At 68.3% G+C, this 57,532-nt stretch carries 53 protein-coding genes and 1 pseudogene (1 of these 54 cut by a window edge); 15 read left to right on the top strand and 39 right to left on the bottom strand.

What is annotated here, in order from left to right; all coding sequences use genetic code 11:
- Together QM806_RS13970 and QM806_RS13965 are read left to right on the top strand one after the other, a co-directional pair.
- Positions 1-68 carry the final stretch of a LysR family transcriptional regulator gene (locus tag QM806_RS13970; RefSeq protein WP_144288048.1) on the top strand. 811 nt of this gene lie to the left of the window's left edge, so the window shows 68 of its 879 coding nt (coding positions 812-879); its start codon lies off the left edge, out of view; the stop codon is at positions 66-68.
- A gap of 12 nt (positions 69-80) precedes the next feature.
- Positions 81-965 (top strand): LysR family transcriptional regulator, encoded by an 885-nt coding sequence (locus QM806_RS13965; RefSeq protein ID WP_182624560.1) that lies wholly within the window; start codon positions 81-83, stop codon positions 963-965.
- Here the strand turns inward: QM806_RS13965 and QM806_RS13960 are convergent.
- Positions 947-1,909, bottom strand: a complete 963-nt coding sequence (locus QM806_RS13960; RefSeq protein WP_283291799.1) for an NAD(P)H-dependent flavin oxidoreductase — start codon at positions 1,907-1,909, stop codon at positions 947-949. The genes QM806_RS13965 and QM806_RS13960 overlap by 19 nt on opposite strands.
- A 270-nt stretch (positions 1,910-2,179) precedes the next feature.
- Between QM806_RS13960 and QM806_RS13955 the strand changes: the two genes are divergently transcribed.
- Entirely contained in the window at positions 2,180-3,004 is an 825-nt protein-coding gene (locus tag QM806_RS13955; RefSeq protein ID WP_005569548.1) for an enoyl-CoA hydratase/isomerase family protein, read from the top strand.
- Here the strand turns inward: QM806_RS13955 and QM806_RS41680 are convergent.
- The 5 genes and pseudogenes from QM806_RS41680 to QM806_RS13935 all read right to left on the bottom strand — a co-directional run bounded on the left by QM806_RS41680 (position 2,973) and on the right by QM806_RS13935 (position 8,751).
- Positions 2,973-3,552: pseudogene (locus QM806_RS41680) on the bottom strand (antibiotic biosynthesis monooxygenase family protein). The gene QM806_RS13955 and the pseudogene QM806_RS41680 sit on opposite strands and share 32 nt — an antisense overlap.
- Positions 3,553-3,738: 186 nt before the next feature.
- Complete coding sequence (locus tag QM806_RS13950) at positions 3,739-5,388, bottom strand: class I adenylate-forming enzyme family protein (protein WP_283291797.1); 1,650 nt, start codon at positions 5,386-5,388, stop codon at positions 3,739-3,741.
- Between the two features lie 17 nt (positions 5,389-5,405).
- The gene (locus tag QM806_RS13945) at positions 5,406-6,170 is read right to left on the bottom strand and encodes an SDR family NAD(P)-dependent oxidoreductase (protein WP_005261389.1); all 765 of its coding nucleotides are present in this window, start codon (positions 6,168-6,170) and stop codon (positions 5,406-5,408) included.
- A gap of 34 nt (positions 6,171-6,204) precedes the next feature.
- A complete protein-coding gene (locus QM806_RS13940) occupies positions 6,205-7,338 on the bottom strand; it encodes a thiolase family protein (protein ID WP_182624555.1) in 1,134 nt (377 codons plus the stop codon).
- 84 nt (positions 7,339-7,422) lie between these two features.
- Positions 7,423-8,751 (bottom strand): MFS transporter, encoded by a 1,329-nt coding sequence (locus QM806_RS13935; protein ID WP_005251536.1) that lies wholly within the window; start codon positions 8,749-8,751, stop codon positions 7,423-7,425.
- A 331-nt stretch (positions 8,752-9,082) separates the two neighbouring features.
- Between QM806_RS13935 and QM806_RS13930 the strand changes: the two genes are divergently transcribed.
- Positions 9,083-10,240, top strand: coding sequence for an acyl-CoA dehydrogenase family protein (locus QM806_RS13930; protein ID WP_005261386.1), 1,158 nt, complete (start codon positions 9,083-9,085; stop codon positions 10,238-10,240).
- 49 nt (positions 10,241-10,289) lie between these two features.
- Positions 10,290-11,054: a trans-aconitate 2-methyltransferase gene (locus QM806_RS13925; RefSeq protein WP_210460655.1), complete on the top strand. Its 765-nt coding sequence runs from the start codon at positions 10,290-10,292 to the stop codon at positions 11,052-11,054.
- A gap of 26 nt (positions 11,055-11,080) precedes the next feature.
- On the opposite strand, the gene QM806_RS13920 is transcribed toward QM806_RS13925, so the two are convergent.
- The 6 genes from QM806_RS13920 to QM806_RS13895 all read right to left on the bottom strand — a co-directional run bounded on the left by QM806_RS13920 (position 11,081) and on the right by QM806_RS13895 (position 17,940).
- Positions 11,081-12,022 carry a TAXI family TRAP transporter solute-binding subunit gene (locus QM806_RS13920; protein ID WP_283291789.1) on the bottom strand — a complete coding sequence of 314 codons (942 nt, stop codon included), beginning with the start codon at positions 12,020-12,022 and terminating at the stop codon, positions 11,081-11,083.
- Positions 12,019-13,434, bottom strand: a complete 1,416-nt coding sequence (locus QM806_RS13915) for a sensor histidine kinase (RefSeq protein WP_283291786.1) — start codon at positions 13,432-13,434, stop codon at positions 12,019-12,021. The genes QM806_RS13920 and QM806_RS13915 overlap by 4 nt, the downstream gene beginning before the upstream one ends.
- 1 nt (position 13,435) lies before the next feature.
- Positions 13,436-14,095, bottom strand: coding sequence for a response regulator transcription factor (locus QM806_RS13910; protein WP_005261382.1), 660 nt, complete (start codon positions 14,093-14,095; stop codon positions 13,436-13,438).
- A 15-nt stretch (positions 14,096-14,110) separates the two neighbouring features.
- Complete coding sequence (locus tag QM806_RS13905) at positions 14,111-15,478, bottom strand: MFS transporter (RefSeq protein WP_005261381.1); 1,368 nt, start codon at positions 15,476-15,478, stop codon at positions 14,111-14,113.
- Positions 15,479-15,616: 138 nt separating this feature from the next.
- Positions 15,617-16,771, bottom strand: a complete 1,155-nt coding sequence (locus QM806_RS13900; RefSeq protein WP_242322684.1) for a CaiB/BaiF CoA transferase family protein — start codon at positions 16,769-16,771, stop codon at positions 15,617-15,619.
- Positions 16,768-17,940 carry an acyl-CoA dehydrogenase family protein gene (locus QM806_RS13895; RefSeq protein WP_005261379.1) on the bottom strand — a complete coding sequence of 391 codons (1,173 nt, stop codon included), beginning with the start codon at positions 17,938-17,940 and terminating at the stop codon, positions 16,768-16,770. Before QM806_RS13895 ends, QM806_RS13900 begins: the two co-directional genes overlap by 4 nt.
- Positions 17,941-18,087: 147 nt before the next feature.
- On the opposite strand from QM806_RS13895, the gene QM806_RS13890 reads away from it, so the two are divergent.
- Entirely contained in the window at positions 18,088-19,122 is a 1,035-nt protein-coding gene (locus QM806_RS13890; RefSeq protein WP_054245498.1) for a LacI family DNA-binding transcriptional regulator, read from the top strand.
- On the opposite strand, the gene QM806_RS13885 is transcribed toward QM806_RS13890, so the two are convergent.
- The 12 genes from QM806_RS13885 to QM806_RS13830 all read right to left on the bottom strand — a co-directional run bounded on the left by QM806_RS13885 (position 19,123) and on the right by QM806_RS13830 (position 29,887).
- Positions 19,123-20,646, bottom strand: a complete 1,524-nt coding sequence (locus QM806_RS13885; protein WP_054245499.1) for an acyl-CoA synthetase — start codon at positions 20,644-20,646, stop codon at positions 19,123-19,125.
- A gap of 45 nt (positions 20,647-20,691) precedes the next feature.
- Positions 20,692-21,300 carry a hypothetical protein gene (locus QM806_RS13880; protein WP_043791242.1) on the bottom strand — a complete coding sequence of 203 codons (609 nt, stop codon included), beginning with the start codon at positions 21,298-21,300 and terminating at the stop codon, positions 20,692-20,694.
- A 160-nt stretch (positions 21,301-21,460) separates the two neighbouring features.
- Positions 21,461-22,243, bottom strand: a complete 783-nt coding sequence (locus QM806_RS13875; RefSeq protein WP_054245500.1) for an enoyl-CoA hydratase — start codon at positions 22,241-22,243, stop codon at positions 21,461-21,463.
- Between the two features lie 43 nt (positions 22,244-22,286).
- The gene (gene fahA, locus QM806_RS13870) at positions 22,287-23,468 is read right to left on the bottom strand and encodes a fumarylacetoacetase (RefSeq protein ID WP_283291778.1); all 1,182 of its coding nucleotides are present in this window, start codon (positions 23,466-23,468) and stop codon (positions 22,287-22,289) included.
- Complete coding sequence (locus QM806_RS13865) at positions 23,465-24,322, bottom strand: hypothetical protein (RefSeq protein WP_005569533.1); 858 nt, start codon at positions 24,320-24,322, stop codon at positions 23,465-23,467. The genes fahA and QM806_RS13865 overlap by 4 nt, the downstream gene beginning before the upstream one ends.
- Positions 24,319-25,518: a homogentisate 1,2-dioxygenase gene (locus tag QM806_RS13860; protein ID WP_005569532.1), complete on the bottom strand. Its 1,200-nt coding sequence runs from the start codon at positions 25,516-25,518 to the stop codon at positions 24,319-24,321. The genes QM806_RS13865 and QM806_RS13860 overlap by 4 nt, the downstream gene beginning before the upstream one ends.
- Before the next feature lie 99 nt (positions 25,519-25,617).
- Entirely contained in the window at positions 25,618-26,172 is a 555-nt protein-coding gene (locus QM806_RS13855; RefSeq protein WP_005261372.1) for a MarR family winged helix-turn-helix transcriptional regulator, read from the bottom strand.
- 133 nt (positions 26,173-26,305) lie between these two features.
- Positions 26,306-27,877, bottom strand: coding sequence for a polyamine aminopropyltransferase (locus tag QM806_RS13850; protein WP_005569531.1), 1,572 nt, complete (start codon positions 27,875-27,877; stop codon positions 26,306-26,308).
- Positions 27,878-27,881: 4 nt separating this feature from the next.
- A complete protein-coding gene (locus QM806_RS13845) occupies positions 27,882-28,352 on the bottom strand; it encodes a DUF350 domain-containing protein (RefSeq protein ID WP_005251488.1) in 471 nt (156 codons plus the stop codon).
- A 28-nt stretch (positions 28,353-28,380) separates the two neighbouring features.
- Positions 28,381-28,803, bottom strand: a complete 423-nt coding sequence (locus QM806_RS13840) for a DUF4247 domain-containing protein (RefSeq protein ID WP_054245502.1) — start codon at positions 28,801-28,803, stop codon at positions 28,381-28,383.
- Positions 28,791-29,294: a DUF2617 family protein gene (locus QM806_RS13835; protein WP_054245503.1), complete on the bottom strand. Its 504-nt coding sequence runs from the start codon at positions 29,292-29,294 to the stop codon at positions 28,791-28,793. Before QM806_RS13835 ends, QM806_RS13840 begins: the two co-directional genes overlap by 13 nt.
- Complete coding sequence (locus QM806_RS13830; protein ID WP_054245504.1) at positions 29,291-29,887, bottom strand: DUF4178 domain-containing protein; 597 nt, start codon at positions 29,885-29,887, stop codon at positions 29,291-29,293. The genes QM806_RS13835 and QM806_RS13830 overlap by 4 nt, the downstream gene beginning before the upstream one ends.
- 223 nt (positions 29,888-30,110) lie before the next feature.
- On the opposite strand from QM806_RS13830, the gene QM806_RS13825 reads away from it, so the two are divergent.
- The 3 genes from QM806_RS13825 (at position 30,111) to QM806_RS13815 (ending at position 39,071) form a co-directional block, all read left to right on the top strand.
- Positions 30,111-30,758 carry an isochorismatase family protein gene (locus QM806_RS13825; protein WP_054245505.1) on the top strand — a complete coding sequence of 216 codons (648 nt, stop codon included), beginning with the start codon at positions 30,111-30,113 and terminating at the stop codon, positions 30,756-30,758.
- 172 nt (positions 30,759-30,930) lie between these two features.
- The gene (locus tag QM806_RS13820; protein ID WP_283291776.1) at positions 30,931-38,010 is read left to right on the top strand and encodes a non-ribosomal peptide synthetase; all 7,080 of its coding nucleotides are present in this window, start codon (positions 30,931-30,933) and stop codon (positions 38,008-38,010) included.
- Complete coding sequence (locus QM806_RS13815) at positions 38,007-39,071, top strand: iron-siderophore ABC transporter substrate-binding protein (protein WP_265146363.1); 1,065 nt, start codon at positions 38,007-38,009, stop codon at positions 39,069-39,071. The genes QM806_RS13820 and QM806_RS13815 overlap by 4 nt, the downstream gene beginning before the upstream one ends.
- Before the next feature lie 16 nt (positions 39,072-39,087).
- Here QM806_RS13815 and entS read toward each other — a convergent pair whose 3' ends face one another.
- Entirely contained in the window at positions 39,088-40,353 is a 1,266-nt protein-coding gene (gene entS / locus QM806_RS13810) for an enterobactin transporter EntS (protein ID WP_009474989.1), read from the bottom strand.
- Positions 40,354-40,499: 146 nt separating this feature from the next.
- On the opposite strand from entS, the gene QM806_RS13805 reads away from it, so the two are divergent.
- Both QM806_RS13805 and QM806_RS13800 read left to right on the top strand, forming a co-directional pair.
- Entirely contained in the window at positions 40,500-40,748 is a 249-nt protein-coding gene (locus QM806_RS13805) for a phosphopantetheine-binding protein (protein ID WP_005569523.1), read from the top strand.
- Positions 40,749-40,823: 75 nt separating this feature from the next.
- Entirely contained in the window at positions 40,824-42,167 is a 1,344-nt protein-coding gene (locus tag QM806_RS13800; RefSeq protein WP_054245509.1) for a YhgE/Pip domain-containing protein, read from the top strand.
- Between the two features lies 1 nt (position 42,168).
- Here QM806_RS13800 and QM806_RS13795 read toward each other — a convergent pair whose 3' ends face one another.
- Positions 42,169-42,378 (bottom strand): hypothetical protein, encoded by a 210-nt coding sequence (locus tag QM806_RS13795; RefSeq protein ID WP_054245510.1) that lies wholly within the window; start codon positions 42,376-42,378, stop codon positions 42,169-42,171.
- A 122-nt stretch (positions 42,379-42,500) separates the two neighbouring features.
- Here QM806_RS13795 and QM806_RS13790 point away from each other — a divergent pair, with 122 nt between their 5' ends.
- Both QM806_RS13790 and QM806_RS13785 read left to right on the top strand, forming a co-directional pair.
- A complete protein-coding gene (locus tag QM806_RS13790) occupies positions 42,501-44,036 on the top strand; it encodes a bifunctional 3'-5' exonuclease/DNA polymerase (protein WP_120660471.1) in 1,536 nt (511 codons plus the stop codon).
- A gap of 83 nt (positions 44,037-44,119) precedes the next feature.
- The gene (locus tag QM806_RS13785; RefSeq protein ID WP_283291775.1) at positions 44,120-46,351 is read left to right on the top strand and encodes an MMPL family transporter; all 2,232 of its coding nucleotides are present in this window, start codon (positions 44,120-44,122) and stop codon (positions 46,349-46,351) included.
- On the opposite strand, the gene QM806_RS13780 is transcribed toward QM806_RS13785, so the two are convergent.
- The 6 genes from QM806_RS13780 to QM806_RS13755 are packed head-to-tail and all read right to left on the bottom strand — an operon-like array spanning position 46,348 to position 50,158.
- On the bottom strand, positions 46,348-47,199 hold the full coding sequence (locus QM806_RS13780; protein ID WP_065492160.1) for a DNA-3-methyladenine glycosylase family protein: 852 nt from the start codon (positions 47,197-47,199) through the stop codon (positions 46,348-46,350). The two genes, QM806_RS13785 and QM806_RS13780, sit on opposite strands and share 4 nt — an antisense overlap.
- A complete protein-coding gene (locus QM806_RS13775) occupies positions 47,196-47,852 on the bottom strand; it encodes an alpha-ketoglutarate-dependent dioxygenase AlkB family protein (RefSeq protein WP_054245522.1) in 657 nt (218 codons plus the stop codon). The genes QM806_RS13780 and QM806_RS13775 overlap by 4 nt, the downstream gene beginning before the upstream one ends.
- 5 nt (positions 47,853-47,857) lie before the next feature.
- The gene (locus tag QM806_RS13770) at positions 47,858-48,568 is read right to left on the bottom strand and encodes a 2OG-Fe(II) oxygenase (RefSeq protein ID WP_283291773.1); all 711 of its coding nucleotides are present in this window, start codon (positions 48,566-48,568) and stop codon (positions 47,858-47,860) included.
- The gene (locus QM806_RS13765; protein WP_005569513.1) at positions 48,565-49,167 is read right to left on the bottom strand and encodes a methylated-DNA--[protein]-cysteine S-methyltransferase; all 603 of its coding nucleotides are present in this window, start codon (positions 49,165-49,167) and stop codon (positions 48,565-48,567) included. Before QM806_RS13765 ends, QM806_RS13770 begins: the two co-directional genes overlap by 4 nt.
- On the bottom strand, positions 49,164-49,655 hold the full coding sequence (locus QM806_RS13760; protein ID WP_005569511.1) for an RNA polymerase sigma factor: 492 nt from the start codon (positions 49,653-49,655) through the stop codon (positions 49,164-49,166). Before QM806_RS13760 ends, QM806_RS13765 begins: the two co-directional genes overlap by 4 nt.
- Positions 49,655-50,158: a methylated-DNA--[protein]-cysteine S-methyltransferase gene (locus QM806_RS13755; RefSeq protein WP_005569510.1), complete on the bottom strand. Its 504-nt coding sequence runs from the start codon at positions 50,156-50,158 to the stop codon at positions 49,655-49,657. The genes QM806_RS13760 and QM806_RS13755 overlap by 1 nt, the downstream gene beginning before the upstream one ends.
- Positions 50,159-50,252: 94 nt before the next feature.
- On the opposite strand from QM806_RS13755, the gene QM806_RS13750 reads away from it, so the two are divergent.
- Positions 50,253-50,813, top strand: a complete 561-nt coding sequence (locus tag QM806_RS13750) for a hypothetical protein (protein WP_005569507.1) — start codon at positions 50,253-50,255, stop codon at positions 50,811-50,813.
- Here QM806_RS13750 and QM806_RS13745 read toward each other — a convergent pair.
- The 4 genes from QM806_RS13745 to QM806_RS13730 form a co-directional block, all read right to left on the bottom strand.
- Positions 50,801-51,538, bottom strand: coding sequence for an SDR family NAD(P)-dependent oxidoreductase (locus tag QM806_RS13745; protein ID WP_005261346.1), 738 nt, complete (start codon positions 51,536-51,538; stop codon positions 50,801-50,803). The two genes, QM806_RS13750 and QM806_RS13745, sit on opposite strands and share 13 nt — an antisense overlap.
- Positions 51,535-52,560: a phosphotransferase family protein gene (locus QM806_RS13740; protein ID WP_054245516.1), complete on the bottom strand. Its 1,026-nt coding sequence runs from the start codon at positions 52,558-52,560 to the stop codon at positions 51,535-51,537. Before QM806_RS13740 ends, QM806_RS13745 begins: the two co-directional genes overlap by 4 nt.
- Positions 52,557-53,768: an acyl-CoA dehydrogenase family protein gene (locus QM806_RS13735; protein ID WP_005569503.1), complete on the bottom strand. Its 1,212-nt coding sequence runs from the start codon at positions 53,766-53,768 to the stop codon at positions 52,557-52,559. Before QM806_RS13735 ends, QM806_RS13740 begins: the two co-directional genes overlap by 4 nt.
- A gap of 99 nt (positions 53,769-53,867) precedes the next feature.
- Entirely contained in the window at positions 53,868-54,488 is a 621-nt protein-coding gene (locus tag QM806_RS13730; protein ID WP_005261343.1) for a TetR/AcrR family transcriptional regulator, read from the bottom strand.
- A gap of 119 nt (positions 54,489-54,607) precedes the next feature.
- Here QM806_RS13730 and QM806_RS13725 point away from each other — a divergent pair, with 119 nt between their 5' ends.
- Positions 54,608-55,066: an SRPBCC family protein gene (locus QM806_RS13725; RefSeq protein WP_005569501.1), complete on the top strand. Its 459-nt coding sequence runs from the start codon at positions 54,608-54,610 to the stop codon at positions 55,064-55,066.
- Here the strand turns inward: QM806_RS13725 and QM806_RS13720 are convergent.
- The 3 genes from QM806_RS13720 to QM806_RS13710 all read right to left on the bottom strand — a co-directional run.
- On the bottom strand, positions 55,063-56,052 hold the full coding sequence (locus tag QM806_RS13720) for an NADPH:quinone oxidoreductase family protein (protein WP_065492167.1): 990 nt from the start codon (positions 56,050-56,052) through the stop codon (positions 55,063-55,065). The two genes, QM806_RS13725 and QM806_RS13720, sit on opposite strands and share 4 nt — an antisense overlap.
- A gap of 3 nt (positions 56,053-56,055) precedes the next feature.
- Positions 56,056-56,814: a 3-oxoacyl-ACP reductase FabG gene (gene fabG, locus QM806_RS13715; protein WP_133985096.1), complete on the bottom strand. Its 759-nt coding sequence runs from the start codon at positions 56,812-56,814 to the stop codon at positions 56,056-56,058.
- On the bottom strand, positions 56,811-57,532 hold a 722-nt coding region (locus tag QM806_RS13710), incomplete at its 5' end, for an acyl-CoA dehydrogenase family protein (RefSeq protein WP_283291765.1). The genes fabG and QM806_RS13710, both read right to left, overlap by 4 nt.

The raw sequence follows: 57,532 nt of genomic DNA, 5'->3' as shown, positions 1-57,532 counted from the left end.
CGGGATCACCCGCGGCCTCGGCGTTCGTCGCGATCGCGCAGTCCACCCGAACACCGGCACCCGAGTGAGGAACTGAGCACATGGAGTTGCGCCAGGTCGAGTACTTTCTCGCCGTCGTGGAACACGAAGGCATCAACGGGGCCGCCGCGTCGCTCGGCGTCGCACAGCCCACCATCTCGCAGGCGCTGCGCGGGCTCGAGCGGGAACTAGGTGTGCAACTGTTCCACCGCATCGGCCGGGGCATGGTGCTCAGCGCCGCAGGGCGCAGCATGGTCGGGCCGAGCAGGCAGATCCTGCGCGACGTCACCGCCGTCGAGGACCTCCTCGCCACCTCCGACGGGGCACTCGCCGGCCGACTGGACATCATGGCGTTTCCGGCGTTGGCGATCGGGCCCCTCGTCGACCTCGTCACCGAATTCCGGCGGACCCACCCGAAGGTGATGGTCCGGTTGGGTGAATTGAAAGACGAGGCGCAGGCCGGGTCGCTGATCGAGGACGGCCACTGCGAATTCGTGGTGGCGCACCTCCCGCTCGACGACGCCCGCCTGGACGTCGTCGAACTCGGCGAACAGGAGTACTGGCTCGTGTACCCGCCGGGCACCGACGTGCCGGACGGTCCCGTTCCGCTCGCCGCACTCCCCGACATCCCGATGGTCTTCGTCCCCCGCGGCCACTCCGTCGCCAACGAGATCGAGGAATCGATCCGTCACGCCGGGGCACGCCCGACCCTCGCGGCGCTGTCCGATCACCGCGAGGCGCGACTTCCCCTGGTGCTCGCGGGAATCGGCGGAACCCTGCTGGAACGGTCGATCGCGGAGGCGGCCCAGGACCGTGCGGTGGTCCGCCGCGCGGAGCCGACGATCGCCCGCACCTTCGGGCTCGCATTCGATCCCGACATGCTCTCCCCGGTCGGGCACGCGTTCGTCGAACTCGTGCGGGCGGAAGGTTACAGCGCGAGCAGGTAGCTTTTTGCCGCGGCGTACTCGGAGACGAGCCGGTCGACGAGTTGCGCCGTCGGTTGCACGGAGCGCACGGTGCCGATCCCCTGTCCGGACCCCCAGATGTCGCGCCATGCCTTCGTTTTGGCGGTTCCGCCGCGGAAGCTCATGGCGGACGGGTCGGAGTGGGCGAGGTCGTTCGGGTCGAGTCCGGCGGCCTCGATGCTGCCGCGCAGGTAGTTGCCGTGCACGCCGGTGAACAGGTTGGAGTAGACGATGTCGGACGCGGTGGAGTCGACGATCATCTGCTTGTAGCCCTGGTCCGCGTTGGCCTCTGCGGTGGCGATGAACGCGGAGCCGATGTAGGCGAGGTCGGCGCCTGCGGCCTGCGCGGCGAGGACCGAGCGGCCGTGGGCGATGGAGCCCGACAACAGGACCGGCCCGTCGAACCATTCGCGGATCTCCTGGATCAACGCGAAGAGTGACAGGGTGCCCGCGTGTCCGCCGGCACCGGCCGCGACGGCGATGAGGCCGTCGGCGCCCTTCTCCACGGCCTTCTTCGCGAACGTGTTGTTGATGACGTCGTGGAGGACGATGCCGCCGTAGCTGTGGATGGCCTCGTTGACGTCGGCGCGGGCGCCGAGGGACGTGATGACGATCGGGACCTGGAACTCGACGATGGTGGCGAGGTCCTCGTCGAGACGGTCGTTGCTCTGGTGGACGTTCAGGTTGACCGCGTACGGCGCGGACGGGGTCTCGGGGTTGTTGGCGTCGTGCTTGGCGAGGGCTTCGGTGATGCGGGTGAGCCATTCCCGCAACACCGGCTGCGGGCGGGCGTTCAGGGAGGGGAACGATCCGACGATGCCCGACGTCGACTGGGCGATCACCAGGTCGGGACCCGAGACGATGAACATCGGGGAGGCCACAGCCGGCAGGCGCAGGCGATCGGACAGCACGGAGGGTAGAGACATCGGTTCTCCTGATGAGGGGGAGTCTTCTGATGCAAGCACTTTCAGGTACCGACCAGTTCAGCACGCAGTCCGGGCGTGGACAAAGATACATCGCCGATGGTCCGGTTAATCGGAACCTATGACGCTCGGCGGTAACCATAGGTTTGACCTCATCCGGTGTATCCCAGAACGACATTGCGGCGGAGCGTCCCCGGTGATCGACTGGCTGGGCGGCACGGCGTCGACCACTCCGGCGTGCGCCGAGAACCGCGCCGACGTCTGGAGCCGCGTATGAGCATCGAAACCGTCACCTCGAACACGGGCACCGAATCCGCCGAACGCGACGTTCTGATCAGCCGGGACGGCGCGGTCGCGACGATCACCCTGAACCGGCCCACACGGCGCAACGCCATGACCCTCGACTCGTGGATCGCGTTGCGCGAGGCGCTCGGCGAACTCGCCCTCGACGACGCCACCCGCGTCGTGGTCCTCACCGGCGCAGGCAGCGACTTCTGCACCGGCGCAGACCTCGACAAGCGCACACCCATGCACCCGCTGAACCGCATGCGTCAGATCAATGCGACGGCACTGGCAGTCGCCGAGTTCCCCAAGCCACTGATCGCGAAGGTTCGCGGCTACGCCGTGGGAGCCGGCTGGAACCTGGCGCTGCTGTGCGACCTGCTCATCACCTCGCGCGACGCGCAGTTCAGCCAGATCTTCGCCAAGCGCGGCCTGTCGGTGGATTTCGGCGGCTCGTGGCTCCTGCCGCGCATGGTGGGACTACACCGCGCGAAACGTCTGGTCATGCTCGCCGAGATGATCGACGCCGAGCAGGCGGATGCGCTGGGACTGGTCAGCGAGCTCGTCGAGCCGGACGAATTGGACGCCACGGTCGCCCGGTTCGCGACCCGTCTCGCGGCGGCACCGACGGTAGCCGTCATGCAGTCGACGCGACTGATCGAGGACGGCACGACGTCGTCGCTGCGGGACGCACTCGAGAACGAGGCGCGTTCGCAAGCGGTCAACTTTGCGACCGACGCTCCGGCCGCACTACGCGCATTCATCGAGAAGCGTCCCCCTGCGTTCAGCGGGGAGTGGCAGGTGCAGCAACCGTGATCGTCGGGCCGTCGATCGCACAGAAGCTGTGGCACAGCCGAGTGACGATCCGCGGCCCGCGTTCGGGACCGAACCACCGATCTATGTGCGCAGTGATAAGGGTGGGTCATATACGGCCCGAGCAGCCCGTCCAGGTTCGCGTACTCCTGCTCCCAGACGTGGGTCGGCATCGTCCGCGTCTCGGATTCGAACCGCTCCACCACCGCCGGGTCGACCGAATCGTCCACTGAGACGAACAGCGTCCGGTAGACGGTCGGTTCGAAACGACCTGGGCCGGGAGTGGGCGCGCCCGTGTAGCCGACGCTGTCGATGTGCCGGATCTCGGGCGCGCACAGCGGTGCCGTGATGTCTGGTTCGACAGCGCGCCAGTGGGATTCGTCGTCGAAGTGGAGGTGCGCGATCACGTCTCCCCCGTTGATTCCGCCGGGCTGGGTCGGTGTCACGAGAACGTGCCGAGCGCTGGGGGCAGCGACCTCGTGCAGCCGACCGGCCAACGCCGCACCGGCTGTGACATCCGCGTCGGCGACGAGGTGAACGAGCTTGGTCACCTTGAACATCGGTCATCGCCGCCACGTCCGCGGGCGAGCAGGAGACGGTGCGACGCCGGGTGGTGAGGAACTCGTCGGCGTCGGCCCACCAGTTGAGCACCTGTGCATCGTGGCGTGCGAGGAGACTCTGCTGCCACCACGCGCGAGCGCCCCACAGAGTTGCTTCCACCCAGCGGGAGGAGAACGCTAGGTCGTCGCGGCGGCGAGTTGCTCGCGCAGCTTCGTCTTGAGGATCTTCCCGGCCGCCGACGTCGGCAGCTGCTCGACCACCACGACGTCGCGTACCTTCTTGTACGGCAGCACCCGCTCGGCGACGAACGCGGACACCGCATCCGGATCGATCGTCACGTCCGGCATCGGCACCACGAACGCCACCGGCTCCTGGCCGACGCTGCCGGCCTCCCTGCCGACGACGGCAGCCGAGGACACGTCCGGGTGCGAGACCAGAATCTCCTCGAGCTCACGCGGATACACGTTGTAGCCCTTGTAGATCAGCATGTCCTTGGTGCGGTCGCAGATGAACAGGTACCCGTCCTCGTCCAGGTAGGCGATGTCGCCGGTGTCGAGCCAGCCGTCGACGTACTGCTGCGCCGTGATCTCCGGATGGTTCAGGTAGCCGTCCGTGACCTGCGGGCCGCGGACCCACAGCTTGCCGCGGGTGCCGGCCTCCAGTACGGCACCGGAGTCGTCCTGGGCACGGATCTGCACCTCCGTGTCGAATACCGGCAGCCCCACGCTGCCGAGCTTGTACGCGACGGAACCGGTCAACGGCGCGGAGGCGACCAGGCAGGTGCCCTCGGTCAGCCCGTACCCCTCGACCACGCTCGCCGACGGGAACGCCCGACCCAGCGCCTCGAGGGTCACATGATCGATCGGCGCCGCACCCGACGACACGACCCGCACCGAGTCGGTGTCGCGAACGGCGGCGTCGGGGTGGGTGGCGACGGCATGCCACATCGCCGGACTGCCGGTGATGTACGTGGAGCGGTGCGTCTCGATCAACTCCAGCATGCGGCCCGGCTCGAACCGTCCGGCGAACACCTGCGTCGCCCCGCACAGCAGCAGGAACGACATGTTGATCAGCGCGTGGGCGTGGAACAGCGGCGACACGACGACGGTCGCTCCGGCGCCGGGCATCACACCGCGGTCCCCGAGACTCTCGACGGGTCGCAGTTCGATCCCGCCGTCGGCGGTGGCGCGAACCTCGTGGCCCGCCCGCCAGGCGATCATCTGGGTCACGTTGGCGAGGACGTTGCGGTGCAGCACCCGGACACCTTTGGACAACCCGGTGGTGCCGCCCGTGTAGGCGAGGTGGGCGACGTCGTCCCCGAACACCTTCGGGGTGAACGGTGCGGTGGCGTACCCGCGGACGAACTCCTCGAACCCGAACTGACCGCGACCGACACCCGCGGGGAGTCCGGCCACCACGATGGTGCGGACGGTGGTGCCGCTCGCCGCCTCGGTGAGGGTGTCCAGTTGTGCGGGCTGGGTGACGGCGGCGACCGCCGCCGTGTCGACGATCTGCGAGCGCAGGCCGGGGCCGGGCTGCAGCGGGTTGACCAGGGTGACGGTCGCGCCGGCCCGCAGTGCGCCGTAGTAGGCCACGACGAATTCGATGCAGTTGCCGAGATGCAGGAGCACCACGTCACGCTCGGTCACCCCCGCGTCCCGCAGGGCGGCGGCGAACGCGCCCGACCGCTGGTCGAGTTCGCGGTAGGTGCACACCGTGTCGCCGTCGACCACCGCGGCCTTGTCTCCGTACAGGTCCGCCATGCCGGACGGGAACGCCGCCAACGTCAGGTCGGGGTAATGCAGTACCGGTGCAGCAGAATTCACGTTCGGTCCCTTACTCGTCAGCGAGGTGCCATGCGGATGGCACCGTCCAGGCGGATGGTCTCGCCGTTGAGGTAGCCGTTCTCGAGGATCTGGCAGGCGAGCTGCCCGAACTCACTGGGTTTGCCCAGACGCGACGGGCCCGGCACCGACTTCTCCAGCGACGCGCGCACATCGTCGCGCAGCCGGGCGAGGAGCGGGGTGTCCATGATTCCCGGGGCGATGGTGCACACCCGGATGTTGCGGCTGGCGAGGTCGCGGGCCGCGGTGACCGTCATGCCCACGATGCCTGCCTTCGATGCGGTGTAGTTGATCTGGCCGATCTGGCCTTCGAATGCGGCGACGGACGCCGTCAGCACGACCGCGCCGCGCTCGCCGTCGATCTCCTCCTGCCGCGCGATCCGTTCCGCTCCGAGGCGCAGGGCATTGAACGAGCCGACGAGGTTGAGCCGGATCACGAACTCGAAGTCCTCGACGGAACCTGCCTTGCCGTCGGAGTCGAGGATGCGCATTCGGCGGCCGGCCCCGGCGCAGTGCACGATGCCGCGCAGGCCACCGCGGTCGTCGGCGACGTCGAGGGCGGCCGCGAACTGCTCGGAATCGGTGACGTCGGCGGGAGCGAACTGGGCGGCGCTGCCCAATTCCTTCGCCGCCGCCTCACCGTCGGAGTTCGGGAGGTCGATGAGCGTGACCTGAGCCCCTGCGTCGACGAGGCGGCGTGCCGTCGCGAGTCCGAGACCGGACGCGCCGCCGGTGACCGCGGTCGAGATTCCCTTGAGTTCCATCGTGCGGGTGTTCCCTTCGAAAAGTATTGTCGGATCAGAGAAGTTCGAGAATGGTAGCGTTGGCGAGGCCGCCCGCCTCGCACATGGTCTGCAGTCCGTACCGAATGCCGTTGTCCCGCATGTGGTGGACGAGTCGGGTCATGAGGATCGCGCCGGACCCGCCGAGCGGGTGACCGACTGCGATGGCGCCGCCGAGCGGGTTCAGCCGGTCCGTCGCGGCGCCGGTCTCCGCCTGCCACGCCAGCGGGACGGGGGCGAAGGCCTCGTTCACCTCGAATGCACCGATGTCGTCGATCTTCAGTCCGGACCGGGACAGTGCCTTCTCCGTCGCGGCGATGGGTCCGGTCAGCATGATCACCGGGTCGTCGCCGGCGACGGCGCAGGTGTGGATGCGGGCCATCGGGGTCAGACCGAGTTGCGCAGCCTTCTCGCTCGTCGTGACGAGCAGTGCACCGGCGCCGTCGGAGATCTGCGAGGAGTTGCCGGCGTGGATCACGCCGTCCTCCTTGAACACGGTCTTCAGCTTGCCGAGAGATTCGAGTGTGCCGCCGCGGCGGATCCCTTCGTCCCCGGCGAGGACGTCGGAGAGCGGTGCGAGTTGCCCGTCGAATGCGCCCCGGTCCGCGGCGTGCGCAGCGAGCTCGTGGGATCGCAGCGAGTACTCGTCCAGCACCTGACGGGAGAGCCCCCACTTCGCGGCCATCATCTCGGCGCCGGTGCCCTGGCTGAACCCGTCGACGCCGTACCGGTCGAGGACGGCCGCCGGGAAGTGTTCACCGTTCTTGCTCGCGCTGCCCATGGGAACCCGGCTCATGGACTCCACACCACCGGCGACGACGACGTCCTCGTGGCCGGCGATGACGGCGGCGGCGGCGAAGCTCACGGCCTGCTGGCTCGATCCGCAGGCCCGGGTGAGCGTGGTGCCCGGAACCGTCTCCGGCCAGCCGGCGGCGAGGACGGCGGTGCGGGCGACGTTGCCTGCCTGCTCCCCCACCTGGCTGACACAGCCCCAGACGACGTCGCCGATCTCCTCCGGGGAGAGACCGGTGCGCGCCACGAGGGCCTCGAGGACGTGCGCCGACAGATTGGCGGGGTGTATTCCGGACAGGGAACCGCCACGCCGCCCGATGGGCGTGCGGACGGCGTCGACGATCACTGCATCGCGCATGGTGTGTTCCTTCGATCTGAGGGGGTCACTCGAATCAATCACGGGCGATGTCGTCAGCACAACGACTTTCGGCCGATCACAGGGTTAGTTCGTGCCTATGTCCGCAGCGTCGCCCCGGACGAGTTTCTTGTCGCGCTCGGGGTTCGCGAAGACCAGGGCGCCGACGGCGCAGACGGCGGCGACGAGGCCGAGCGACTGGAACGCGGTGGCGTAACCCTCGGCGGGCGAGGCAGCCGCGTCGACGATCAGACCCGTCGCGTAGGGGGCGACGAGGCCGCCGATCGCCATGACGGCGAGGAAGACGCCCAGGGTGCCCGCGGTCTGACGGGGCGGGCAGATCTCCGAGATCGCCGCGTTGAGCAACGGGAACACCGACGCGGCGAAGCCGTAGCCGACGGAGACGACGAGGACGGCGACAGCGGGTGCGGTGATGGACGGGAGTGCCAGCAGGATCGCTCCGCAGATCAGCACCCCGACGGCGGGGACGATGACGCGGACGACGCGGGACGTCGAGCCGCGTGCGAGCAGACGGTCGCCGATCACGGACGAGAGCAACATCAGGATCAGCCCGGCGATGCTCGGGAATGCGAACATCGAGCCGGCCTGGAGTCGGCTGTATCCGAGGCCCACCTCGAAGTACGAGGGCAGCCACGTCAGAACCACGGCGACCAGCGCGTACACGCTCATGACGAGAAGCGCGCCGCTGATGAACGTGCGGGTCCGGAAGATGCGACCCCACGGCACCGCCGGTTCACCCGCGTCACCGGAGGCCGCGGAATCGGCGCCCTTGCCGCTGCGAATGTACGGGCCCTCGCTCCAGACGGTCAGCCATACGACGCACCACAGGACCCCGATGACCGCCAGCGCGACCAGCGCGTAGCGCCACCCGAACGTGACGGTCACGAACGCGAGAGCAGGCGCGACGGCGATCTTGGCGATGGACGCGGCACCGGCGAGCAGGGCGCTCGGCAGTCCGCGCTTGGCGGGTGCGTGCCACGAGTACGCCGCCGTGTGGAGCAGAGCCGAACTCGGACCTTCGGCGAGCCCGAGCAGCAGGCGGCTGACCAGCAGCACCGCGAAAGACGCGACGACCACGAGCGGGAGTATCGCGACGGACCAGGCGATCGCGAGCAGCAGCAGCGCCCACCGCAGCGACATCCAGCGGTTCAGCGCGCCGGCGAAGAACCCGCCGACGGTGAAGGTCAGGAAGAAGAGGCTTCCCACCAGCCCGATCTGCGAGGCGCTCAGTCCCAGCTCGTGGGCGAGGGGTTGGGCGATGATGCCGAGGACGGCCTTGTCTGCGTAGTTGACGACGTAGAGCAGCACGAGGAGCCCGGTCAGGCCCCAAGCGCGGCTGCGGGACTCGGAACCGATGGCGACGGTCCGGTCGAGGATGGCAGTGGAGCGGGTCACGTGGTGATCCCTTCGGAAGGCGTGGTGGCGTGGGTCACAGTGTCACGGTTCATTGAACGTACCGGGGTGCCCGCGATCAATACGCACTCGGCGAAGGCACCGGCTACGTCTGCCTATGAGTCGGCGGATTCGAGGAGCCTGGTGTGCATTGGAGTGCGCTATCCGACCGATAGCCGAACGCCCCTAGCCGGGCCCCGCCGAATCGGGCATTCTCATCCCATGAGCCGCCTCGCCCGGACGTTCGATCCGACGAACAGTCCGAGGTTCGGAAGATGATCATCGGCAAGGGCGTACCAGGCAGTTACGCACTGTAATTCGAAGGAGAAAACCCGTGCAGCGTACGGTGTTCAACGAAGATCACGACGCGTTCCGGAAGACGATCCGCGACTTCATCGCCAAGGAAGTCGCACCCGTCCACCACGAGTGGGAGGGCGAAGGGCATCCCCCGCGCGACTTCTACCGTCGTCTCGGGGAGCTCGGGGTGCTCGGCATCCAGGTGCCGGAGGAGTTCGGCGGCGGCGGTGAGAAGAGTTTCAAATTCGCCGCGGTGGTCGGCGAGGAGACGGCGGCCGCCGGAGTCACGTTCGGCAGCTACTCCGTCCACACCAACCTGATCCTGCCGTACCTGCTCGAGTACGCGAACGACGAGCAGAAGCAGCGATGGCTCCCCGGATTCGCGTCCGGCGACATCATGTTCGCCATCGCGATGACCGAGCCGGGCACCGGTTCGGACCTCGCGAACATCGCGACGTCGGCCAAGCTGTCCGAGGACGGGTCGCACTACGTCCTGAACGGCGCGAAGACGTTCATCACCGGTGGCGCGCTCGCCGACCGGATCCTCGTGGTGTGCCGCACCGCGCCCAGCACGCCCGAAGACCGCCGGGCGGGTCTGACGATCCTCGTCGTCGACACGACGTCCGAGGGTTTCGCGGTGGGTCGCAAGATCGAGAAGATCGGGCTGAAGGCCTCGGACACCGCCGAACTGTCGTTCACCGACGTGAAGGTGCCCGTGGCGGACCGCCTCGGCGACGAGGGGGCCGGTTTCAGCTACCTCACCCACAACCTCGCCCAGGAACGCCTCTCCATCGCGCTCGGCGGGTCGGCCACCGCGGCCGCCGCGCTGCAGCACGCGATCGCGTACGTCAAGGAGCGCAAGGTGTTCGGCAAGCCCGTCGCGGCGTTCCAGAACACCAAGTTCGTGCTCGCCGAGTGCGCCACCGAGGTCGAGGCGATCCAGCTGATGGCCGACCGCGCGCTCGAACTGCACGATGCCGGCGAACTCACGGTCGCGGATGCCGCGAAAGCGAAGCTGTTCTGCACCGAGGCCGCAGGCCGGGTCATCGACAAGTGCCTGCAACTGCACGGCGGGTACGGCTACATCCTCGAGTACCCCATCGCGCGCCTGTACGCGGACACCCGCGTCTCCCGCATCTACGGCGGCACGAGCGAGGTCATGAAGACGATCATCGCCAAGGATCTCGGCCTCTGACCCCACACACCAACAGTATGGGCGTACTGTTTCGGGCGAGGAGGACTACATGTGGGATCCGAACAAGTACCTCGCCTTCGCGGACCATCGCGGGCGCCCGTTCTACGAGTTGCTGTCGCGAGTCGACGCGCGGTCACCGCGCCGCGTCGTCGACCTCGGCTGCGGTCCGGGAAACCTGACCGTCAGCCTCGCCGAACGATGGCCGGACGCCGTCCTCGAGGCCTCCGACAGCTCACCCGAGATGGTCGAGGCCGCGCGTGAACGCGGCCTCGACGCCAGCAGGCAGGACGTGCGCGACTGGACGCCGGAGCCCGACACCGACGTCGTCGTCTCCAACGCCGCCCTGCAGTGGGTGCCCGAACACCGGGAGCTGTTGCGTCGCTGGCCGACTCAACTGCCGTCGGGGGCGTGGATCGTGGTGCAGGTTCCCGGCAACTTCGACGCGCCGTCGCACACGATCGTCCGGGCCCTCGCCTCGAGCGACCGGTGGTCCCGGTTGCTGCCGGACGTGCCGTTCCGCGAGAGCAAGGTCGTCGACGATCCCACCGACTACGCCGGTCTACTCGCCGACGCCGGGTGTGCCGTCGACGCGTGGGAGACCACGTACGTGCAACAGCTGACCGGGGAAAACCCGGTTCTGGAGTGGATCACCGGCACCGCGCTCCGCCCGGTCAAGGACGCCCTCGCGGCGCCGGAGTGGGACCGCTTCCGCGACGAGCTCGTCCCACTCCTCGACGCGGCATACCCCCGGCGACCGGACGGCAGCACGTTCTTCCCGTTCCGGCGCATCTTCGTCGTCGCCCAGGTGCAGTGATCGACCAGGTGCAGTGATCGACCGGCTCAGCCGTGATGTCTCCGGTACGCCGCGGCCGCGCCGGGATGCAGCGGAACCCCCGCGGTGACGATCAGCGACTGCCGGTCCAGGAACTGGCTGCCGGTCGCCTGATCCGGCACCAGTTCCGCCGCGTGGTCGATGAGCACCTCGACGATGGCCCCGGCGGCACTGTCGGACACGGCCGGGTCGGCGAGCAGCAGGTTCGCGAGACCGATCGTCGCGACCGACGTCTGCTGTCCGTACGTGCCGGGCGGAATCAGCACCGGCTCGTAGCGCGGGCCGAACCGCTCCCGCAGCAATTCCAGTTCGGCGGACAGATCGAGTAGGCGCAGTGGGATCCCGAGATTCGCGAACGACGGCGTGGGCACTCCACCGGCCCACAGAACCGCGTCGACGGTGCCGTCACGCAGCGCCTGCCCCGCGTCGGTCATCGACAGGTGCAGACGGGTCACGTCGCCCGCACCCGCCAGACCCAGCACCTCGAGGATCCGCTCGCCCGTCAGTTCCGCGCCGGAGCCTGTGGCACCCAAGCTGATTCGGACTCCTCTCAGCTGCGAGGTGTCCGCGATCCCGGAATCGGCGCGCACCGCGAGTTGCATGTAGTTCTCGTACACCTTGCCGATGGCGGTGAATCCGGCGCCGGCCTCGAGAGCCGATACGGCTGCGTCGGCGAGGCTCAGAGCCAGTTCCGCGTCTCCTGATGCCAGCGCCGCCAGATTATCCATCGACCCCGCGGTGCGGACGGGGACGATGCTCACCGGCAGTGCGGCACGCTCCGCGGCCTGGGCCGTCAATTGGGCGAACTCCCAGAAGAATCCGCCCTCCTCACCGGCGGCGAGCCGCAGCGGATCGCGGCCGCTGTCCGAGCACGCGGCGAGCACCGAACCCGTGGCCGCGGTGGCTCCCACGGCGACGACGCCGCACAGAAGTGCGCGTCGCGCGATCACGGCGCCACCGCCGGAAGGGTCAGCGTCACCCGGAGCCCGTGTGGCTGCTCCGCAGCGATGGTCAGCGCCCCACCGCCGCCTTCGACGAGCGCGGTCGCGATGGACAGCCCGAGCCCGGTGCCCTGCTGCCCCGCCCCGGACCCGCGGAAGAAGCGTGACGACAATTTGCCGATCTCGTCCTCGCCGACCCCGACCCCGTCGTCACTCACCCGGATCTCGATTCCCGCGGCGGACCGTCCCGTGTCGATCCGGACCGTCGAACCTCGACCGGCGTACTGGTGTGCGTTGCTGAGCAGGACGTCCAGGACCTGCGCCAGGTGGCTGGATCGGAAATCGGCGACCAGCGGTTCGGCCGGTTCCCGGAGCACGAGGTCCATCGCCGATTCCCCGAGAGCCTCCGTCCAGGCGTCGGCACGGTCCGCGAGGACGGCACCGACGTCGCATCCGCCGTGCGCGGTCTCGTCGTCGGCGGATTCCGCGGGCGATTCGGCGACGGCGAGTGCCAGCAGTCCGTCGAGGATCCCGCCGAGCCGATCGACCTCCATCCCGGTCCGGCGGTAGGTCTCGGCCCCGGACTGGGAGACATGCGGGCCGAGGGAATCCAACCGGATGTGCAGGGCCGCGAGGGGGTTTCGAAGCTGATGGGCGGTGTCGGCGATCAGCTGCCGCTGCGCCTGACCGGACGCCTGGACGGCACCCGACATGGTGTCGAACGCCTTCGCGAGTTCCTGGACCTCGGGCGGGCCGCTGTACCGGCCGGTCGGCCGACCGGTGCTGCGGCGCACCCGCGGACGCGGCGACGGGACCGCGTCGGTGAGGGCCCCGACCCTGGCGGTGAGCGCCCCGAGCGGACGAACGGTCCACCGGGACAGCGCGATCGCGACCGCGGTGACCGCCGCCAGCGCGACGAGCGCCCCCGCGACGATCACCAGCCACGACGTCCGGATGGATTCACGTGCGGCGCGGGTGGACACGTCCAGGACCACGGCACCGTCCACCTGCGCTCCGGTGCCGACGGGTACGGCCGACAGGACACGGTCCGCCGACCACGGGGTCAGCGAACCGCTGATCCCCTGCTTCTGGTTGCGCAGTCCCGCCGTGACCGCCGCGGCGACGTCGGAGTCGTCCGGCGACAGTCCGGCTCCCGCGCGGAGGTTGCCTCTCGCGTCGACGATGAGGACGCCCTCGCCGTACAACTCGTGGTAGCGGGCCACCTCCTCCCGCAGCAGCGTGGTACTCCCGGGCGCCTGGGTCTGTCCGGCGAGGCTGGCGAAATGCGTCGCGTCCGCCTCCCGGCTCAGCCGCAGAGCCTGGGTTCTCCCGGCGCTGGTGGCCAGCGCCAGCGGGACGGCGAAGGCCACCACCGCGACGGCCGCGAACACCAGCAGAACGGCGAGTACACGGCGGCGCACGTCAGGTGCCCCAGCGGTAGCCGTACCCGCGGATGGTCGAGATGAGCCCGGGCCGGCCCAGTTTCGCGCGCAGCCCGGTCATGTGCACGTCGAGGGTGCGTGAGATGGCCACGTACGCGTCGCCCCACACCGCATCCATCAGTTGCTGGCGGCTCACGGCCGCACCGGGACGGGTGACGAGCACCTCGAGAAGCTCGAACTCCTTGGCCGTCAACGCCACCGGAGCGCCGCCGACCTCCACCTCACGTGCCGCCAGATCGACCACCACGTCACCCTCGGTGACCGTCTGCTCGGCCGAGGCCGCGGTCGCGCGGCGACGCTGGGTCACGACGTCGAGCCGGGCCAGCAATTCCGCGAGCCGCGCCGGCTTGACGAGGTAATCGTCCGCACCGCCCCGAAGTCCCCGCACCACCGACCGTTCGTCGTCGCGGGCGGTGAGGATCACCACCGGAACGTCGCTGACGGCCCGCAGCTGCCGGAGCACCTGCAGGCCGTCCGCATCGGGGAGACCGAGGTCGAGGATCACCGCGTCCATACCGCGATGGCCGAGAAGGAGATCGGAGCCGCGCCGCATGCGCACCGCCTCGTGGCCGTGGGTGGCCAGTGCTTCCACGAGTGCGTCGCCGACTCCGTCGTCGTCCTCGACCACCGCGATCTGCACTTCTCTTCCCTTCGATCAGCTCCGCGAGTCGACCAGCTCGACGTCGTCGTCCGGGGTGTCCTCCCGGCTGGTCGCCCGGTCGAGCGGCGAACCGTCCGAAGTCTCACGCATGAAGAAGTAGACGACGAGCGAGATCGCGATACACCCGGTCACGTAGTAGAAGAATAGCGATTCGTGGCCGGCCCGCTTCAGGGCGAGGGCGACGGTCTCGACCGTTCCGCCGAAGATCGCCAGCGTGAGCGCGTACGGCAGCCCGACCCCGAGCGCGCGGACCTTGGTCGGAAACAGCTCGGTCTTCACGATCGCGTTCACCGACGTGTATCCGGTGACGACGATCAGTCCCAGCATCATCAGGCCGAACGCGACCAGGGGGTTCGTCGTCTTCCCGAGCACGGTCATCAGCGGCACGGTCAGGACGGTTCCGCCGATCCCGAAGAAGATGAGCAGCTTCCGGCGACCGATGCGGTCGGACAATGCGCCGCCGATCGGCTGCAACACGATGAACACCAGCAGGGCCGCGAAGTTGATCCACGCCACCGTGTCCTTGGAGATGCCGGACGTGTTGATCATGTATTTCTGCATGTACGTGGTGTACGTGTAGAACGCCACGCAACCACCGAGCGTCAGGGCGCACACCAGCAGGCACTCGCGGGGGTACTGCAGCAGCATCCGGAGCGAACCTTCCTTCGGCCCAGCGTCCGAGGTGTCTGCGTCACGCTTCGCCTCCACCTCGTCGGTGAACGCCTCCGACTCGTCCATCGTGCGACGGAGCCACATCACCGCGACGGCACCGGCGGCGCCGATCAGGAACGGAATCCGCCAGCCCCACGACTGCATGGCCTCCGCAGGCAGCGTCAGCTGCAGGATGATCTGCACACCCAGTGCGATCAGCTGCCCGGCCACGAGCGTGACGTACTGGAAGCTCGAGTAGAACCCGCGCCGGCCGGGCGACGCGACCTCGGCCAGGTACGTGGCGCTGGTGGCGTACTCGCCGCCGACCGACAGTCCCTGCAGCATCCGGGCGATCACCAGCATCACCGGTGCCACGAGCCCGATGCTCGCGTAGGACGGCGTGACGGCGATGACGAGCGAACCCGCCGCCATCACCGTCACCGACAGGGTGAGCGCCGATCGGCGTCCGTGCCGGTCGGCGTACCGTCCCATGATCCAGCCGCCGATCGGCCGCATCAGGAACCCGACCGCGAAAACGGCTGCCGTGGAAAGCAGCTGCGCGGTGGTGTCGCCCTCCGGGAAGAACTCCTTCGCGAAGTACACACTGAACGCCGCGTAGACGTACCAGTCGTACCATTCGATCAGGTTGCCGACCGAACCTTTCAAAACATTGCCGATGACTCGGCGCTCACCCGTCGATGTGGTGCTCACGCGGGACTCCTCTCGATGCCCTGGATCTCTGCGTTCACACCACAGTGGGTCACGTCACATCGATACGGAAGGGCCCCGGAGCCTTCCTAACACTCCCTTAGGGAAGAGCCCCCGTGAGTACTTGTTAACCGCGGGACGTTAACAAGTACTCACGGCTGGGGTGTCCTCACCGAGCCGCGGCGGCGCGCTGCGATAGCTCGCCGGGGTGACGCTGAGCCGGATCGGGTTCGCCACCTGACGCACGGGCCGGTCCCTGCGGGGATCGTCGATCTCGACCACCGGATTCAGCCCGAGCCGCTCGGCGAGCGCCACAGCGTCGGCGATGTCGTTGAGCGGGCCGCACGGAACACCCTGCGCGGTCAGCTTCTCGAACCACTCGTCCGCCGAGCCCGCGGACAGCGCCGCGGTGATGTCCCGGACCAGTTGCTCGCGGTGCGCCACCCGTTGCGTGTTGGTCGCGTACCGCTCGTCGTCGGCGAGTTCGGGCACACCGAGAACCTCGACGAGAGAGGCGAACTGACGGTTGTTCCCCACCGCCAGCACCAGCGGACGGTCGCCGGTCCGGAAGACCTCGTACGGCGCGATGCTGGGGTGCCGGTTGCCCATCGCCTGCGGGACGACACCGGCGCCCACGTACCCCGACGTCTGGTTCGCGAGGGCGGACAGCAGCGACGACAGCAGATTCACCTCGACCCGCTGCCCCTCCCCGGTGCGATCACGGTGACGCAGCGCCGCCAGGATCCCGACCGCGGCGTGCAGTCCGGTGATGATGTCGACGACGGCCACCCCGACCTTCGTCGGAACGCCGGGTTCGGGACCGGTGATGCTCATCAACCCGCCGACGGCCTGGATGAGCAGGTCGTATCCGGGCAGGTCGTTCTGGCCGCCGAACCCGGTCACCGAGCAGTAGACGACGTCGGGATTGATCTCCCGCACGGCGTCGTAGCCGAGCCCGAGCCGGTCCATCGTGCCGGGAAGGAAGTTCTCCACCACCACGTCGGCCCGGGCGGTCAGTTCCTGCGCCTGCTGCAGGTCGGCGGGGTCACGCAGATCCCAGGCGAAGGACCGCTTGTTGCGGTTGACGGACTGGAAGTAGGTGGATTCGTCGCCCACCCACGGCGGCCCCCACTGCCGGGTGTCGTCCCCGACGCCGGCGCGCTCGATCTTGACGACGTCGGCGCCGAGATCGGCGAGCAGCATCGTGGCGTACGGCCCGGCGAGCACCCGTCCGAAGTCGGCGATCAGCAGGCCGTCCAGGGATGCGCTCCCAGCCGACTCGAGCGACCTGCTCACCGGAACGCTGCCTCGCCCGTCAGCGCCTTGCCGATCACGAGCTGGTGCACCTCGGACGTTCCCTCGTAGGTGAGCACGGACTCGAGGTTGTTGGCGTGACGGATCACGGGGTATTCCAGTGTGATTCCGTTGGCGCCGAGGATGGTCCGGCACTCGCGGGCGATGGCGATGGCCTCGCGGACGTTGTTCAGCTTGCCCGTGCTGACCTGCTCGGGACGCGCCACGCCGCGATCCTTGAGACGTCCGAGGTGGTACGCGAGCAGGTGGCCCTTACCGACCTCGAGGGCCATGTCGGCGATCTTGACCTGCGTGATCTGGTAAGCGGCGAGCGACTTGTCGAAGACCTGACGGTCCTGCGCGTAGGAGATGGCGGATTCGAGGCAGTCGCGGGCGGCGCCCATCGCACCGAAGATGATGCCGAACCGTGCCTCGTTGAGGCAGCCCAGCGGACCGGACAGTCCCTTGGCCTCGGGCAGCATCGCGGATTCGGGCAGCCGGACGTCCTCGAGCACGAGTTCCGAGGTGACGGACGCCCGCAGCGACATCTTGTGCTTGATCTCGGGCGCCGAGAAGCCGGGGGTGTCGGTGGGCACGACGAATCCGCGGATGCCGTCGTCGGTGCGTGCCCACACGACGGCGACGTCGGCGACGGATCCGTTGGTGATCCACATCTTGGTGCCGTTGAGGATCCAGTCGTCACCGTCCCGCTTGGCGCCCGTGCGCATGCCGGCGGGGTTGGAGCCGAAGTCGGGCTCGGTCAGTCCGAAGCAGCCGATCGCCGTGCCCGCGGCCATGCGGGGCAGCCATTCCTGCTTCTGGTCTTCGCTGCCGTAGTGGTGGATCGCGTACATGGCCAGCGAGCCCTGGACGGACACGAGGCTGCGGATTCCGGAGTCGACGGCCTCGAGTTCCAGGCAGGCCAGGCCGTAGGCGGTGGCGCTCATGCCGGCGCAGCCGTATCCCTCGAGGTGCATGCCGAGCACGCCGAGTTCGCCCAGCCCTTCCGCCAGTTCACGCACGGGCAGTGCCGCCGCTTCGAACCATTCGCCGATGTGCGGCCGGATCTTCTCGTCCGCGAATCGGCGCACGGTGTCGCGGATCGCGATCTCCTCGGTGTCGAGCAGCGAGTCGAGGGCGAACAGCTGGGACAGGGACTGCGGGTCGGACATTGTTCCTCCACGGGGCCGGTGGGGCTGATGTGCAAACGTTCGCGAGAACGATTGCACGAACGATTTCGTCACGTAGACTAAGGCGCGTTCCGGCGGCCGTCAACCACGACGCCCACCGGCCCCCGTCCCCGAGCGCGAGGATTGCCCGTGAACCAGCCGGACCGCCCGACACGCACCTCCGGGCGTCCGCCTACCCTCCGCGAGATCGCCGAACGCGCCGGCGTCCACGTGTCGACGGCGTCCCGGGTGCTCCGGCAGCCCGAACCCGCCGACGGCTGGTCCGAGGCCGCGCTGCGGGTGCGCGAGGTGGCGGTGGAACTCGGCTACCAGCCCAACCTGTGGGCCGCGAGCCTGCGGACCCGGAAGACCACCACCCTCGGCGTCGTCATGCCGCGACTCACCGACGGCGTGGTCGCGACCATGTTCCAGGGCATCGAGGAGACGGCAACGCGGGCCGGCTACTCCGTGCTGCTGTCGAGCCCACCCGATGACCTCGACGCCCAGCGCCGCGCCATCGAATTCCTCGTCAGCAGGCAGGTGGACGGTCTGCTGCTCAGCAGCCTGCACAGTCCCGGCCGCGAATTCGTCGACTCGCTGTCGGTGGGGGCACTGCCGATGCTGCAGCTCAACCGGCACGCCGACGTCGGTCTGCCGTTCGTGTCCGGCGACGACCACCGCGGCGGCTACCTCGCCGGACGCCATCTCCTCGACCGCGGCTTCACCGAGGTCGCCGTCATCGCAGGCCCCGACCATGCGAGCACCTCCCGCGACCGCCTCGCCGGGTTCCGCGACGCGCTGGCCGAGAACGGCATCGAACTCCGCCCGGATCGCGTCGTCCGCTCCGACTTCGACGTGTCCGGCGGTGTCGCCGCGGCCACCGTTCTCCTCGAGTCGGATTCGCGTCCCGAGGCGATCTTCACCGTCAGCGACACCATCGCGATCGGCGTACTCGGCGTCGCCCGGGACCTCGGGCTGCGGATCCCCGAAGATCTCGCGCTCGTCGGATACAACGACATTCCGGTGGTCGCCCAGCTGCCGGTGCCGCTGACAACCGTCCGGTCACCCGCGCGCCTGATCGGCGCGACGGGTGTGCGTCATCTCCTGTCGATCATCGCGGGCAACGACGTGGAATCGGTGAAACTCCCGGTCGAGCTGATCGAGCGGGCGTCGACCAGGAAGTAGTCAGAGCGTCGCCCGCAGTTCGCGTTTGAGAAGCTTCCCGCTCTGGTTGCGGGGCAGCTCGTCCACGAACACCACCTGCTTGGGCACCTTGAACGGCGCGATGCGCTCCTTGACGTGGGCGATCAACCCGTCCGGCGTCACGCCGGCCGCGTTCTCCCGCAGCACCACCACCGCGGTGATCGCCTCGATCCACTTGTCGTCCGGGGTCCCGATGACGGCCACCTCGGCCACGTCCGGATGCGTGTAGACGGCGTCCTCGACCTCGCGCGACGCCACCAGGATGCCGCCGGTGTTGATGACGTCCTTGATGCGGTCGACGACGGTGATGTACCCCTCCGGGTCCCGCGTCACCAGATCGCCCGAGTGGAACCAGCCGTCGCGGAACGCCTCCGCGGTGGCGTCGGGGTTGTCCCAGTACCCCAGGCACAGCTGGGGTGAACGGTAGAGCACCTCACCGGGCGTGCCGTCCGGAACGTCGTTGCCGTCCGGATCCACCACCCGCGTTTCGACGAAGAACACGGCCTTGCCGCACGACGACGGCCGCTCCTCGTGTTCCTCGGGCTGCAGCACCGTGGCGAGCGGACCGATCTCGGACTGTCCGAAGCAGTTGTAGAACCCGAGGTCGGGGTAGCGTTCACGCAGCCTGTTCAGCACCGTCACCGGCATGATCGACGCGCCGTACTGCGCCTTCTTCAGCGACGACAGGTCGCGGGTCTCGAGATCCGGATGTCCGGCGAGCGGCACCCACACCGTCGGCGCCAGGAACAGCGAGCCGATGCGATCCGCCTCGATGCGCCGCAGGATCTCCGGGATGTCCGGGGTCTGCATCAGATTCACGGTGGCGCCCACCGACAGGTACGGCATCATGAAGACATGCATGCCCGCCGAGTGGTACAGCGGCATGCAGATCAGCGGATTGTCGCCGTCGCTCAGCGCGAGGGCGATCACCGAGGACACGTACTCGTGCACGAGACCGCCGTGAGTCATCATGGCGCCCTTCGGCTTCGACGTCGTCCCGGACGTGTACAGCAACTGCGCCAGATCGGTGGACGCGACCGGCACCGCGAGCACGGGTACGTCGCCGGAGCCGCTGTGGGCGAGAAGCGAGTCTTCGGCGTCGCGCAGGGGCACCACGTGTCGCAGTTCGAGCGCGTCCCGGACCGAGTCGAGCGTGCCCCTCAGCGCCGGATCGACCAGCACGGCGGCGCTCCCGGACTGCGACACCAGATAGGTCAGCTCCTCGCCCTCGAGCGCATAGTTGACGGGGACGTGCACGAGACCCGCACGCGCGCAGGCCAGGAACCCGATCGTGTACGCGTCCGAGTTGGTGCCGTACGCGGCCACCCGCTCACCGGCCGACAGTCCGAGCGACTGCAGGTAGGCGGCCGCTCGGCTGACCGCGTCGTCGAGTTCACGGTACGTCCACGTGCGGTCTTCGAACGTCAGTGCCCGGCGGTCGGGGAACTTGGCGGCCGAGCGCCGCAGCACTCCGTCGACGGTATCGGTACGCGCATCCAGACTCATGCACGAAGGTTATAGGACGTCCAAGTACCTTGCCGGAGGTTTCGGCTACCGCCTTGCAGGCACCAACATCGGCTCGTGCATGTCGTAGTACGACACGTCGCCCATCAACCGCCCCTCTTCCTCGAACAACGACCGCAGGTCGTCCGGGATCTCGACCTTCTCGTGCTCGCGGGCCTCCGATTCCGAGGTGAAGTACACCGCCTCGACATACCCGCCGTCGCCGTACGTGCACAACGTTCCGCCGAGGATCTCCGGGCGCAGCTGATGAACCTGGGGTTCGGCCTGTTCCAGCAGCTCCCGCATCCGACTCGCGTCGGAGGTGTGCCCCTCCATGACCTGAACGAATGTCGCGTCGTCCGAGCCACCACCCATCCACTCCATCACGTCCGGGCAGTCCATGAACGACACGGCACCCTCGAAGCACCTCTCGGTCTCTGCCCACCACGCGCCCTGCTCGGGACGCTCGCTGTTACGCCGGGCGGCTTCGGCCGATTCGAACCGCGCGAGGGCGATGAACGTTCCGTCGTCGCACAATCCTTGGGTGCAGCCCAGGAAGCCCGTCGCTCCCGGTCGCACGTCCTCCGTCCAGCGGTCCATGCACCGGCGCAGGCCGGCCTCGTCGGACACCTTTCCTTGAATAACCTGGATGAACATCGATAGTCACCTCCCGCGGGGGTCGCCCCGCAGTGAGAACGATCTCGGTGACCGACCCGTCGCGGTCCACCGTCAGCGGGCACCGACGGCCCGCGGCCGCAGCCACTGCACGGTCAATACTTCGCCGGTTCGCTGGACCGCGCAATGCAGACAGCGCGCGCTATTTTCCCTGCCACCGCGGTGTGCGCTTGTCGACGAACGCCTGCATGCCCTCCTGGGCGTCGCATGTGATCGCGTTGGTGGCCATCGTCTCCGCCATCGCCGCGTAGGCCTCGCCTTGAGGGAGCTCGATCTGCCGGTAGAACGCCTGCTTGCCGATTTTCACCGTGAGCGGGCTCGCCTTCGTGATCTTCGCGGCGAGAGCCCGGGTCTGCGCGTCGAGTTCCTCGGGTGCCACGACCAGGTTCACCAGCCCCCAGTCGGCGGCGGTCTCCGCCCCGATCGTCTCACCGGTGAGCAGCATCTGCAGGGCGCGCTTACGTCCGATCGCGCGGCTGAGGGCCACCATCGGAGTGGAGCAGAACAGACCGATCTTCACCCCCGGCGTCCCGAACACGGCGTTCGACGACGCGACGACCAGGTCGCACGACGCCGCGAGCTGACAGCCCGCCGCGACCGCCGCGCCCTGGACGGACGCGATGACCGGTTGGGGAATGTCCTGCACGGTCTGCATCATCTCGACGCAGGTGTCGAAGATGGCCTGCTCGTCCTCGAGTGTGCGGCCGATCATCTCCTTCAGGTCGTGGCCTGCGGAGAACACCGGTCCTGCAGCCCTGATGACGACGACGCGCGTGGTGTCGTCGTCGCCCAGCTTCCGGAGCGCCGCGGTGACGTCCCGCATGGCCTCGGACGACAGCGGATTGCGCTGCTCGGGGCGGTTCAGGGTGAGGAACGCGACGCCGGTGTCCGGCTCGGCAGTGATCTCGACGAAGTTCTCGGTCATGACTACTGCCTACCACCCGTGAGTACTTGTCAACCGCCCGCGGTTAACAAGTACTCACGGGTGGAGCAATGCGGGCCCGCACCTCGCCGAAGCCGATGCGGGTGCCGTTCGGGCCCGGCGCGGTGGCGGAGATGGCGATCTCGTCGCCGTCCTCGAGGAACGTGCGCTTCTCGTCCCCCACGACGACGGGTTCCTGTCCACCCCAGGTCAGTTCGATGAACGCGCCGCGCTGATCCTTCTCGGGTCCGGAGATGGTGCCCGACGCGAACAGGTCGCCCGTGCTGGCGGCGGCGCCGTTGATCGTGGTGTGGGCGAGCATCTGCGCCGGCGACCAGTACATCTGCGCGTACGGCGGCCGCGACACGACGTGTCCGTTCCATTCGACGGCCAGGTCGATGTCCAGGCCCCACTTCTCCTCGCCACGCAGGTACGGCAGCGGCTGCGGATCCTGCGTCGGGGTGTCGATGCGGGCCGCCTCGAGCGCGTCGAGGGGAACCACCCACGGCGAGATGGACGTCGCGAAGCTCTTCCCGAGGAACGGGCCGAGCGGCACGTACTCCCAGGCCTGGATGTCGCGGGCTGACCAGTCGTTCACGACGACCGCACCGAACACGTGCTCCGCGAACTGATCCGGGGTGATGGTCTCCCCCAGCTTCGTCGGGACGCCGACGAGGAAGCCCATCTCGGCCTCGATGTCGAGGCGGCGGGACGGACCGAAGTCGGGGGCGTCCTGAGCCGGGGTCTTGCGCTGCCCGCAGGGCCGGATGACGTCGATGCCCGACACGATGACGGTGCTCGACCGCCCGTGGTACCCGACCGGCAGGTGCTTCCAGTTGGGCATCAGAGGCTCGGAGTCGGGGCGGAACAGTCGGCCGAGGTTGGTGGCGTGATTCTCGGAGGCGTAGAAGTCGACGTAGTCGGCGACGGCCACCGGCAGGTGCATCGTCACGTCCTCGACGGCGAACACCGCGGTGTCGGCGACGTCGCCCTGCACGAGTTCGGTGATCTGCCTGCGGACCTCGGTCCAGCGGGTCCGGCCCTGCGCCATGAAGGCGTTGAGGGTGGGCTGCGCGAAGACGTCGTCACCCAGGGCGGCGGCGAGATCCACGACGGAATCTCCCACCCGCACTCCGACCCGTGGGGCCGAGTCGGCGGTCGAGAACACGCCGTACGGCAGGTTCTCGATCCCGAAGAGGGAATCGGCGGGGATGTCGAGGACGGTCATGCGTGGGCTCCTTGATCTGCGGAGGCGAGGGCGGAAGACGGCACGAGGTTCAGTGCGACGAGATCCTCGAGGGGTTCGAGGATGCTGCACGTGCCGAAGGATCGGAAGGCGGTGCGAACGGCGCCGACGACGTCGGCCGGGAGGTCGCGCAGTGCGCGGGCGAGCAGTGCGCCGTCACGTTCGGCGAGGGTGGCGGCCACCTCGTCGACACCGGCGCCGCCGAGTGCGTGCCGGGTGGCGAGCAGCACGTTGAGGAAACCGTGCTGTTCGAATCCCGTGTGCGGATCGGTGTTGCGGACGGCGTGGTGCAGCCCGGCTGTGGCCTTGAACGGAACGCCCGACGCGATGACGGTGGCGAGGGCGGACGCGAGTTCGTCCTCGTCCGGGTAGGCCTCGGCGACCACGCCTCCCGTGCGGAACTTCGCGGCGAACTGGCTACCGGTCAGCGCGGCGAGGAAATCGGCGCGACGCTCGCCGCGCGGAACCTCCACGAACACGTCGAGTCCGGCGGTCAGCGTCTCGACGGCGTCCATCGCGGCGAAGAACTCCGCGGCCGTCTGCTCGGCCGGGACCGCGATCTCGAGTGCCACCGCGGTGGCACCGTCGATCTGCGCGAGGCGGTCCAGTGCGGGTTCGAGCGTGGCCGGGCCGCCGGGCAGTGTCAGGCTCAGATCGAGCGGACCAGGTGTCAGTTCGTCGAGCCGGGCGACGGGAAAGACGAAGGGGCCGACCAGATCCGCGTACGGCGCCGACAAATGCCTGGCGTGCGCGGGCACGGCGTCGGGCAGGGGTGCGTTACCGGGCGGGAAGAGTGCGGCGTCGTCGCAGAGGCCGGCGAAGAGGGCGGAGATCACTGCTTGGGCCCCCGTCCTGCCCACGTCCACGCGTAGCCCGAGTCCTCGCAGGCCACTGCACCCTCGCCGAGTTCGAGCGGGCGGAACGTGTCGACCATGACGGCGAGTTCGTCGAAGAACTCGGCCCCGATGCTGCGTTCGTACGCGCCCGGCTGCGGACCGTGCGCATGCCCGCCGGGGTGAATCGAGATCGAACCCTGGCCGATGCCGGAACCCTTGCGCGCCTCGTAGTCTCCGCCGACGTAGAACATGATCTCGTCGGAGTCGACGTTCGAGTGGTAGTACGGCACCGGAATCGACAGCGGGTGGTAGTCGACCTTGCGGGGCACGAAGTTGCAGATGACGAAGTTGTTGCCCTCGAACGCCTGATGCGCCGGCGGCGGCTGGTGCACGCGACCGGTGATGGGCTCGTAGTCGGAGATGTTGAACGTGTAGGGGTAGAGGCACCCGTCCCAGCCCACGACGTCGAAGGGATGCTGCGGGTACACCATTCGCGTGCCGACGATCCCGTGCGACGTGCGGTGCTTGACGAGCACCTCCACGTCGGCGCCCTCGACCTGCAACGTGTCGGACGGCCCGTGCAGGTCGCGCTCGCAGTAGGGTGCGTTCTCGAGCAACTGGCCGAACCGGGACAGGTAACGCTTCGGCGGGACGATGTGACTGTTGGCCTCCATCGCGTAGGCGCGCAACGGTTCCGGGCCGCGCGGGATCCAGCGGTGGGTGGTCGACATCGGAATGAGAACGTAGTCGCCCTGCTTCGCCTCGAGCGCGCCGAACACGGTTTCGACGGTGGCGGCGCCGGATTCGACGTAGACCATCTCGTCGCCGATCGCGTTGCGGTACAGCGGCGACTCCTTGCCGGCGACCACGTAGGAGATGCGGACGTCCGCGTTGCCGAGGATCAACCGTCGTCCGGTGACCACATCGGTGTCGGCCCAGACCGTCTCGGGGAACAGGTCGTGCAACTTCAGGTGGCGCGGCTTGAGCGGATGATTGGGAGTCGTGCTCTGGTCGGGCAGCTCCCACACGGTGGCATCGACGATCGCCGACGGGATGTGGCGGTGGTAGAGCAGTGAGGAGTCGGAGGAGAAGCCCTCTTCTCCCATCAATTCCTCGAAGTAGAGCTGACCGTTGTCGTCACGGTGCTGGGTGTGCCGCTTGGGCGGGATGTTGCCCACGTGCCGATAGAACGCCATGACCGGCCTCCCTAGAAGTGCGTGTTCCGTAGTAGTAAACACATTAACTAAATTGCGGGCGTGATAGCAAGCACAGATTTTCCGGGAGGCACAGCAGGCTCAGTTACGACCGCGGACGTCGAACTGGCTGCGATTGGTGATCAGCTTGTCCAGCAGCATGACGAGAATGCGCTGCTCCGGTTCGGTGAGAACACTCGCCCAGGCATGTTCCCGCTCGTTCTGCTCACGGTAGATCTCACCGATCTCGCTCCGGCCCTTCTCGGTGAGCGACAGCTGGACGGACCGGCCGTCCCGCTCGTCCGGAGTCCGCTCCATCAGACCGCCACCGACCAGCGTCTTCGTCAGATTCGAGACCGCAGCCCTGCTCATGCCGGTGAGTTTGGCCGCCGTCTTCGACTCGACGGGGCCGGCCAGCCACGTCACGAACATCAGCCGGAACGCCGACCACGACAGCCCGCGCGGACGGTGAATCGACGACTCCAGGTCGTACGTCACCACGTTCGACGCGCGGTTCAACGTCAGAAGCACCTGGGTGGCGAGTTCGTGCGTCGAGCCGTATTCCGTGCTCAGGCGCCTGTTCGCCAGTTCGATGAACGACCAGAAGTCGAGGCCGTCGGGCACCTCGACGGGCACCGGCGCTGCGTCATCGGTCATGGGGGAACCCTATCGCGAGCCGGTGGCGGGCCCAGTGCCCGCCATCTCCGCATTTAGTATATCCATGAACTATATGCCTTCGGCCTGTGAGTACTTATTAACGCCCGGCGGTTAAGAAGTACTCACGGGCGCGTCAGCGCTCGTAGCCCTTCCGCATGTCGTCGACGATGCGCGGGCGGTCGAGGGTGGAGGGCTCGAGTTCGCGGCGGGGACGGTCGCGCGGGAAGATCGCGGACGCGGCGAGGGTCGGCTCGTCGAGGAAGCGCAGTTCGGGGACGTCGCGGGGTAGGCGCAGGGCCGGCGGTTCGGGTCCGCGCCGGGCGAGGACGTAACCCCAGTCCCCGAAACTCGGCACCAGCACGTGGTACGGCGTGACGGCCAGACCCGCGGACGCGACCGTCGATGTGGTGCGCCAGTACGCGTCCGGCGTCGAATAGGGGCTTCCCGACTGCACCACCATCAGTCCGCCGGGGTTCAGGGCGGCGGCGGCGAGACCGTAGAACTCGGTGGAGTACAGGCGTCCGAGCGCCGGGGTGTCCGGGTCGGGGAGGTCTACGATGACGGCGTCGAATCCCGAGTCGGGTGCGTCGCGTAGCCACCGGAATGCGTCGTCGAGGACGACGTGCACCCGCGGGTCCTGCAATGCCCCCTGATTCAGCCCGGACAACCGGGTGTTCGCGAGTTCGACGACCGCAGGGTCGAGTTCCACCTGCACGATCTCCTGGACCCCGGGCAGTCGCAGGACCTCCCGGGCGGCGAGGCCGTCGCCCCCGCCGAGGATCAGCACCCGTTTCGGGTCGGCGGCCATCGCGGGGTATACCAGCGATTCGGTGTACCGATGTTCGTCGACGCTGGAGAACTGGAGGTCGCCGTCGAGGAAGAGCCGCACGTCTCCCCCGCGCTCGGTGACGACGATCTCCTGGTACTGCGACCTTTCCGCGGCGACCACCGGGTCGGTGTAGAGCCGTTGCCGCGACGTGGTCTCGATGCCGTCGGCGCGCACCAGCAGCACCGCGATGCATGCGGCGGCGACGAGCATTGCCACGACGGCGAGCAGCCGGGTGCGCAGGCTCAGCTGCCACCGCAGCAGGATCAGCGCCACCACCGCGGCGGCAACGAGGTTGATGATGCCGGTGATGGCGGCGCCGCGGATCATCCCGGCGACCGGCAGCAGGACGAACGGCCAGAGCAGGCCCCCGACCAGGGCGCCTGCGTAGTCGGCGGCGTTGAGGTTTGCCAGCACTTTTCCGGTGCTCTCGGCGTCGGTGTCGCTGCGGCCCGACTGCAGCAGCGTCATCAGCAGCGGCACCTCGGCGCCCACCAGCACACCGATCAGTGCGGTGGCGAGCACCAGAACGATTGCGCTGGAACCGAAGAACGTAAAGGTGACGTACAGCGTCACCGCGCTGAACCCGCCGACGAGCCCGAGGACGATCTCGACGACCACGAACGACGCGGCCGCGGTGGAGAGCAGCGGCTTGGCGGCGAGGGCCCCCACTCCGAGTGCGGCCACGAAACCCGCGACGATCAGCGACGTCTGGGTGATCCCGCCGCCGGTCAGACTGACCGACAGTGTCAGCAGAGCCAGTTCGTAGATCAGCCCGCACGCCGCACAGGCTGCCACCGCGGCGAGCAGGAACGCCCTGGCCCGCCCGCCGAGTGCGCGGGTGGTGGAGGAATTCGGCTCTGCCGCTGTGGTCGTCACGAGATCAGGTGAGTGCGGCGGCGTTCACGAGGCCGATGGCGAAGAGGCTCGCACCGACCGCCCAGGCGGCACCGCACATCTGCGGGTTCCCGACCAGACCGACGAGTTGCCCCGGCAGCAGCAGATTCATCAGGCGCAGCGCGATGACCTGCAGCAGCACACCGAAGAGGCCGTAGACCGCGGAGTCGGCGAGTCCCTGCGCGAATCCGTCGGAACTGGTGAGGATCGCCGTGACCACGACGACGGCGAGGGCGAGATGGTTCGACGCGAGCAGGATTGCCGCGTTGGGGTTCTTGTCGACGTACACCTGGTGCCGGAGATTGCCGGGGGTGGCGAGGTCGAGTACCGCGAAGCCGACTCCGAGGACGGCGATGCCGATGACGAAGTACGCCAGGGTGCCGAGCATGCCGACGGCGAGCAGTCCGACGTCGACGCTGCCGATTTCCGTTGCTGCCGCCGTGTAGGTGGTGTTCACGCGCTTCTCCCCAGTCGAGTGTTCTCTGTCATTTCGCGCTTCCGGATCCGCCGCTGCCGCTGGCGCCGCCCGCCGGTGAACCGGGGTTGAAACCGGGCCCCAGATAGGCGAACCCACCACTCCGGTACCGTCCGTCGATGTCTTCGACGCGGACGAGGCTGCCGCCACCCGGCCCGGCGCTGACCGTGACGATGTCGTCGTCGTAGCGCAGGTATTCGCTGCCGCCGTCCGCCTTCCGCGCTGCCGGTTCCTCCTCGGCGACGATGTTCGACACGGTCGTCCCGACCGGGTCGTTCGACGTGTACGTCTTCGCGTCGCCCGCGGTGTTCTGCAGGGCGTAGGTGTCGGCGATGTAGTCGCGGACGCTGCCGCCGCACGCCGTCGCGGCCAATACCAGGAGCAGCATCGGGGCGAGGCGCACGCGCGCACTGAACCGGCTCACGGCTGCCACCTGCTTCGAGTCTTCACGATCACCCCGCCCTTGTCTCCTGGGTACAGATGCCAGGTCTGCCAGGCCCATCCGTCCGAGTCTTTCGCTGCCGTGAGCGCCGTCAGTGCGGTGTGGTCGCCGGGGAACGCCCCGCAGATCCACCCGTCCACCTCGGTGGCCTGGCGCCGCAGCCAGTCGGCGGTCTGCTCGAGGTGGGTGCGGTCGACGGTGTCGGTGGTCGAGTCGAACCGGTACCCGCTCGCGCTGTCGGATACCGGCAGCGGCCTGCCGCCGGCCCGGATCGCGTCGCACGACACCTGTTCGGTGAGCTGCCTGCCCGCGGCGGACGCGGTCACCGCGTGCGACGCCCCGAGAACTGCGAGCGTCACTCGGTCGTCACCGTGCGTGATGGTGAGTTCGGCCAGCGGAAGCGGTGTTTCGGCGTTCACGACGAGACCGAGTGCCTCGGCCGTCACATCACGCGACTCGATGTCGAGGACGTGCAGTGTCACTGCGGCGGACCGGAATGGATCACGGTGAGTTCACCCCGCGTGACGGCGCGGCCCGTGGAGACCTCCCACGATTGCGTCCGCGCCCAGCGTTCGAAGGACAGCAGGCCGGTCTTGTCGGCCGTCTCGTAGTCGGCGTAGTCGACGATGCCCTGGGGTGCGGTTCCGGTGGTGCCTTCCGCGGTGAACGAGGCGGTGCCGCGCTCGATCTGCCGGTGCACCCTGTCGTCGAGGATCACGTCACCGTCCGGTTCGAGTCCCGTGCCCTCGCGGCGCATCCACAGCGTCATCTCGAGGTTGCCCTCGTCGTTCTCGACGGTCAGCCAGCGCTGACCGGTCGACCCGTCGAGGAGGTGTTCGTGCCAGATGTATCCCTCTTCGTCGAGGGTGATGGTGCCGCGCACGACGTGATCGATTCCGGCATACGTGATGATGTCGCCGACTCCGATCTTGTACGGGTCGTAGACCTCCGGGTAGTCGGCGAGCGGATCGACCCTGGCAGCAGGAGTGGACTTCTTCCCGGCCCGATTTCGCAGGATCAGCACGATGCCCACGATCACGACGACGATCAGCAGCAGTAACAGCAGCGTGGTCAACAGTCTCTCCTGGTCAGCGGCTCCGGCACGGGAGACCGGCGCCCGGCCCCCACCGCTCAGTCACCTTACTGTGCGCCGCGCACCCACACACCTGGCGATTGCAGAGCCTGGTAGCAAAGGCTAGCCTAACCGAACCCGCGAGCGGTGGAGCGGAGCGCTGTCGTTCACCGAGATTCGCGCGGCATACGCCCAGACGTCGACACGACCGACCGTGAGGAACCATATGGCCATCCCGCCCATCTCGACCTACACGATCCCGGAGATCCATGAGGTCCCCGAATCGAAGGTGTCCTGGCGCCTCGACCCCCGGCGTTCCGCACTGCTGGTCCACGACATGCAGAACTACTTCATCGACGCGTACGACGTGCGTGCGGAGCCGATGTCGACCGCGCTGGCGAACATGGTCCGGATCCGCGAACTGTGCTCGGAAGCCGGTATTCCCGTGATCTACACGATGCAGCCGGGCGACCAGCACCCGTCGCGCCGCGGCATCCTTGCCGACTTCTGGGGCCCGGGACTGACGTCGGGTCGCGATACCGAGGTGGTCGAGCCGCTCGCCCCCCGCAAGGGTGACATCCAGGTGACCAAATGGCGGTATTCGGCGTTCCAGCGCACCGACCTCCGGCAGCTGCTCGGCCACCACGGCCGCGACCAGCTGATCGTCACGGGCGTCTACACGCACATGGGCTGCATGTTGAGTGCCGCCGAGGCGTTCATGTCGGACGTGCAGCCGTTCCTGGTCTCCGACGCGACCGCGGATTTCAGCCGTGACGAGCACCTCATGGCCCTCACCTACGCGGCGAAGCGCTGCGGTTCGGTGACCACGACGGACGCGCTGGTCTCCGCGCTGTCTCCGCTCGAAGTCGGCTGAATCGACCCGAAGACCCCACTCCGGCGCAGCGCTTCGTTCCGAGGCCTGCGCCGGTGCGCGTCGGCAGTCGGATCACCACAATCGATGTGGTTAGGCTAACCTGACACGCCGAGTAGCTGAAAGCCCGGAATCCCCACGCCCGAAAGCCGAAAGCATCAGGAGTGCCTGTTCGATGTCCCTTTCGATCTCGTCGCCGTCCACCCCGCAGACCGGGGAGGACACGGCCGACATCTGCTTGACCGCCGCCCAGCGCGAACTTTGGGCCGGGCACCTTCTCGACCCGACCCGATCGGCGTTCACCACGGCCGAATACGTGGAGGTCGCCGCCCCCGTCGACATCGACGCCCTCGGCGCGGCGGTACGCACGGTGATCGAGGAGGCCGAGGTGCTCTCGGTCCGATTCGAGGCCGAACCCGGTGCCGATTCGGCCGACGTCGTCCAGGTGCACGATCGTCGCCACGCCCCCGAACTCGAACGTCTCCAACGCGACCGGGCCGCAGCCCTGGAGTGGATGCGCGAGGACGTGCGCCGACCGCTCGACTTCGACTCCGCTCCCCTCGTGCGTACGGCACTGATCACGACCGAATCCGGTGTGCTCTGGTACCTCCGCGCCCCGCACGCGTTGCTCGATGCCTACGGGTATTCGCTGCTCACCCGCCGCGTCGCGGCGCTGTACGCGGCCCGGCTCGCGGGCACGGAACCCCGGCCCGCCAAGTTCCCCTCGTTGCGGGCGCACGTCCAGGCGGCACGGGAATTCGATGCCGCGACCCCCGACATCGACGCGCCGCACGACGCTTCCCGTCCGGCCGGATTCAGCGACACCGTGCGCCGGCCCGTCCCCGACCCGCATCGCTGCACGCTCGCGATCGAGCCCGCGGTGGCGAAGACCCTGCGCGAGGCGGCCACCGCGCAGGCGACGACGTGGGCCGAGGCGGTCTATGCGGCCGCGGCCGCCTACCTCGGCGCCCACACGGGAGCGGAAGAAGTCCGGCTCCGCGTGCCGGTTCTGGCCCGGCAGGGCATCGAGCTGGCGTCGCCCGTGACGGCCACGAACATTGTGCCGCTCCGCATTCCGTTCGACGCGCGACCGACGTTCGCCGACGTGATCGACAGAGTGGCCGCCGCACTGTCCGAGACCCGACCGTTCCAGCGCGTCCGGGACGCCGGGAGCCGCGCCACCGGCGGAGCGGTGGTGAACGTCAAACCGTTCGCCGCCAGAATCGCTTTCGGTCCCACCGTCGGCACGGTGCATCAGCTCGCCACCGGTCCGGTGGAGGACGTGGTCATCTCCGTCTCGGGCGCCGGGGACGAGCTCACCCTCGAATGGGCCGGAAATCCCGAGGTCTACACGGACGACGAGATCCGGGACCACGCACACCGATTCGCGCACTACCTCCGAACCATCTCCGTGGCAGCAGAACCCGTCTCCGTGGTCGACGTCTGCGCTCCGGACGAACTGGACCTGTGGCGGTCGGCGGCCGGCCTCGACCGGACCACCGGCACGGCAGCGGCGCTTCCGGACAGCATCGTCTCCGCCTTCCTCGCCCAGGCGCGCACCCACCCGGACCGCGTCGCGGTGAACGATCTGTCGTACCGGGAACTCTCGAGTCGCAGCGCCGCCCTGGCCCGGCAACTGAGGACGGCCGGCGCCGGCCGCGGCACGGTCGTGGCCGTCAGCCTCCCCCGCGGCACCGATCTGATCGTCGCTGTCCTCGCGATTCTCCGCAGCGGCGCGACCTACCTGCCGATCGATCCGTCCTCCCCGGCCGAACGCGCGCGGTTCATCCTGCGGGACACGCAGCCGTCGCTGGGAATCGGATCCGCCGACCTGCTCGGCGACCTCCCGCGAGTCGAGGAGGACTCGGCACAATCCGAGTCCGGCGAACTCGAGAACGCCGTGCAGGCGGACGACATCGCGTACATCATCTACACGTCCGGATCCACCGGCGTCCCCAAGGGCGTTCCGATTCCGCACCGTAACGTGCTGCGGCTGTTCGACGTATCCCGCGAATGGTTCACGTTCACCGAGGACGACTGCTGGCCCCTGCTGCACTCGTACGCGTTCGACTTCTCCGTCTGGGAGATCTGGGGCGCGCTGCTGCACGGCGGCCGCCTCGTCACAGTCGACGAGGCCACCCTGACGTCACCGGCCGACCTCGCCGCGCTCCTCGTCGACGAGGGTGTCACGGTGCTGAACCAGACGCCGTCCGCGTTCGGGCATCTCGTCGACGCCCTCGTCCGCGCGGACTCGTTCGACCGACTGCGACTGCGGTACGTCGTGTTCGGCGGTGAGGCTCTCGACCCCGCCGTCCTGCGCGCCTGGTTCGCCGCGACCGGTCCGGATGCGGGAACCGAACTGGTCAACATGTACGGAATCACCGAGACCACCGTGCACGTCACCGCCACGAAGGTCACTGCCGCCGACGTGGTGGACATCGGGGTTCCGCTCGGCGACCTCCGCACGTATGTCCTCGGGCCGGGCCTGCGTCCGGTGCCGCCCGGCGTGACCGGCGAGATCTACGTGTCCGGTCCCGGACTGTCCCCGGGCTACCTCGGGCGTCCCGGCCTGACGTCGGGACGGTTCGTCGCCGACCCGTTCGCGCCCGGCGGGACGCGGATGTACCGCACCGGCGACCTCGCACGGTACGACGCGACCGGCGCGCTCCACTACCACGGCCGGATCGACGACCAGATCCAATTGCGCGGTTATCGTGTCGAACTCGGCGAGATCGGCGCCGCGATGACCGCGGTGCCCGACGTGCAGGCGGCGGTGGCCACGGTGCACGAGCAGGCCGGCGGCGACCAGCGCATCGTCGGATACGTCGTTCCCCGGCCGGGCGGCGAGCACGACGCCGTCGAGGAGCAGGTGCGGGCGCACCTGGTCCGCTCCCTTCCCGGGTACATGACGCCGTCCGCACTGGTGATGCTCGACCGCTTGCCGTTGACCCACAACGGCAAGGTCGACAGGGACGCGCTGCCCGCCCCCCGTTGGCTCGGACAGGCCGGCGACACACCGCGGACCGACACCGAAGCCCGGATCCTCCCCCTGTTCACCTCGGTGCTCGGCGCCGAGCAGGTCGGTGTCCACGACGACTTCTTCGCACTCGGCGGGAACTCCCTCCTCGCCGCCGCTCTCGTGTCCGCAATCACCGCGGAACTGGGTGTGCCACTGCGGGTTGCCACGGTCTTCGAGAATCCCACTGTGGCCGCTGTGGCCGCGCAACTGGAGGACGCCGGCGAGCCGGTGTCGGCGAGCAGGCCGTCCCCGCGGGGCCTCCCCGAGGGCACGCCGGTGCCGTTGTCGCCCGCGCAGGAACGCCTGTGGTTCCTCGACAGCGCGGCCGGCGGCGGAACGTACCTGCTGGCGCTGGCCGTCGATTTCGGGGAAGGCCTCGAACCCGACGCCCTGTCAGCGGCGCTCGCGGACGTCGTGACCCGGCACCAGTCGTTGCGGACGGTGTTCCCCCTCGTCGACTCGGTGCCCCACCAGGTCGTCCTTCCCGCCGGAGACGCGAAGGTCCGGCTCGAACGAGTCGACAACGTCGGCAACATCGAGGGACACATCGCGGCGATGACGACGGTGGGTCTCGGGCTCACCGACCAGCCGCCGCTGCGCGCGGTGCTGTACGAACCGCAGCACACACTGGTCCTGTTGATGCACCACATCATCGGCGACGAGTGGTCGCAGTCGAAACTCCTCGACGATCTCGCGTTCGCGTACAACGCCCGCCGCGCCGAACGGGCACCGGAGTTCACGCCGCTGCCGTTGCAGTACCCGGACGTCGCGGTGTGGCAACGCGAACGTATCGGCGCCGGCGACGACGCGACCCCGTTGCTGACCTGCCAGCTCGACTACTGGCGTGAGCAACTCGCCGGTCTGCCACTCGAACTGGACTGGCGCACCGACCGCCCCCGACCCGCCCTGCCCACCAACCGCGGCGCGAGCATCCACCGCACGCTCTCGCCGTCGCTGCACGCGGCCGTCGAGTCGCTCGCTGCCGAGCGGCGCGCGAGCTTCTTCATGATCGTGCACGCCGCCGTGGCCGTGCTGCTCGAAAGGCTGGGCGCCGGCGAGGACATCGCCCTCGGCGTGCCTGTCGCGGGTCGTAGTCATCCCGACCTCGACGCCATGGTGGGCTGCTTCGTCAACACGGTGGTCCTGCGGACCGACGTCTCGGGCGACCCGACGTTCGACGAACTGCTGGACCGGGTCAGGGCCGTCGACCTCGACGCCGTCGACCACGCCGACGTGCCGTTCAACCGGATCGTCGAACTCGTCAATCCCCCACGGTCGTCGGCCCGCCATCCCCTCTTCCAGGTGATGCTGTCGCACTGGAAACAGGAAGGTGCGGCGGAGCGATTCGCCGGGACCACCGCCTCGGTACGGATGCTCGACGCGACGTCCGCGAAATTCGATCTGGCGCTGCGCTTCCAAGAACGTCCGGACAGCGGCGGGGTCGACGTGACGTTCGAGTACTCCACCGAACTCTTCGATGCCGCGACCGTCGAATCCTTCGCGGACCGCCTCGCCGTGGTGATCGAGCGGCTCGTCGCGAACCACGAGCAGCGGATCGCCCGGCTCGACATCCTGACCCCGCAGGAGCGGGGCCGGGTGCTCGGCGAATGGTCCCACGCGGAGCACTCCATCCCGGCCCGCACGTTCGACGAGTACTTCTCCGCGCAGGTGGCGCAGACACCCGACGCCGAGGCCCTCGCCGTCGGTGCGAGCGTGCGGCCCGCGGTCTCCCTCACCTACCGGCAGCTCGACGAACGGGCGAATCGGATTGCCCGCCTGCTGATCTCGCGTGGTGCCGGCCCCGGTGACGTGGTCGCGCTCGCACTCGACCGCTCCGCCGAGCTGATCGTCAGCGTTCTCGCCGTGCTGAAGAGCGGTGCCGCGTACCTTCCCGTCGACCCCACGTACCCGGCCGACCGGATCGCGCACATGCTCGCCGACGGCGCACCGGTCGCGATCCTCACGTCCTCCGTCGGTGTGCCCGACCGCACCCCGCTGGGCACCGACGTGCCCATTCTCGACCTGGACGATCCGGACCTGCAGGCCCTGATCGACGCCCAGCCGGTCACCGGCCCCACAGACGCCGACCGGAGCAGGCCGCTGCAACTCGACGACGCCGCGTATCTCATCTACACGTCCGGATCGACGGGGGTGCCGAAGGGCGTCGTCGTTCCCCACCTGGGCATCGCGGATCTGCTGTCGCTGCAGTCGGACGTGATCGGCATGGACCACAACACTCGTGCGCTCCACTTCTCGTCCATCAGCTTCGACCTCGCATTCTGGCAGATCATGTGGGGCGTGCTTTCGGGCGGAACGCTGGTGGTCGCGACGGACGCCGACCGCATCCCCGGTGAGCCGCTCGCCCGCGTCATCAACGAACACGACGTGAACTTCGTCGGCGTGCCACCATCTTTCGCCGCCGCGTTCCCGCCCGAGCATCCCATCCCGGACGGCGTCGACCTGATGCTCGGTGCCGAGAAGCTCACACCCCAGCTGATCGAGCGGTACGCACCCGGACGCCGGCTGTTCAACGCGTACGGACCGACCGAGTGCACGGTCAACGCCACCCTGGCTCTCGTCGAACCGGGACACGAAGGTCCGGTCCCCATCGGCGTCGTCGATCCCGGCAAGCACGCGTACGTCCTGGACCACGCACTGCGGCCGGTGCCTCCGGGCGTGTCCGGCGAGCTGTATCTCGCGGGCGACAGCGTCACCCGGGGATACCGCAACCAGAGCCCCAAGACGGCGGAACGTTTCATCGCCGACCCGTTCGCGGAGCCGGGCACTCGCATGTACCGGACGTCGGATGTGGTGTGGTGGGGCCGGGACGGTCAGATCTATTTCGCCGGTCGCGCCGATTCCCAGGTCAAGGTGCGCGGATTCCGCATCGAACTCAACGAGATCGAGGCCGTGCTGTCCGGTGCCCCGGACGTCGAGCACATCGTCGTCGTGGTCCGCGAGGACCGCCCGGGCGATCAGCGGCTGGTCGCGTACGCCACGTCGGTGCCGGGCGGCCGGATCGACCCCGACCAGTTGCACCGCCGCGCCGCCAGCCGGCTGCCGGACTACATGATCCCGGCCGCGTTCATCGCCGTCGACGAGTTCCCCACCCTCCCCAACGGCAAGCTCGACCAGTCGTCTCTTCCCGTTCCGCACCTGTCACTGCAGGTGTCCGAGCGCGGGCCGCGCACGGCGCGCGAAGAGGTGCTGTGCCAGTTGTTCGCCGAGGCTCTCGGTATCGAGCGGGTGGGCATCGACGACAGTTTCTTCGACCTCGGCGGCCACTCGCTGATGGCGGCCGGATTGATGAGCGCGATCTCGAAGCGGCTGTCCGTCACCGCGACGGTGGCCTCGCTGTTCGCCGCGCCGACGGTGGCCCAGCTGGCCGGCCGTCTCGACGACGATCACGACGCCGACGCGCTGGCCGTCCTGCTGCCCTTCCGCACCGAGGGGTCCGAGCCGCCGGTGTTCTGCTTCCACCCCGCCGGCGGAATCAGCTGGGGCTACTCGGGCCTGCTGCGGCACATCGACGACGACTACCCGCTGTACGGCGTGCAGGCCTCCAACCTGTCGACGTCCACGCGGCCGCCGGAAACGCTCGAGGACATGGCCGCCGAATACATCGAGCACATGCGGACCGTGCAGCCGAAGGGCCCCTACCACCTCCTCGGATGGTCGCTGGGCGGCGTCGTCGCGCACGCCATCGCCGGTGCACTGCAGAACCAGGGGGAGGAACTCGGCATGCTCGTCGTGCTCGACTCCTTCCCGTCGGACGCGTGGGCCTCGATGCCGACGGAGCAGGACGCACTCGCCGCGCTGCTCTACATGGTCGGCTACGACCCGGAACCGCTCCTCGCGGATGGACTCGACCGGCAGCAGGTGATCGACATCCTGCGCGGCGAGGGCAGCGCGCTGGCCGGGATCAACGAGCACACACCGGCCGCGATGATCGACAACTTCGCGAACGCCGTGCGCCTCGAATCCGAACCCTCACAGATCGTCGTGGACTCTGACATGCTCTTCTTCACTGCGGCCAGGAATCCTGCGACCGCGGCGACGTACGACTTGTGGCGGCCCTACCTGACCGGCTGCATCGTCAACCACGACCTCGACTGCGAGCACAAGGACATGACTCAGCCCCGTTGGATCGGCGAAGTCGGCTCCGTCGTGAACGAGGCCCTCGCCTCGTTCCGCTCGCGCATGAACCCCATCAACAAAGAACAGGGAGATCGATGAAAACGTCCGGAAGATACTGGCGTAGAGCCGGAATCGTGATGATGGCGGCAACCGCGCTGTTCGCGGGTGCCTGCAGCGAGTCGAATACCGACTCGACCGACGCGGCGGGATCCGCCACCGGACAGGCCGACGCGTCGGCCTTCCCCGTGTCGATTCCGTCGGCGCTCGGCACCGCGGAGATCACGGAGGCCCCGGAACGTGTCGTCACGCTCGGCTGGGGCAGCGAGGACGCGGCACTGTCGCTCGGCGTCGTGCCCGTCGCCGTGCAGAACATGAAGTCGGACACGGGAACCGACGACGGCCTGCTGCCGTGGTCGCGGGCGAAACTCGAAGAGCTCGACCCGAACGCGGAACCCACGTTGCTGACGGCGTCGAGCAAGGAGATGCCGTACGAGCAGATCGCGGCACTCGCCCCCGACGTGATCCTGGCCGTGCACTCGGGCATGAACCAGGAACAGTACGACAAGCTCTCGGCCATCGCCCCCACCGTGGCCTACCCGGAGCGTCGCTGGGCCACCAGCTGGGAAGCTCAGATCACCACCGTCGGCAAGGCCCTCGGCCGGTCGGCACAGGCCGAGGCACTGGTGACCCAGACGCAGGACACCCTCGCGCAGGCGAAGTCGCAGCACCCCGAGTTCGCCGGGAAGACGGTGGCATTCGGTAGCGGCACCGAGCCGGGGTCGTACAACTTCTACTTCGACACCGATCCTCGCCTGAAGATGCTGGCCAGCCTCGGTTTCACGGTCGATCCGCTCGCCCAGCAGTTGCGCGAGAGCAGTGACCAGACCAAGTTCGCGGCCCCCGTCAGCCTGGAACTGCTGCCGACGTACAACCCGGACGTGCTGCTCGCCTGGTACCTGTCGCAGGAGCTGCAGAACGAGGTCCAGTCGAATCCGCTGTTCGCCGGGATGAAGGCCGTGCGCGACAACGCCTACCTGGGTCTGACCGACCCGCCGCTGGTGTTCGCGTCGAGCTCACCGAACGTGCTCAGCATGCCGTGGCTGCTGGACAAGCTGCTCCCGCAGCTGTCACAGGCCGCGAACAACGCTCAGGCCAGCTAGTTTCCACCTGACAGCGTCACTGCGCCGCTGCCGAGAGGTCGTCCTCCTCGGCAGCGGCACTGCTGTAGGTGCGCAACCCCTTCAAGGTCAGTGCGAGAACCGCCAGCACCACGATGCCGCCCGCCCCGTAGAGAAGGAACGCCTCACGCGGACCCACCGCGGCGCCGACGGCACCGGCGACGAGCGCTCCGGCAGCCGAGCCCGTGGAGATCTGGGCGCCCCACACACCGGCGACGCGTCCGCGGTACTCCTCGGGGGTCTCGGTCTGGATGACCGCGTACCGCAGGATGTCACCGAGGACGCGGCCGAATCCGTGCGCGGCGAGCCCGAGGAACGTGACCGCGATCATCGGGACGGCGCCGACGCCGATCAGCCCGGCCGACGCGATCATGGCCGCGAGGAACACGATCAGGCCACCGCGACGCGCAGTCCCCGTCCAGCCACTCGTGAGTGATCCGGTGAGGGCGCCGACCGCGGGGGCGCTGTAGAGCAGTCCGGTGGCCGCCGGTCCGGCGTGGAGGACCTGGCTGGCGTAGGCGGGCAGCAGCACGTTCCAGCCGGTCAGCATCATGGCGCAGAAGCCGACCAGAAGCGTCCCACCGACCACGGAGTCCTTGGCGGCATAGGTGAAGCCGCTGGCGATCGACCGCAGCGGACTCTCGGTGTTCTTGACCGGCGGCGGCAGCGACGGCAGCCTGGCGATGCAGTACGCGGTGATTCCCGAGGACACCGCGGCCAGAACGTAGTTGGTGCCCACGGATGTCGCCGCGATGATCACACCGCCGATGGCCGGTGACGCGACCGTGCCGAGGTCGGCCATCACGGTCATCAGGGCACCCGCGGCGGCCATCTTGTCCTTGGGGAGCAGCGACGGGATCACCGCCATCAGCGCGGTCGCGGAGATGCCGCCGGCGAGGCCCTCGATCACGCCACACAGGTAGATGATCCACAACTGGGGTGTGGGGAGGAACGCGTTGACCGCGAGGATCGCGAAGGCCAGCCCCGCTGCGGCACGGGCGAGCGAGATGACCGGTCGGCGGTCGTACCGGTCGGCGATCACGCCGCCGAACAGGGTGCCGATGAACACCGAGGAGCCCACGACGATGCTCGCCGCGCCCACTGCCAGTGTGGAATTCGTCATGTCGTACACCTGCAGCGGCACCGCCACCAGGAGCAGACCCAGACCGAAGATGGAGATCGTGCGGGCAATGAAGATGTATCGGAACTCGCGACTCGTCCGTAGAGGCGTCAAGTCGATTGCGTATCGCGATAATCCAGCCATTGTCATCCATTCACATTCGGTTGCAACAGCTCTCCGTTTCGCCGTTCGCGCGGAGAGCAACTATGCTTAGGCTTCACTAACCCAGCAACCTACCCCATGTCGTCGAATCGGCTCAACGGGCCGTGGTTCGACCGACGCACCGGAGGATGACAGTGAGTTCCGCTCCCAGCACAGTTCCGACCCGCGACCGAATCCGCGCCGACGTAGCCGACGTGCTCGGCGTCCCGGTCGCCGAGATCGACGATTCCGCGAACCTCCTCGACGAGGGAATGGATTCCGTGCGCGTGATGGCGCTGGTCGAACGATGGCGGGCAGACGGCGTCCAGGTGGATCTCGTGGACCTCGTCGGTGAGCCGACGCTCGACGCCTGGTTCGAGGTGACGGCAGCACGCTGAGCGGTCCCACCGCCTACTCTTGATCCGGCTGGTCGATCCCAGGGTCGGCGCGGACACGGGAGGATGCGAGGGGACATGGCTCACGAAACCAGCGGTGCAGACAGGATGAGCGTGCTCCGGACACCACGGTTCTGGATAGCTCCCCTGCTCCTCGTCTCCGTCGTCATGTCCCTGCTGGCCGCGCTGTACATGGGTGGAATGCTCAACCCCCCCAAGCACCTCAACCACTTCCCCATCGCGCTCGTCAATCAGGACGAGGGCGACACCACGCCCAATTCCAACCCGCCGCAGCAGCAGAATTTCGGCGACCAGATCGCCGCCGGGCTCGTCGAGGGTGTCGATCCGGACAAGGTCGAACTTCGGCAGATCGGGATCGCCCAGGCCCAGTCCGCCCTGGACAACGGTGAGATCTACGGCGCCATCGTCATTCCGAGCGACTTCACCAAGCGCACGTTCATCCTCGCCCAGGCGAGCGTGATTCCCGGAGACGTCGAGCGTCCCGTGATCACGATCTACACGAACCCCCGCGCCGGCACGATCAGCGCGAACCTCGTCCAGAACATCGGGGAGATGGCGTTGGACAAGGCCAATCAGACGATGGGCGAGCAGCTCACCACCCAGGTGACGCAGCAACTCCAGGCGACAGCCCCCGACCTCCAACTGTCGGGGGCCAGCCGGCTCGTGCTCGACGACCCCATCGACGTGCGGGTCGTGGCCCACAATCCGCTGCCCGACGGCACCGGTTTCGGCTTGGCGGCGTTCTACTACGCGCTCCTGATCGTCCTGGCCGGTTTCACCGGTGCGACCATCGCGAGCACCCTCATCGACGGCATGCTCGGATTCACTCCGACCGAGGTGGGGCCGCTGTACCTCCACAACGAGGCGGTCCCGATCTCACGTTTCAACACCCTGCTCATCAAGTGGGCGGTGATGGTTGTGCTGGCGATGATCGTGTCGGGTCTGTACCTGTGGATCAGCTCGGCCCTCGGCCTGCCGATCACCGATCCGCTCGCCCTGTGGGAATACGGCGCCTTCGCGATCGCCGCGGTCGGGATCACGGCGATGTCCGTGATGGCCGCGTTCGGCAACCTGGGCCTGCTCATCAACCTGCTGGTCTTCGTGGTCCTGGCGCTGCCCTCGTCGGGCGGCACGATCCCGCTCGAGGCCGCGCCGCGCCTGTACACCTGGCTCGGCGAATTCGAACCGATGCACCAGATCTACATCGGGGTGCGCGCCATCATGTTCTTCGGCGCAGCGGGCGACGCAGGGCTCCTCCACGCCGTGTGGATGACCCTCGCCGGCCTTCTCATCGGCCTCGTCTTCGGTGCCGTCATCACCCGTTTCTACGACCGCAAGGGCTTGCATCGCCGCCACAAGGCGCAGACCGAACCCGAACCGGTGGACGCAGCCGGGGCGTGAGTCACGCGGGCGCGGACGACCAGGCCGCGCCGAACTGTTCGTACCAGGGATGCGGGGCGGGCACCGCCGCCAGGATCCGTTCGACGAACCGATCGGGGTCGCCGAGTTCGGCGAGTCCGACTCCGCGGCGCTCGTAGTCGGCGAACTTGTCGTGCAGTCCGGCGATCACCTTGTCGGTCACCGTCTGCTCGAACTCTTCGATGGTTGCCATCGGATGCCCCTCCTTCCGGCGAGAAGCGTCTGCGTTCAGTGTAGTGCCGACCTGCGGATTTGCCCTCGTCCGGCGGCGGATTATCGACTGTCGGTGACGCAGAGCAGACTGGGCCCGTGAGAATGGTCCTGGTTCCCGACGCCGACGGTGGCGCGACGACCGTTCGCACCGATCCCACGGGCGTTCCGGTCGAGTCCCCACGTCGACACTCCGACGCCGTGGCCGCGGTCCGCGACATCGAGGCGACCGAGCACCCCCGCTGGGTCTGGACGAGTACCGCGGCCGTCTATCCGGCGCTGCTGAAGGCGGGGGTGCGGGTGCAGCGCTGCCAGGACCTCGTGCTCACCCACGCCATCCTCAGCATGCGCGACGGTGTTCCCGCGCCGCCGCCGGACGAACCCGTCGACGAACGCCCCGGACTGTTCGAGACCGCACCCACCACGGATCCGGCGCAAGTGGTGGCGGACTTCGCGGAACAGCGGAACACGATCGGTGACGATGCACGGCTCGACCTGCTGGTGGCGGCCGAGTCCGCGGGCGCGCTGGCCGCCGCGGAGATGAGTGTCGACGGCCTGCCATTCTCCACCCGTACCCATCGCGCCTTCCTCGAGGCGGCGCTCGGGCCGCGGCCTGCCGGGTACGACCTGCCTCAGCGCATCCAGGACGTGACTGTGGAGATCGGGTCGGCGTTCGGCCGTCGCATCAACCCGGCGTCCCACGTCGAGGTGGTCGACGCGTTTCGCCGTGAGGGCATCGAACTCGCGTCGACCCGCAAACACCTGCTCCGCGAGGTCGATCATCCCGCCGTGCCGCTGCTGCTGCGCCACCGCGATCTGTCCAAGCTGTTCAGCACGAACGGCTGGCAGTGGCTGGACAGTTGGGTCCGCGACGACCGGTTCCGGCCCGTCTACGTTCCCGGCGGCGTGGTGTCCGGCCGCTGGGCGAGCCGCGGCGGCGGCGCACTGCAGATTCCGAAACCGCTGCGGTCGAGCGTGATCGCCGACCCGGGTCATACGTTCGTCATCGCCGACGCCGGCCAACTCGAACCCCGCATCCTGGCCGCCATGTCGGGTGACGCCCGCATGGTCGCCGCGGCGGGCGCCGACGACCTGTATGCACCGGTCGCGGCGGAGACGTTCGACGGCGACCGCGGCAAGGCCAAGGTCGCGATCCTCGGTGTTCTGTACGGCGCCACCGCGGGCGAGGCCCGTTCGCTGCTCACCCTGCTGCGCACCCGCTTTCCCGTCGCCGTCGAATATGTGGAAAGGGCGGCCCGCGCCGGTGAACGCGGCGAGGTCGTGCACTCGTGGCTCGGCCGGGCGTGCCCGCCGCCGTCCCCCGACTTCTGGTCGCACGGCGACGCGCATTCCCGCGGCCGGTTCACCCGAAACTTCGTGGTGCAGGCCACGGCATCCGAGTGGGCACTGTGCGTGCTCGCGGACCTGCGGCGCCGGCTGGCCGACGACCCGGACAGCGAGCTCGTCTTCTTCCAGCACGACGAGGTGATGGTGCATACCCGGGACCCCGAGTCGGCGACACGGCACGTTCTGGGCGCGGTCGAGGTAGCCACCCGGTTGCTGTTCGGCGAGACGCGAGTGCGGTTCCCGATGGATGTGGCGGTGCGGGACTGCTACGCCGAAACCTCCGACGAGGCCTGACGCGCGCGGATTTCCGGTGTCGCGGGTGCGCTCGACATGGTGTACTGGGACGCACTGCTGGCGGGGGCGGCGAAGGAGAACCCATGACGAAGCTGGATTCGACGGACTCGAGCACCAGCGGCGAGACGCCGCGCAGGTTCCGCTGGCCTGCGTTCACCATCGTGGCCATCGCGATCATCGCGATCATCGCGTTCTTCGCGGGCGGATTCGGGGGTTCCTTCCAGGGCAAGCTCACCGAGGTCCAGAAGAACGACAACGCCGCCTACCTGTCGAGTTCCGCCGAATCGACGATCGTCACCAACGAATCGTCCAAGTTCCTCACCGTCGAAACGATCCCCGGTTTCGTGCTGTTCCACAGCGACGCCCCGCTCACCGAGCAGGACAAGGCCGCCATCGCCCAGGCACGTGACGCCATCGCGGCAGTCGACGGGGTCGACGCCGAAGGCATGTCCCAGACACAGTTCTCCCAGGACGGCACCACGGCATCGATCTTCGTTCCCCTCGTCGCGAAGGAGGACGGCACGGCGGTCGCCGGCGATGTGCTCGCCGCCACCGAGGAGAACGTCCTCACCGCCGCGAAGAACGCGGCCGCCGGGCTCGAGGTGCTCCCTGCCGGTCCCGGTGGTCTGCTGGTGGCGTTCATCGACGCGTTCGCCGGGCTCGACGGTGCACTGCTGGGCGCCGCCCTGCTCGTGGTGGTCCTGATCCTGCTGGTGGTCTACCGCTCCCCCGTGCTGTGGTTCTTCCCGCTCTTCTCGGCACTGCTCGCGCTCGGCCTGGCGTCGATGGTCATCTACTTCCTCGCCAAGGCGGAGGTGCTCACCCTCACCGGACAGAGTCAGGGCATCCTGTTCGTCCTCGTGATCGGTGCGGGCACCGACTATGCGCTCCTCCTGATCTCCCGATATCGGGAAGAACTGCACTTCTATCCCAGCCGGTTCGACGCCATGGTCAAGGCGTGGAAGGAATCCGCCCCCGCCATCACGGCGTCGGCGGTCACCGTCATCCTCGGTCTGCTGTGCCTGACGTTCTCCGAACTGAACTCCAACAAGAGTCTCGGGCCGGTCGCCGCGATCGGCATCGCGTGCACGTACCTCGTGATGATGACGTTCCTGCCCGTCGCGCTGTCCGCGGCGGGACGGTGGGTGTTCTGGCCGCGGAAACCCAAGGTGGACGAGGCCGCCGACCTCACCACGCACGGCCTGTGGGGCAGGATCGCCGCCCAGGTCGGAAGCAAGGACCGTCCCCTCTGGATCGGTACGACGGTGCTGCTGGCCGTGCTGTTCCTGGTCGGCATCGGCAGTCTGAAGACGGACGGGCTGTCGTCGTCGGAGAACTTCACCAACCGCCCCGACGCCGTCGTCGGTCAGGAGTTGTACGACTCCAAATTCGATCCGGGCGCCGGCGCGCCCGCCGTCATCGTCACCAATGCCGATCAGACGAACGCGGTCATCGCGGCGGTGAGCGGTGTGGACGGGGTGTCGACGGATCCCGGCGCGGTGTGCCCGCAGGTCGACGTCGAGAAGCTGTCCGCACTCGTCAAGTCCAACCCGGCCGCGGTGGCTTCGGCAGCCGGGCAGGGGTGCGCACCCGACTTCCTCACGGCCGCACCGATCGACGGGCGCATGGTCGTCAACGCGACACTCGCCGACTCGTACGATTCCCCGGAAGCCCTCGAGACGGTGAAGCGACTGCGCGACGCGGCGCACGCCGTACCCGGTGCCGATGCGCTCGTCGGCGGCAGCACGGCAACCACTCTCGACGTGCAGACGGCGTCGGTGCACGACCGGAACCTGATCATCCCGATCGTTCTCGTCGTCATCTTCGTCGTGCTGGCCCTCCTGCTCCGCGCCCTGCTCACACCCATCATCCTCATCGCCACCGTGGTCCTGTCGTTCGCGGCCACCCTCGGGGTGTGCGGACTCTTCTTCACCCACGTCTTCCATTTCGCGAACGCAGATCCGGCGTTCCCGCTGTTCGCGTTCGTGTTCCTCGTGGCGCTCGGCATCGACTACAACATCTTCCTGATGACCCGGGTCCGCGAGGAAACCGAGGAACACGGCACCAAATCCGGTGTGCTGCGGGGACTGGCAGTGACCGGTGGCGTCATCACGTCGGCCGGTGTCGTACTCGCCGCGACGTTCGCGGTACTGGGCGTGCTGCCCCTGGTGTTTCTCGCCGAGGTCGGTTTCGCGGTCGCGTTCGGTGTGCTGCTCGACACGATCATCGTGCGCAGCATCCTCGTCCCGGCGCTCTCCCACGACATCGGCAAGAAGATCTGGTGGCCGTCGGCGCTGGCGAAAGCCAAGGACTAATACGCTTCGTCGGTCCACAGGTGGAACAGCGCGTAGGCCCGCCACGGTCGCCACGACTCGGCGAGTTCCGCTGCCTGCCTGCCGGTCCTGACCTCCAGCGCACGTTTGAGGACGAGGTCGTCGGGTGTGAACGCGTCCGGGTCGGCCAGCACCCGCACCGTCAGATAGTCCGCCGTCCACGGGCCGATGCCGGGCAGTGCGAGCAGACCGGCCCGGAACTCGGCCGGGTCGGTGTCCGCGTCGAGGCGCAGACCGTCGGACGCGGCCTCGGCCAGCGCGAGCACCGTCCTGGCCCGGGCGCCGGTGAGACCGAGGGTGGAGCGCAACTGTTCGGGTGCGAGCGCCGCGAGCGTCTCCGGTTCGGGAAACGCGAAGAATCCGTTGTGGACGGGCCGACCGTACGCGGACACGAGCCGGCTGCCGAACGTCCGGGCCGCCGCCAGCGAAACCTGTTGTCCGAGAACGGTCAGAACCGCCGTTTCGAACCCGTCCACGCTCCCCAGGCGCCGCAGACCCGGTCGTAGTGCCACCAGCGGAGCCAGTTGCGGGTGACGGCTCAACGCGGCGTCGATCGGCAGCGGATTCGCGTCGAGGTCGAGCCAGCGCCGGACCGCGGCGGTCAGCGCTTCGACGTCTCCCGGATCCGCCGGTGTCAGGTGCGCCTCGACGTACCCGCCGGCGGGACGTACGACGACGGACACCAGCGCGGGCCCGTGCGGACCGTTCACCACCCGGGTGTGGGTTCCGTCGGGGTCGTGTCGCTCGAGCCCGGACACGGTGTGGGCGCGGAGCGCGCCCCACAACGGCGCATGGGTGAACGGGCCCCGGTACGGCAGCTGCACTCTCATGCGTCCTCGAGTCCCGTCATCCGCAGCGTGATGTTCAGTCGGCCCGTTGTCAGTCCGCAGTCCGGATCGTTCGTGCCGGGAAACACTTTCGGCACTCCGTGATATGCGAACCGGGACTCGCCACCGAACACGAAGAGGTCGCCCGACAGCAACTCGACATCGGTGTACGGCTTCGTGCGGGTGGCAGTGTTGCCGAAGCGGAACGTGCACGTGTCGCCGATGCTCAACGACACGACGGGCGCATCGGACCGCTCCTCCTTGTCCTGGTGCATGCCCATCTTCGCGGTGTCGTCGTAGAAGTTGATCAGCGCGGCATCGGGTGTGTACCCGTCGGCGGGCTTCCCGTAGGCCTCGCTCACCGCTCGCCGGCCGAGTTCGACCAGCCAGCCGGGAACCGGCGCGACACGGCCGCCGCCCGCGTCCTCGACGGTGCGCGAGTAGGAATACGGCTTCCAGTGCCAGCCGAGGCACACCGTCTGCACCGACATGCGATGCCCCGTCGGCAGTTGCGCGGCCCGCATCGGGACCGGTGCGGTGGCCCAGCGCCGGCATTCGGCCACCAGGTGGCGCTGCTCCTCCGGCGTGAGCCAGTCGGGGACGTGGACGGCGCCGGGCGCCACCACAGTTCGGGGCCGGGGTATCAACGCGGACATCACGGTCACTCGGCGTCGTGCAGGACCAGGCCGAGGGTCCGGCGGGTGCCGCGCCGAACGGTGCTGACACCGTGTCGTACCGGTCCCGTCGACCAACCGCGGGTCGAGCGTACGGGCCTGTCCCTGGTGGTGAAGATCAGCGCATGACCCTGCTGCAGCGTCGTCACCGTGCCCCGGGACTGGGCGCGGGGTCGCTGCTCGACGAGCATGAATTCCCCGCCCTCGTGGTCCACTCCCGGGCGGTCGAGGCCGATCACTACCTGCAACGGGAACACCAGGTCACCGTAGAGGTCGCGGTGCAGAGCGTTCCAGTCGTTCGCGCGGTAGCTGAGCAGGATGGGTGTCGCCCGTTTCTGGCCGGCGTCGTGGCACATGTCCAGCCATTCGTCGAGGGTGTCCGGCCACGGCGCGGGCTTCCTCAGCTTGGTCGCCCAGTCCCGTGCCACGGGAGGAAGTTTCGGGTAGAAGGCGGCACGGAGTTCGGCCACGACCTCCGGTAGCGGGTAGTCGAAGTACCGGTATTGTCCCGAGCCGAAACGGTGCCGGGCCATGTCGACGGTGGACCGGAAACGCTCGACCTCCTCGTACATGTCCGCGATCTGCCCGCACTCCTCGGCCGTCAGGATCTGCTCGGATTGCGCGCATCCCGCGGCGTCGGTCTCGCCGTGGAGACCCTGCCAATCGAGGTCGTTCACGCGTTGCGTCAAGGTAGTCATGCCGCTGCCTCCAATGTCAGCAGAATCGACTTGGCTTCCGGCCCACCCGCGTACTGGCCCATGCTGCCGTCGCTGCGGACCACCCGGTGGCAGGGAATCACGACGGGGAGCGGGTTGAGGGCGCAGGCGGTTCCGACCGCGCGCACTGCCTTCGGGCTGCCCGCGGCCGCCGCGACCGAGGCGTAACTGGCGGTGTGTCCGTAGTCGATCTCGGGAAGATGGTGAAGTACCTCGAGCCGAAATCCCTTGGACAGCCTGAAGTCCAGCGGAACGTCGAAGCTCGTGCGCTCGCCGAGGAAGTATTCGTCGATCTCGTGGGCCACCCGGTCGAGCCGGGCCGGTGCGCGCAGGATCCGGGGGCTGATCTGCTCGGCGAGGGTCTGCAGTACGGCGTCGTGATCCTGGCTGGGGAAGGCGACCCGTACCAGCCCGCGATCGGTGGCGGCGAGGAGAAGCGAACCGACGGGGGTGTCGAGGGTCCGGTACGCGACGTCGAGGAGCCCTGCTTCGGCGGCGAGGGCGGCGAGCCGCTCACGCAGATTCTGCTCGACCGCGGAGTCCGACGTGGACAGGGCGTAGACGATGTCGGGGATGTTCATGTGATGTCTCCACTCACAGAGATCGAGAGGGTCTTGCGTAGCGCCGCAATCCCGTCGGCGGCGGCCCGCCGCGACGCGTCCGGGGAGTTGCTCAGGATCACCGCGATCTCGGCGTACGGCAGCCCGGCCAGGTAGTGATACGCCACCGCCGCCCGTTGCTTCATCGGCAGGGCGCCGACCGCGTTCCACAACTCGGGGTCGTGACCGCCGGGGAGTCCGCGGTCGGTCGTCTGCTCGGGAAGCTCGTCGGTGGGGACGGGCCGCCGGTCGCGCGCACGAATGTGGTCGAGCGCTTTCCGGTGCGCGATGGTCACCAGCCATGCCTCGACGTTGCTCCCGGGACGCAGGTCGGGGTACGCCCGCATCGCGGCGATGAAGGTCTCCGACCAGGCGTCCTCGGCGTCCACCGGACCGACCACGGCCCGACAGACCCGCAGGACCGTCGGCCCGTGCTCGGCCACGATGTCTTCGAACGGCTTCAGGGTCATCAGCTCAGCCGGAGTCCCGCCCGTTCCGCTTCGCGTTCGAGCAGGAACCGTTTGCGCTCGAGCCCGCCCGCATACCCCGTCAGGTTGCCGTTGCTCCCGATGACACGGTGGCACGGGACGATGATGCTGATCGGATTCCTGCCGTTCGCCGCCGCCACCGCGCGAACCGCAGTCGGGGTGCCGAGGGAGTCGGCCAGCTGACCGTACGTCCACGTCTCGCCGTACGGGATGGTGCGCAGGGCGTCCCACACCCGTTGCTGGAAGGGCGTGCCCCGCGCGGCGAGCGGGACGGTGAAGTCGGTGCGCCTGCCGTCGAAGTATTCGGTGAGCTGTGTGACGGCCTCGTCGAAACCTGCGGTGTCGCGCTCCCCGAACGTCGCGGGATTCGGCTGATGCCGGTGTTCGACCATGTAGATGCCGCTCAGCACCCCGTCGACGCTCACCAGCGTCAGGGGGCCGATCGGTGAATCGATGACTGTGTGTGCTGCTCGGTCGGCATTCACGGTGCCAATCCTTCCAGGTGTACGGGCCTCTGAAAGGTAGACGTCTGCCACGACCGAAACGTGAGGTGCGAAATGCATCAGGCAGGATGGGCCGATGGCTCTCGTACAACTCGGCACCCGCGACCTGGTGCGTACCGTCACCGGGATCGCCCGGTGGTCGGCGGACACCGCTGAACTCGTCGTCTCCCTTCCCGGCCGGATCGGCACCCTCCTGGACCAGGTCGAGGTGCTGATTTCCCGCATCGAGGCAATCAGCGACGGCGCCGAGATCGCCGTGGCGAGGGCGAACGCGGTTGCGGAATCGGCGGCGACCGTCGTCGCCACGGCAGGGCACACATCCGCGTCGGCGCAGACTCTCATCGGTCTGTACGAGCCGCTGGCGACGAAGGCCGCCCCACTGGCGCAGCGGTTCGTCGACGACCTCACCGAGGAGGAGATTCACGCCGCGATCGGGTTGGTGGACCACCTGCCCGAGCTGACCCTGCGCATGGAGGGGCTGATGCCGATCCTGGCGACCCTGGACACCGTGTCGCCGGAGATCCACCAACTCCTCGAGGAGGTCCAGGGCGTGCGTCAGGCGATCCAGGGCGTCCCCGGTTTCAAGTTCTTCCGCAAGCGTGGCGAGGCCCAGGAGGACGACGACTACGCGCGGTAGCCGTCCGTTCCGGCGCGTCCGACGACGATCTTCGGGACCACCGCGCGCGACGACAGCCGCAGCAGGGCGTCGACGAGTTCGACGATGTCGTTGACCTCGATCATCGCCTCGGGCGGGATCGTGTCGTGGATCCAGGCGGACATGTCGGTGTCGACGTACGCCGGGGCGAGCGCGGTCGCGGAGACTCCGTTGCCCGACTCCTCCACGTTCAGCGTCTCCGTCAGGGAGATCAGCGCGGCCTTGGTCGCCCCGTAGACGGCTAGCCCTGCCTCGGCGTACACGCCGGTGATCGATGCCAGGGCCACGACCTTGGACCCGCGTCCCGGGTTCTCCGCCGCACCGGTACGCAGCAGCGGCAGCGACTGCTGCAGAAGGCTGAACGGCGCCCGCAGGTTGACTCCGAGGCTCTTGTCGAATCGGCGCATGGGGAACTCGCCGATGGGGCCCGCGGTTCCCACCCCGGCGTTGAGCACCAGCGCGTTCAGCGAACCGTAGGCGTCGGTGTGCGCCTCGACGACGCGTCCGGCAGATTCCTCGTCGGCGAGGTCACCGGCGACCACGACGACGTCCTTCGCGCCCGCGGTCCGCAGGTCGGCGCCCACGGACTCGAGCCGATCACGATCACGGGCGGTGATCGTCAGCCCGTACCCCTGTTCGGCGAGACGGGTGGCGATGCCGAGTCCGATGCCACGCGAGGCGCCGGTGATCAGTGCGGTGCGACTCATACGGTCTGTCCTTTCAGGGCGCGCAGGCCGGCCGCGACGAATTCGGGCACCGCGTCGCCTGCCTTGTCGAAACCTTCTCCGACGGTGGCGCCGACACGGTAGCGGTGGTTGATGCCCTCGGCGATCACGGCGAGTTTGAAGTTCGCGAGCGCCAGGTAGAAGTTCCAGTGGACCAGTTCGCGCCCCGACGCCACGGTGTAGCGCTGCGCGAGATCGTCCGCCGACGGCAGTCGCGGGCTCGTCCAGGCCGCCGGTTCGCCGAGCACCAGGTCGAGAGCCGGATGCCGGTAGACGCACATCAGGGCGACGTCGGTGAGCGGGTCGCCGAGGGTCGACAGTTCCCAGTCGACGACCGCCGCAACGGTGCTCACGTCGCCGGCCGCGAGGATGGTGTTGTCGATGCGGTAGTCGCCGTGCACGATCGACGATTCCGACTGCTGCGGAATCGATTCGACCAGCGCGGCATGCAGGCGGTCGACGTCCGCGGAGTCCGTCGTCTTCACTCGCCCCCACTGGCTCGCCCACAACGTGACCTGCCGGGCCACGTACCCGTCCGGGCGGCCGAGCTCGCCCAGGCCGACGGCGTCGTAGTCGACGTTGTGCAAAGCGCCGAGCACGCGGACCAGTTCGTCGGTGCACGAGCCGATGTCGTCGTCGGACAGCGCCTCGAGATCCGACTTGGTCCGGATCACCTGGCCCGTCACGTGTTCCACCACGGTGAACTGCGCGCCCATCACACTGTCGTCCTCGCACAATGCGACGGTGGCGGCCACCGGGACGTCGGTGCCCTGCAGCGCCGAGGTGATGCGGAATTCGCGGGCCACGTCGTGCGCCGACGGTGTGAGCCCCGCGGTGGGCGGCCTTCGCAGCACCCACCGCGAGGAGTCGTCGAAGATGGCGTACGTGAGGTTGGACTTGCCGCCCGAGATCAGGTCGGCCCGCAACTCACCGGCGAGAGGAACGTCCGACTCGGACAGGAACTTCCGCAGCGCAACGAGATCGAGTCCCCGATGTTCGGTCATGCGCCCGCCTCCCGCGCGGCCTTCTTCGCAGCACCGACGACACGCTTGGCGATGGCCCAGCGGTGCACCTCGGACGGTCCGTCGTAGACACGGAACGGTCGCACCTCGCGGGACAGCCGAGCGAGGGGCAGGTCACCGGACACGCCGAGACCGCCGCACATCTGGATTGAGCGGTCGACGATGCGGAAGATGGCCTCGGAGGCGTAGGTCTTGGCGATGGACGTGGAGTTGCTCGCGTGGCCGCCCTGATCGAGTTCCCAGCACGCCCGCGTCAACAGTGCGCGGGTGGCGGCGATGTCGATCTCGTTGTCCGCGATCATCTTCTGGACCATGCCGAGATCACCCAGCTTGCCTCCGAAACCCTCACGCTGCGCGACGTGTGCCACGGCGACGTCGTGGCCGCGCCGCGCCGCACCGAGCCACCGCATGACGTGCGTCATCCGGGCGGGCCCGAGCCGGACCTGGGCGTAGGCGAATCCCTGGTCCACCTCGCCGAGAACCCCGCTGTCGGCGACGAACAGGTCCTCGAAGAACACCTCGCAGTGCCCACCGATCATCGCCCGGTCCAGGGTGTCGATGTGACGACCCACCCTCAGCCCCTCGGCGTCGGCCGGCGTGAGGAACATCGTCGCACCACCGCGGTCGCCGGGCACGCCGGACGTGCGCGCGAAGATGATGAAGAATCCCGCGCCGTCGGCTCCGGTGATGAAGTACTTGTGGCCGTTGATCTTCCACCCGCCCGGCACCTTCTCGGCGCGCGTGGTCAGTGCCGAGGGGTCGGAGCCGGCTCCGGGCGACGGCTCGGTCATGGCGAACGCCGACCGCATGTCGCCGTGCGCGAGCGGGGCGAGGAACCGCTCCTTCTGCTCCGGGCTGGCGATGTGCGCGAGCATGTGGACGTTGCCCTCGTCGGGGGCCCCGATGTTCAGGGCGGTCGGGCCGAACAGCGAATAGCCCGCGGCCTCGAAGACGGGCGCGCGATCGGTCATGTTCAGGCCGTGTCCGCCGTACTCGACGGGTGCGTGCGGGGCGAAGACTCCGGCGTCCTTGGCTGCCTTCTGCAGCTCCACGCGCAGGGTGTCGCCACCGGCCGCGGTGATGTCGCCGCCGTGCTCGTCCTCGATGGGCAGCACGACTTCGCGGGTGAACGCCTCGGTCTTCTCGACGAGCGCGGTCACCTCGGGTGCGTAGGACAGATCGATCGCCACAACTACCTCCAGTCAATACGGCGACTCCAGTACCGACCGATCACTCGCTCGGTCGAAGTCGTCACCGACAATTCCACACCTTCGAAAGCCGGTCAAGACTCAGTCGGACGCGCCGACCGTGCTCCTCGCGATCGCCAGGTACCGCTCGACCAGTTCGTCGGGCGACAGCGGCCCGTCCTCCCGGTACCAGGTGGACACCGCGACGCACATCGTGACGACGGCACGGCTCGCGTCCTCCGGGAACGGCGTCCGGAACAACCCCGCCGCCACCCCCTCGCGGACGATGTCGTCCAGCATCTCCTGCTGCTCGTCGCGCAGCGCGATGTACGCCTTCCGGCTCTCCGGTTCCATGCTCCGCGTCTCCCGGGACGCGACGAAGGCCTGTTCACGCCGGTACATGTGGAACCGCAGCAGCGACTCGATGACCGCGTCGAACCGCTCGCCCGGTGTCGGGCCCGCCTCTGCCACCGCCGCGTGGCTGCGATCGAGGAGTTCGCGCATCACCGCGTTCGTCAGCCCCACCAGCAGCGCCTGCTTGGAGGGGTAGTGGTGATAGAGACCGGGGACCGACAGACCGGCGCGTGACGCGATCTCACGGATCGACGCCCCGTCGTACCCCTTCTCGACGAACGCCGCCAGCGCCGCGGCCAGAACCTTGGACAAGCCCTGGTCGGTGTACTCACGCCAGGAACTGCCGCGCTGGGTGCCCTCTATCGTCATGGGTCCTACGGTAGAACAGATACCCGCCGCTCCCCTGCTGTGGTCGCGGGAGTTGACTAGAGTCGAACGAGGTCGCCCAGATCGACAGCCTTCTCCGACAGAGAGCCAGGGACCACCTGATGATCCACGTCCGTCACTCCGCGATCGCAGCCGTCCCCATCCACGTGGCGTTCGCGTACATCGACGATTACCGGACGGTCCCCGACTGGATGTTCGGGGTCTCGGAGTTCCGTCCGATCGGGGAATTCGACCAGGGGATGGAGTCGACGTTCGACGCCGCGATCCACATCGGCCCCAGCACCCTGCGGTCGCGGCTCGAGGTCACCGAGTGGGAGCAGGACCGGGTCATCACCCTGGCGTCGCTCGACGGCGCCGCCAACTCCTCGACCTGGGAGTTCACCGCTCACGGTGAGGACAAGACCGAGATCAGCGTGGACTTCGCGTACAAACTCCCCGGCGGCCTCACCGGCAAGGCCCTCGGTCTCATCGTCGAACCGTTCGTCGAAACGGCCGTGAAGAACACCGAGGTGACCTTGCGGCACAACCTCGAGGAGCTGTACGCGAAGCGCAACCGCTAGCGTCCGGGCAGGAAAGCCAGCCGTCCGACTGTCGTCCCCTCGCCGAGCCGTGCGATGCCGTCCGCGACGTCGGTGAGCCCGAGCCGCTCGCTGATCATCGGCTTGATCTCGCCGGCCGCGGCCATCCTCGTCAGCTCTTCGTGACACTCCCGGATCGCAGCGGGGTTGTAGGCGTTGTACAACCCCCAGTGGAGCCCGATGATCGAGTAGTTCTTGATCAGCGCGTGGTTCAGCCCGGGCGACGGGATGGTGCCGCTCGCGAACCCGATCACGATGATGCGACCCTCGAACGCGATGCACTTGGTCGACTTCGTGTAGGAGTCGCCACCCACCGGATCGAACACGACGTCGGCACCGCGGCCGTCCGTGAAGTCCTTCACGGCCTGCACGAAGTCCTCGCTGTGCCGGTCGATCACGAGGTCGGCACCGAGTTCCCGCGTGTAGGCCGCCTTCTCGGGACCGCCGACGACGCCGATCACCTTCGCACCCGCCGCCTTACCCAGTTGCACGGCCGCGCTGCCCACACCACCTGCCGCAGCGTGCACGAGCAGGGTTTCACCGGGCTGGATCTGCGTCCTGCGGTGCAGCGCAAACCATCCCGTCTGGTACCCGATCGACAGTGCCGACGCCTCGGCGTCGTCGAGGGCCTCCGGAGCGGGGAACGCTGTGGCCGAGGACATGACGGCCAGCTCGGCGAACCCGCCGTTCGGAAGACTCGGCATGCCGATCACCCGGTCACCGACGGAGAACTCGGTGACACCCTCGCCCAGACCCACCACCTCGCCGCACAGCTCCACACCGGGAGTGAACGGAAGCGGCGGCTTGATCTGGTACTCGCCGCGGCACAACAGCACATCCGGGAAGTTGGCGGCGGCCGAGAGCACCTTGACCAGCAACTCCCCGGGCTTCGGTTCGAGGTCGGGGACGTCCTCGAACTTCAGAACGTCCCTCGGCTGCCCCAATTCGTGTACACGCCACGCCTTCATCGATCAGTCCTTCGGTCCACCGGCGACGTAGACGACCTGCCCCGAGACGAATCCGGCGCCCTCGCTGACGAAGAACGACGCGGTGTGCGCGATGTCCTCGGGCTGCCCGACGCGGTTCACCGGGATCTGCGACGCCGCCGCCTTCTTGAAATCCTCGAAGCCGACACCCACCCGCTCGGCGGTGGCGGCGGTCATCTCGGTCTCGATGAAGCCGGGCGCGATCGCGTTCGCGGTGACACCGAACTTGCCGAGCTCGAATGCCAGCGTCTTGGTGAAGCCCTGCATGCCCGCCTTGGCGGCGGAGTAGTTGACCTGCCCGCGGTTACCGAGCGCAGAGGTGCTCGACAGGTTCACGATGCGCCCGAACTTGGCGTCCACCATGTACTTCTGCACGGCCCGCGACATCAGGAACGCACCGCGCAGGTGCACGTTCATGACCGCGTCCCAGTCGTCGACGGTCATCTTGAACAACAGGTTGTCGCGGGTGATCCCGGCGTTGTTGATCAGGATCGTCGGGGCACCGAGTTCGGCCGCCACTCGCTCGACCGCCGCGGCGACCGAGGCCTCGTCGGCGACGTTCGCGCCCACGGCCAGCGCTTCGCCGCCGGCGGACGTGATCGCGTCGACGGTGCCGGCACACGCGGACTCGTCGAGGTCGAGGACGGCGACCGCGTAGCCGTCGTCGGCCAGCCGCTTCGCGACGGCGGCGCCGATTCCGCGGGCCGATCCGGTGACGATGGCGGTTCTACGTTCCTGGCTCACTTGTTTCCTCCATGCTGGTTGTTCTCGGTCTTCGTACGGTATTTGCGGAGTTCTCTTCTCGCGATGGACATCTTGTGGACCTCGTCCGGTCCGTCCGCGAGACGCAATGTCCTCAGATGGGCGTACATCATGGCGAGGGGGAAGTCGTCGGTGACGCCGGCCCCACCGTGCACCTGAATCGCCCGATCCACAATCTTCAACGCAATATTCGGAGCCGCCACCTTGATCGCCGCGATCTCCGTCCGCGCCTCCTTGTTCCCCACCGTATCCATCAGATACGCCGCCTTCAGCGTCAACAACCGGATCATCTCGATCTCGATCCGCGCCTCCGCAATCCAATCCTGAATATTCGCATTCTCACTGACCGGCTTCCCGAACGTCACCCGCGACGACGCCCGACGACACATCAACTCCAACGCCCGCTCCGCCATCCCGATCGCCCGCATGCAGTGATGAATCCGGCCCGGACCCAACCGCGCCTGCGAAATCGCGAAACCCTCCCCCTCGCCCTTCAACACATCCTTGACCGGCACCCGAACATCGGCGAAGTCGATCTCCGCATGCCCCTCACGATCCTGATACCCGAACACCGGCAACCCCCGCATCACCGTCACCCCCGGCGCATCGATCGGCACCACCATCATCGACTGCTGCCGATGCGGCGCCGCCGACGGATCCGTCTTCCCCATCACGATCAACACCCGGCAATTCCGATGCA

This window comes from Rhodococcus sp. IEGM 1351 (assembly GCF_030056875.1).
GTDB lineage: Bacteria > Actinomycetota > Actinomycetes > Mycobacteriales > Mycobacteriaceae > Rhodococcus_F > Rhodococcus_F opacus.
Note: the sequence above shows the minus strand (reverse complement) of the source record. Positions and strands in the feature narration are given on the sequence as shown.

Coding starts and splice junctions, on each gene's coding strand:
- QM806_RS13895 (WP_005261379.1), bottom strand. CDS start 17,940: ATGTCCGACCCGCAGTCCCTGTCCCAGCTGTTCGCCCTCGACTCGCTG.
- QM806_RS13750 (WP_005569507.1), top strand. CDS start 50,253: ATGGCTCTCGTACAACTCGGCACCCGCGACCTGGTGCGTACCGTCACC.
- QM806_RS13885 (WP_054245499.1), bottom strand. CDS start 20,646: ATGAGTCTGGATGCGCGTACCGATACCGTCGACGGAGTGCTGCGGCGC.
- QM806_RS13940 (WP_182624555.1), bottom strand. CDS start 7,338: ATGCGCGATGCAGTGATCGTCGACGCCGTCCGCACGCCCATCGGGCGG.
- QM806_RS13965 (WP_182624560.1), top strand. CDS start 81: ATGGAGTTGCGCCAGGTCGAGTACTTTCTCGCCGTCGTGGAACACGAA.
- QM806_RS13880 (WP_043791242.1), bottom strand. CDS start 21,300: ATGTTCATCCAGGTTATTCAAGGAAAGGTGTCCGACGAGGCCGGCCTG.
- entS (WP_009474989.1), bottom strand. CDS start 40,353: ATGGCTGGATTATCGCGATACGCAATCGACTTGACGCCTCTACGGACG.
- QM806_RS13855 (WP_005261372.1), bottom strand. CDS start 26,172: ATGACCGATGACGCAGCGCCGGTGCCCGTCGAGGTGCCCGACGGCCTC.
- QM806_RS13720 (WP_065492167.1), bottom strand. CDS start 56,052: ATGAAGGCGTGGCGTGTACACGAATTGGGGCAGCCGAGGGACGTTCTG.
- QM806_RS13765 (WP_005569513.1), bottom strand. CDS start 49,167: ATGAACATCCCCGACATCGTCTACGCCCTGTCCACGTCGGACTCCGCG.
- QM806_RS13815 (WP_265146363.1), top strand. CDS start 38,007: ATGAAAACGTCCGGAAGATACTGGCGTAGAGCCGGAATCGTGATGATG.
- QM806_RS13800 (WP_054245509.1), top strand. CDS start 40,824: ATGGCTCACGAAACCAGCGGTGCAGACAGGATGAGCGTGCTCCGGACA.
- QM806_RS13785 (WP_283291775.1), top strand. CDS start 44,120: ATGACGAAGCTGGATTCGACGGACTCGAGCACCAGCGGCGAGACGCCG.
- fahA (WP_283291778.1), bottom strand. CDS start 23,468: ATGACCGTCCTCGACATCCCCGCCGATTCCCTCTTCGGGATCGAGAAC.
- QM806_RS13730 (WP_005261343.1), bottom strand. CDS start 54,488: ATGACGATAGAGGGCACCCAGCGCGGCAGTTCCTGGCGTGAGTACACC.
- QM806_RS13960 (WP_283291799.1), bottom strand. CDS start 1,909: ATGTCTCTACCCTCCGTGCTGTCCGATCGCCTGCGCCTGCCGGCTGTG.
- QM806_RS13780 (WP_065492160.1), bottom strand. CDS start 47,199: ATGAGAGTGCAGCTGCCGTACCGGGGCCCGTTCACCCATGCGCCGTTG.
- QM806_RS13955 (WP_005569548.1), top strand. CDS start 2,180: ATGAGCATCGAAACCGTCACCTCGAACACGGGCACCGAATCCGCCGAA.
- QM806_RS13875 (WP_054245500.1), bottom strand. CDS start 22,243: ATGACCGAGAACTTCGTCGAGATCACTGCCGAGCCGGACACCGGCGTC.
- QM806_RS13820 (WP_283291776.1), top strand. CDS start 30,931: ATGTCCCTTTCGATCTCGTCGCCGTCCACCCCGCAGACCGGGGAGGAC.
- QM806_RS13790 (WP_120660471.1), top strand. CDS start 42,501: ATGGTCCTGGTTCCCGACGCCGACGGTGGCGCGACGACCGTTCGCACC.
- QM806_RS13945 (WP_005261389.1), bottom strand. CDS start 6,170: ATGGAACTCAAGGGAATCTCGACCGCGGTCACCGGCGGCGCGTCCGGT.
- QM806_RS13770 (WP_283291773.1), bottom strand. CDS start 48,568: ATGACTACCTTGACGCAACGCGTGAACGACCTCGATTGGCAGGGTCTC.
- QM806_RS13740 (WP_054245516.1), bottom strand. CDS start 52,560: ATGACCGAACATCGGGGACTCGATCTCGTTGCGCTGCGGAAGTTCCTG.
- QM806_RS13725 (WP_005569501.1), top strand. CDS start 54,608: ATGATCCACGTCCGTCACTCCGCGATCGCAGCCGTCCCCATCCACGTG.
- QM806_RS13775 (WP_054245522.1), bottom strand. CDS start 47,852: ATGTCCGCGTTGATACCCCGGCCCCGAACTGTGGTGGCGCCCGGCGCC.
- QM806_RS13925 (WP_210460655.1), top strand. CDS start 10,290: ATGTGGGATCCGAACAAGTACCTCGCCTTCGCGGACCATCGCGGGCGC.
- QM806_RS13860 (WP_005569532.1), bottom strand. CDS start 25,518: ATGGCGTTCTATCGGCACGTGGGCAACATCCCGCCCAAGCGGCACACC.
- QM806_RS13745 (WP_005261346.1), bottom strand. CDS start 51,538: ATGAGTCGCACCGCACTGATCACCGGCGCCTCGCGTGGCATCGGACTC.
- QM806_RS13795 (WP_054245510.1), bottom strand. CDS start 42,378: ATGGCAACCATCGAAGAGTTCGAGCAGACGGTGACCGACAAGGTGATC.
- QM806_RS13760 (WP_005569511.1), bottom strand. CDS start 49,655: ATGACCCTGAAGCCGTTCGAAGACATCGTGGCCGAGCACGGGCCGACG.
- QM806_RS13825 (WP_054245505.1), top strand. CDS start 30,111: ATGGCCATCCCGCCCATCTCGACCTACACGATCCCGGAGATCCATGAG.
- QM806_RS13805 (WP_005569523.1), top strand. CDS start 40,500: ATGACAGTGAGTTCCGCTCCCAGCACAGTTCCGACCCGCGACCGAATC.